Annotated in this window: 51 protein-coding genes (2 of these 51 cut by a window edge); 13 read left to right on the forward strand and 38 right to left on the reverse strand. The window is 61.3% G+C overall.

Features of this window, described 5'->3' with window-relative positions; genetic code table 11:
* From QWU44_RS07275 to QWU44_RS07300, 6 genes are all read right to left on the reverse strand, one after another.
* Positions 1-957, reverse strand: the 5' portion of a protein-coding gene (locus tag QWU44_RS07275; protein ID WP_370915026.1) for a cation diffusion facilitator family transporter. It extends 33 nt beyond the left edge of the window; 957 of the gene's 990 nt are visible here — the first part of the coding sequence; its start codon is at positions 955-957; its stop codon lies beyond the left edge, outside the window.
* Positions 958-1,292: 335 nt separating this feature from the next.
* On the reverse strand, positions 1,293-2,126 hold the full coding sequence (locus QWU44_RS07280) for a phosphosulfolactate synthase (RefSeq protein ID WP_370915027.1): 834 nt from the start codon (positions 2,124-2,126) through the stop codon (positions 1,293-1,295).
* Between the two features lie 29 nt (positions 2,127-2,155).
* A complete protein-coding gene (locus QWU44_RS07285) occupies positions 2,156-3,550 on the reverse strand; it encodes an MmgE/PrpD family protein (protein ID WP_370915028.1) in 1,395 nt (464 codons plus the stop codon).
* 636 nt (positions 3,551-4,186) lie between these two features.
* Positions 4,187-5,200 carry a ketol-acid reductoisomerase gene (gene ilvC / locus QWU44_RS07290; protein WP_370915029.1) on the reverse strand — a complete coding sequence of 338 codons (1,014 nt, stop codon included), beginning with the start codon at positions 5,198-5,200 and terminating at the stop codon, positions 4,187-4,189.
* 203 nt (positions 5,201-5,403) lie between these two features.
* Positions 5,404-5,928, reverse strand: coding sequence for an acetolactate synthase small subunit (ilvN, locus tag QWU44_RS07295; RefSeq protein ID WP_370915030.1), 525 nt, complete (start codon positions 5,926-5,928; stop codon positions 5,404-5,406).
* Positions 5,928-7,814, reverse strand: a complete 1,887-nt coding sequence (locus QWU44_RS07300; RefSeq protein ID WP_370915031.1) for an acetolactate synthase large subunit — start codon at positions 7,812-7,814, stop codon at positions 5,928-5,930. Before QWU44_RS07300 ends, ilvN begins: the two co-directional genes overlap by 1 nt.
* 487 nt (positions 7,815-8,301) lie before the next feature.
* Here QWU44_RS07300 and QWU44_RS07305 point away from each other — a divergent pair, with 487 nt between their 5' ends.
* The 3 genes from QWU44_RS07305 to ilvD all read left to right on the forward strand — a co-directional run bounded on the left by QWU44_RS07305 (position 8,302) and on the right by ilvD (position 12,592).
* Positions 8,302-9,930, forward strand: a complete 1,629-nt coding sequence (locus QWU44_RS07305) for a mechanosensitive ion channel family protein (protein ID WP_370915032.1) — start codon at positions 8,302-8,304, stop codon at positions 9,928-9,930.
* 45 nt (positions 9,931-9,975) lie between these two features.
* Positions 9,976-10,680: a PH domain-containing protein gene (locus QWU44_RS07310; RefSeq protein ID WP_370915033.1), complete on the forward strand. Its 705-nt coding sequence runs from the start codon at positions 9,976-9,978 to the stop codon at positions 10,678-10,680.
* Positions 10,681-10,750: 70 nt separating this feature from the next.
* Complete coding sequence (gene ilvD / locus QWU44_RS07315; RefSeq protein ID WP_370915034.1) at positions 10,751-12,592, forward strand: dihydroxy-acid dehydratase; 1,842 nt, start codon at positions 10,751-10,753, stop codon at positions 12,590-12,592.
* Positions 12,593-12,765: 173 nt separating this feature from the next.
* Here ilvD and QWU44_RS07320 read toward each other — a convergent pair whose 3' ends face one another.
* The 3 genes from QWU44_RS07320 to QWU44_RS07330 form a co-directional block, all read right to left on the reverse strand.
* Positions 12,766-13,713 carry a DoxX family protein gene (locus QWU44_RS07320; protein ID WP_370915035.1) on the reverse strand — a complete coding sequence of 316 codons (948 nt, stop codon included), beginning with the start codon at positions 13,711-13,713 and terminating at the stop codon, positions 12,766-12,768.
* Between the two features lie 120 nt (positions 13,714-13,833).
* Positions 13,834-14,586 carry an HNH endonuclease family protein gene (locus QWU44_RS07325; protein WP_370915036.1) on the reverse strand — a complete coding sequence of 251 codons (753 nt, stop codon included), beginning with the start codon at positions 14,584-14,586 and terminating at the stop codon, positions 13,834-13,836.
* Between the two features lie 39 nt (positions 14,587-14,625).
* Positions 14,626-15,504: a LysR family transcriptional regulator ArgP gene (locus tag QWU44_RS07330; RefSeq protein WP_370915037.1), complete on the reverse strand. Its 879-nt coding sequence runs from the start codon at positions 15,502-15,504 to the stop codon at positions 14,626-14,628.
* A 70-nt stretch (positions 15,505-15,574) separates the two neighbouring features.
* On the opposite strand from QWU44_RS07330, the gene QWU44_RS07335 reads away from it, so the two are divergent.
* Positions 15,575-16,294 carry a LysE/ArgO family amino acid transporter gene (locus QWU44_RS07335; RefSeq protein WP_370915038.1) on the forward strand — a complete coding sequence of 240 codons (720 nt, stop codon included), beginning with the start codon at positions 15,575-15,577 and terminating at the stop codon, positions 16,292-16,294.
* Positions 16,295-16,408: 114 nt separating this feature from the next.
* Here the strand turns inward: QWU44_RS07335 and mgrA are convergent, their stop codons facing one another.
* Positions 16,409-17,509: an L-glyceraldehyde 3-phosphate reductase gene (mgrA, locus tag QWU44_RS07340; protein ID WP_370915039.1), complete on the reverse strand. Its 1,101-nt coding sequence runs from the start codon at positions 17,507-17,509 to the stop codon at positions 16,409-16,411.
* A gap of 390 nt (positions 17,510-17,899) precedes the next feature.
* On the opposite strand from mgrA, the gene QWU44_RS07345 reads away from it, so the two are divergent.
* Positions 17,900-20,359 (forward strand): polysaccharide lyase family 8 super-sandwich domain-containing protein, encoded by a 2,460-nt coding sequence (locus QWU44_RS07345; protein WP_370915040.1) that lies wholly within the window; start codon positions 17,900-17,902, stop codon positions 20,357-20,359.
* Positions 20,360-20,447: 88 nt separating this feature from the next.
* On the opposite strand, the gene QWU44_RS07350 is transcribed toward QWU44_RS07345, so the two are convergent.
* The 8 genes from QWU44_RS07350 to QWU44_RS07385 form a co-directional block, all read right to left on the reverse strand.
* Entirely contained in the window at positions 20,448-21,743 is a 1,296-nt protein-coding gene (locus QWU44_RS07350) for a hypothetical protein (protein WP_370915041.1), read from the reverse strand.
* Between the two features lie 332 nt (positions 21,744-22,075).
* Positions 22,076-23,581, reverse strand: a complete 1,506-nt coding sequence (gene gatB, locus QWU44_RS07355; RefSeq protein ID WP_370915042.1) for an Asp-tRNA(Asn)/Glu-tRNA(Gln) amidotransferase subunit GatB — start codon at positions 23,579-23,581, stop codon at positions 22,076-22,078.
* A gap of 311 nt (positions 23,582-23,892) precedes the next feature.
* The gene (locus QWU44_RS07360; RefSeq protein ID WP_370915043.1) at positions 23,893-24,924 is read right to left on the reverse strand and encodes a 6-phosphofructokinase; all 1,032 of its coding nucleotides are present in this window, start codon (positions 24,922-24,924) and stop codon (positions 23,893-23,895) included.
* 10 nt (positions 24,925-24,934) lie between these two features.
* A complete protein-coding gene (locus QWU44_RS07365; RefSeq protein ID WP_370915044.1) occupies positions 24,935-26,362 on the reverse strand; it encodes a DHA2 family efflux MFS transporter permease subunit in 1,428 nt (475 codons plus the stop codon).
* 7 nt (positions 26,363-26,369) lie between these two features.
* Complete coding sequence (locus QWU44_RS07370; RefSeq protein ID WP_370915045.1) at positions 26,370-27,662, reverse strand: MFS transporter; 1,293 nt, start codon at positions 27,660-27,662, stop codon at positions 26,370-26,372.
* Positions 27,659-28,261 carry a MerR family DNA-binding transcriptional regulator gene (locus QWU44_RS07375; RefSeq protein ID WP_370915046.1) on the reverse strand — a complete coding sequence of 201 codons (603 nt, stop codon included), beginning with the start codon at positions 28,259-28,261 and terminating at the stop codon, positions 27,659-27,661. Before QWU44_RS07375 ends, QWU44_RS07370 begins: the two co-directional genes overlap by 4 nt.
* Positions 28,262-28,342: 81 nt before the next feature.
* Positions 28,343-29,101, reverse strand: a complete 759-nt coding sequence (locus QWU44_RS07380) for a MerR family transcriptional regulator (protein WP_370915047.1) — start codon at positions 29,099-29,101, stop codon at positions 28,343-28,345.
* A gap of 308 nt (positions 29,102-29,409) precedes the next feature.
* The gene (locus QWU44_RS07385; RefSeq protein ID WP_370915048.1) at positions 29,410-29,604 is read right to left on the reverse strand and encodes an ATP-binding cassette domain-containing protein; all 195 of its coding nucleotides are present in this window, start codon (positions 29,602-29,604) and stop codon (positions 29,410-29,412) included.
* A 90-nt stretch (positions 29,605-29,694) separates the two neighbouring features.
* Between QWU44_RS07385 and QWU44_RS07390 the strand changes: the two genes are divergently transcribed.
* A complete protein-coding gene (locus QWU44_RS07390) occupies positions 29,695-30,015 on the forward strand; it encodes a hypothetical protein (protein WP_370915049.1) in 321 nt (106 codons plus the stop codon).
* A gap of 84 nt (positions 30,016-30,099) precedes the next feature.
* Here the strand turns inward: QWU44_RS07390 and gatA are convergent, their stop codons facing one another.
* The 3 genes from gatA to QWU44_RS07405 form a co-directional block, all read right to left on the reverse strand.
* Positions 30,100-31,593: an Asp-tRNA(Asn)/Glu-tRNA(Gln) amidotransferase subunit GatA gene (gatA, locus tag QWU44_RS07395; RefSeq protein WP_370915050.1), complete on the reverse strand. Its 1,494-nt coding sequence runs from the start codon at positions 31,591-31,593 to the stop codon at positions 30,100-30,102.
* Positions 31,594-31,893, reverse strand: coding sequence for an Asp-tRNA(Asn)/Glu-tRNA(Gln) amidotransferase subunit GatC (gatC, locus tag QWU44_RS07400; protein WP_198737354.1), 300 nt, complete (start codon positions 31,891-31,893; stop codon positions 31,594-31,596). It lies immediately after the preceding gene.
* A gap of 187 nt (positions 31,894-32,080) precedes the next feature.
* Entirely contained in the window at positions 32,081-33,004 is a 924-nt protein-coding gene (locus tag QWU44_RS07405) for a LysR family transcriptional regulator (protein WP_370915051.1), read from the reverse strand.
* Between the two features lie 109 nt (positions 33,005-33,113).
* On the opposite strand from QWU44_RS07405, the gene QWU44_RS07410 reads away from it, so the two are divergent.
* Positions 33,114-34,061 (forward strand): threonine/serine dehydratase, encoded by a 948-nt coding sequence (locus QWU44_RS07410; RefSeq protein WP_370915052.1) that lies wholly within the window; start codon positions 33,114-33,116, stop codon positions 34,059-34,061.
* Positions 34,062-34,238: 177 nt separating this feature from the next.
* A complete protein-coding gene (locus QWU44_RS07415) occupies positions 34,239-34,898 on the forward strand; it encodes an amino acid-binding ACT domain protein (RefSeq protein ID WP_370915053.1) in 660 nt (219 codons plus the stop codon).
* A gap of 15 nt (positions 34,899-34,913) precedes the next feature.
* On the opposite strand, the gene ligA is transcribed toward QWU44_RS07415, so the two are convergent.
* The gene (gene ligA, locus QWU44_RS07420; protein ID WP_370915054.1) at positions 34,914-37,019 is read right to left on the reverse strand and encodes an NAD-dependent DNA ligase LigA; all 2,106 of its coding nucleotides are present in this window, start codon (positions 37,017-37,019) and stop codon (positions 34,914-34,916) included.
* Positions 37,020-37,101: 82 nt separating this feature from the next.
* Between ligA and QWU44_RS07425 the strand changes: the two genes are divergently transcribed.
* Together QWU44_RS07425 and QWU44_RS07430 are read left to right on the forward strand one after the other, a co-directional pair.
* Entirely contained in the window at positions 37,102-37,773 is a 672-nt protein-coding gene (locus QWU44_RS07425; protein WP_370915055.1) for a 3'-5' exonuclease, read from the forward strand.
* Positions 37,774-38,099: 326 nt separating this feature from the next.
* The gene (locus QWU44_RS07430; protein ID WP_370915056.1) at positions 38,100-38,363 is read left to right on the forward strand and encodes a helix-turn-helix transcriptional regulator; all 264 of its coding nucleotides are present in this window, start codon (positions 38,100-38,102) and stop codon (positions 38,361-38,363) included.
* Here QWU44_RS07430 and QWU44_RS07435 read toward each other — a convergent pair.
* From QWU44_RS07435 to QWU44_RS07470, 8 genes are all read right to left on the reverse strand, one after another.
* Entirely contained in the window at positions 38,360-39,394 is a 1,035-nt protein-coding gene (locus tag QWU44_RS07435) for a hypothetical protein (protein WP_370915057.1), read from the reverse strand. The two genes, QWU44_RS07430 and QWU44_RS07435, sit on opposite strands and share 4 nt — an antisense overlap.
* Positions 39,391-40,494 (reverse strand): tRNA 2-thiouridine(34) synthase MnmA, encoded by a 1,104-nt coding sequence (mnmA, locus tag QWU44_RS07440; RefSeq protein ID WP_370915358.1) that lies wholly within the window; start codon positions 40,492-40,494, stop codon positions 39,391-39,393. Before mnmA ends, QWU44_RS07435 begins: the two co-directional genes overlap by 4 nt.
* A 125-nt stretch (positions 40,495-40,619) precedes the next feature.
* The gene (locus QWU44_RS07445) at positions 40,620-41,807 is read right to left on the reverse strand and encodes a hypothetical protein (protein WP_370915058.1); all 1,188 of its coding nucleotides are present in this window, start codon (positions 41,805-41,807) and stop codon (positions 40,620-40,622) included.
* A gap of 133 nt (positions 41,808-41,940) precedes the next feature.
* A complete protein-coding gene (locus QWU44_RS07450) occupies positions 41,941-43,077 on the reverse strand; it encodes a cysteine desulfurase family protein (protein WP_370915059.1) in 1,137 nt (378 codons plus the stop codon).
* Between the two features lie 3 nt (positions 43,078-43,080).
* Entirely contained in the window at positions 43,081-44,040 is a 960-nt protein-coding gene (locus QWU44_RS07455; RefSeq protein ID WP_370915060.1) for an electron transfer flavoprotein subunit alpha/FixB family protein, read from the reverse strand.
* A gap of 50 nt (positions 44,041-44,090) precedes the next feature.
* A complete protein-coding gene (locus tag QWU44_RS07460) occupies positions 44,091-44,906 on the reverse strand; it encodes an electron transfer flavoprotein subunit beta (protein WP_370915061.1) in 816 nt (271 codons plus the stop codon).
* Between the two features lie 152 nt (positions 44,907-45,058).
* Positions 45,059-46,246: an SAM-dependent methyltransferase gene (locus tag QWU44_RS07465; protein WP_370915062.1), complete on the reverse strand. Its 1,188-nt coding sequence runs from the start codon at positions 46,244-46,246 to the stop codon at positions 45,059-45,061.
* Entirely contained in the window at positions 46,247-47,086 is an 840-nt protein-coding gene (locus QWU44_RS07470; protein ID WP_370915063.1) for an ABC transporter ATP-binding protein, read from the reverse strand. It abuts the gene before it with no gap.
* Positions 47,087-47,470: 384 nt separating this feature from the next.
* Here QWU44_RS07470 and QWU44_RS07475 point away from each other — a divergent pair, with 384 nt between their 5' ends.
* Positions 47,471-49,504 (forward strand): maltotransferase domain-containing protein, encoded by a 2,034-nt coding sequence (locus tag QWU44_RS07475; RefSeq protein WP_370915064.1) that lies wholly within the window; start codon positions 47,471-47,473, stop codon positions 49,502-49,504.
* Positions 49,505-49,598: 94 nt separating this feature from the next.
* Positions 49,599-51,800 carry a 1,4-alpha-glucan branching protein GlgB gene (gene glgB / locus QWU44_RS07480; protein WP_370915065.1) on the forward strand — a complete coding sequence of 734 codons (2,202 nt, stop codon included), beginning with the start codon at positions 49,599-49,601 and terminating at the stop codon, positions 51,798-51,800.
* A 92-nt stretch (positions 51,801-51,892) separates the two neighbouring features.
* On the opposite strand, the gene QWU44_RS07485 is transcribed toward glgB, so the two are convergent.
* Together QWU44_RS07485 and QWU44_RS07490 are read right to left on the reverse strand one after the other, a co-directional pair.
* Entirely contained in the window at positions 51,893-52,819 is a 927-nt protein-coding gene (locus tag QWU44_RS07485) for a tetratricopeptide repeat protein (RefSeq protein ID WP_370915066.1), read from the reverse strand.
* An 18-nt stretch (positions 52,820-52,837) separates the two neighbouring features.
* Positions 52,838-53,143 (reverse strand): MTH1187 family thiamine-binding protein, encoded by a 306-nt coding sequence (locus QWU44_RS07490; RefSeq protein WP_370915067.1) that lies wholly within the window; start codon positions 53,141-53,143, stop codon positions 52,838-52,840.
* Between the two features lie 80 nt (positions 53,144-53,223).
* Between QWU44_RS07490 and mce the strand changes: the two genes are divergently transcribed.
* A complete protein-coding gene (gene mce / locus QWU44_RS07495) occupies positions 53,224-53,676 on the forward strand; it encodes a methylmalonyl-CoA epimerase (protein WP_370915068.1) in 453 nt (150 codons plus the stop codon).
* Here mce and QWU44_RS07500 read toward each other — a convergent pair.
* The 6 genes from QWU44_RS07500 to QWU44_RS07525 all read right to left on the reverse strand — a co-directional run.
* Positions 53,673-53,984, reverse strand: a complete 312-nt coding sequence (locus QWU44_RS07500; RefSeq protein ID WP_370915069.1) for a hypothetical protein — start codon at positions 53,982-53,984, stop codon at positions 53,673-53,675. The two genes, mce and QWU44_RS07500, sit on opposite strands and share 4 nt — an antisense overlap.
* Positions 53,984-54,679 carry an endonuclease NucS gene (gene nucS, locus QWU44_RS07505; RefSeq protein ID WP_370915070.1) on the reverse strand — a complete coding sequence of 232 codons (696 nt, stop codon included), beginning with the start codon at positions 54,677-54,679 and terminating at the stop codon, positions 53,984-53,986. Before nucS ends, QWU44_RS07500 begins: the two co-directional genes overlap by 1 nt.
* 50 nt (positions 54,680-54,729) lie before the next feature.
* Positions 54,730-55,164 carry a DUF2550 domain-containing protein gene (locus QWU44_RS07510; RefSeq protein ID WP_370915071.1) on the reverse strand — a complete coding sequence of 145 codons (435 nt, stop codon included), beginning with the start codon at positions 55,162-55,164 and terminating at the stop codon, positions 54,730-54,732.
* A 315-nt stretch (positions 55,165-55,479) separates the two neighbouring features.
* Complete coding sequence (locus QWU44_RS07515) at positions 55,480-55,851, reverse strand: F0F1 ATP synthase subunit epsilon (protein ID WP_370915072.1); 372 nt, start codon at positions 55,849-55,851, stop codon at positions 55,480-55,482.
* Between the two features lie 13 nt (positions 55,852-55,864).
* Complete coding sequence (gene atpD / locus QWU44_RS07520) at positions 55,865-57,310, reverse strand: F0F1 ATP synthase subunit beta (RefSeq protein WP_198735648.1); 1,446 nt, start codon at positions 57,308-57,310, stop codon at positions 55,865-55,867.
* 3 nt (positions 57,311-57,313) lie between these two features.
* Positions 57,314-57,671, reverse strand: the 3' end of a protein-coding gene (locus QWU44_RS07525; protein ID WP_370915073.1) for a F0F1 ATP synthase subunit gamma. It continues 623 nt past the right edge of the window; the window shows 358 of its 981 coding nt (coding positions 624-981); its start codon lies off the right edge, out of view; it ends in the stop codon at positions 57,314-57,316.

Genomic DNA, 57,671 nt, shown 5'->3' on the forward strand with positions numbered 1-57,671 from the left:
GTCGGAGGTCTCGATCTGGATCGTCGCATGGGATACCCCGGCCTTCTCCAAGCGCTGGTTCGCGACGTCGAGGATATTGCACCCGCGATCGGCCCGCGCGGGGTCAACGACGAGGTGGCAGGTGGCGATAAGTTCATTTCCGTCCATCGTCCACACATGGAGATCATGCACGGCCTCTACCCCAGGGATATCCACCAGAGTACGGCGCATCTCCTCGATATCAACATGCCCGGGAACCCGTTCCATGAGCACACGAGTGGCGTCGAGAAGCAGACGCATGGAGCGCGGAAGGATGATCGCGGCGATGACGACGGAAGCGATGGTGTCGGCGAGGATGAAGCCGGTTGCCCGGACGATGAGACCCGCAACGATGACGGCGACTGAACCGAGCATGTCCGACAGCACATGGAGATAGGCACCGCGCATATTCATACTGTCATGCTGGCGGCGGACGAGCAGAAGCGCAGAACCGCCATTGGCGATGAAACCGATGACCGCGACAATGAGCATCATCGTCGTGTCGATGTGCCCCTCCCCGCCGAGTCTCTTGATCGCCTCAACGACGATCCAGATGGAGATCAGCCCGACGGAAAGAGCGTTGACTGCGGCCGCGATCACCTCGATGCGACGGTATCCGTACGTGGCGGACGCTGTTGCCGCACGACGCCCGATGAGAATGGCGACGAGCGCAATCACAAGTCCCGCGGAATCGGAGAGCATGTGGGCCGCATCGGCGAGCAACGCCAGTGATCCGGAGAGTAGACCGAAGATGACCTCCGCGAGGAAGATCGTGGTGGTCAGGACGATGACGCCGATGAGCGCCTTGAGGGATTTAGGTGCATGGGCGTGAGCATGCCCACCGGAACCGTGGCGATGGTCATGATCAGCATGATCGTGACCATCGCCAGACGTGTGGTCATGGTCGTGGTGGTGCCCGGATTTCATGCTCTCGCTCATGAGATGAACCTTAACCCAACGAAGCCCTTATTGAAACCTTATTGAAAACGTGTTGGCCTTAAGCTGCGGAAACATGGGAAACCCCCGCCACTTCCAAAAGTGTGGAGCGCCGTAAAACCCCTCTCCACATGGGCAAAGAACTAAGTACACACTTACCTGAAACGAATGCCGGTTCCATTAGCTTCTCCTCCATATTCACCCCTTCACATCACCCCCGCGACAAACGGAGAACCGCACAGTCAGCAATACATGACAGAGATCCCCGCCATCCACCGCGATTGAACATGTCGCGGCGGATGACGGGGATCTGTGATCATCCGTCAGAAACCAGGAGATCAGTGGGGGTTGATCACACGGCCCCAGGTGGACTTGTTGCCCCAGATGTTCTGGCGAAGACCCTCGAGCTGCAGGACCTGTGAATGGTCGACGAACAGGTTGCACTCATTGCCGTAGTTCTTGACGTACCACTCGAAGACCGGGCCGTCAGCGGCCTCGAACATGACGTTCTCGAGACCGAGACCATTGATGATGGACGCCGCGGCGCCGGTGTTCCATTCCTTGACATTCTCTGTGATGCCTTCGGACTCGATCATGATGATCGAGGCGCCGGCATCGAGCGCCCGCTTGCCGCGGTCGATCAGGTCGCCGATGTCCTTGGCGGACTCAGCGGCAAGCTCAGCCTCAGAGGAGTCGCCGCCGGAGCCGATCTGGATGCCGAGTTCCGGCTTCGCCTTCAGTCCCGCCTTGACGACCTTCTCCACGAGGCGTTCAAGACCAGAAGTCGGGAGCATGATGAACCCGGTCGAGATCTCGATGACGTCGAAGCCGACTTCCTTGGCTTCCTTCAGGTAGTGATCGACCGCGTCGTCACCGTAGCGCAGGACCGTCTCAATCCAGCCACCGGAGGAGACATAGGCGTCGTTCTCGTGAGCGATGTCGGAGAATTTGCGGACCTGCTCAGCGGGGCACAGCGCGAATGAACCGCCCGCCCACTTGATTCCATCGACCCACTGGCCCGCCATGTCGAACACATCCTGGAGGTGACGGGTACCGAAGGTGTCGTAGTAGGGCGCGCGAACCTCGGTCATGCCGTAGGTGCGCGGCTTAGCGGGGCGCTTGGCGCGGGGAACGAAGTTGAAGGAGACGTCGAAGTCAATAGCGTTGGACATGGTGATGCCTTTCTTTCGGTGATGCGGTGTCAGGAGCGAGTCGTGGAGACTCGGGCAAGCAGGTCGGTCAGTTCGGAAATATGGGCGACTTCCTCGAGCCGGTGGACAATGTCGCAGATCTCGGTGCGCAGTGCCTCATCGGCGAAGGGCTCAGCCAGTGCGGTGAACTTCGCCACCGCACCATCCCAGTCAAGCGGCTGGGAATGGAAGCCGTCGTAGGCGGATTCCACGGCGTGGTACTCAGTGCCATCGTTCATGACGATGACAAGGTCGGCGGGCATCTCGTTCGGGAATCGGTCGGAGAACTCGTCCGACGGGGTGATGGTGACCTTGCCCATGAGGGTCTGCACATCATCGGCGACGATGCGCTCCGCCTCGTACTGTGCGGGGTTGAGCTCCCCGTCAAGGATCGTCACGGCGAGCATCCACGGCAGGGAGTGGTCGGCCTCCTCCTTGGTACGGATCGAACGCTTGTCCCCTTCCTCGCCACCGCCGATGATGGAGTAGGCGACGTCGAAGGTGGTCAGACGTACTTCCTTGATCTCGGCGGGATCGAAGTCGTGCTTTCCCTTGAGCTCGAGAGCTGCCTCGAGTGCAGACTGTGAGTGGATCTCGGCATTGTACTTTTTGATGATGGTTCGGGTTACGGACTCCAGGTCCTCCTTGGACCAGTCGAGCTCGTAATCGCCGGCGAGTGCCTTGAACCCCTTGTTACCCTCGAAGACGGCCTCCGGGCCGGTGATGCCCTTCCCCGCGAGGAGAGCGTAGAACATGCCCTCCTTGGAGGTGTGCGGATAAGCCAGCCCCTTCCAGTGGGACAGATTGCCGGTCCGGGTCACGCGCAGCGCGACGTTCGCGGTGGCTGTCATCGCGGCGGCGTTGGCAATGGCGTCGGCATCGAGTCCGAGGGCGAGTGCGGCGGAGGCGCCGGCAGCGAAGGCGCCCTGAGTGGTGTGGTCGAAGCCGAGCGCACGCACGGGTGCAACATCAGACAATCGGGTGTGAATCTGGTAGGCGACGGCGAAGGCGGTGAGGAAATCGCGCCCGGACGCGCCGGCAACCTCGGCGGCGGCGAGGACCGCACCCATGTTGTCCGAGGGGTGGTTGGTCTCCCCCTTGGCGAGGTAGGCATCCATGAAGTCGAGGTAGCGAGATGCTGCGGAGTTGTGGAATGCCGCGAGGTCGGCAGCGGTCTTTCCACCACCAATGAGAGTGGCCTGGCCGTTGCCACCAAGATCATCATTGAGCGATCGGATGGCGACGAGAACGTCGGAGTCCAGTGCTCCGACTGCGACTCCGAGAGTGTCGAGGACGCGGATCTTCAACTGCTCCAGCGCTTCCGGCGACATCTGTTCGAGAGTGGCGTTTGCGGCGAAATCCGCCATCTGCTGAACTTCGGTGCGAGTCGTGGTCACGAGGTACATACCTTTCTGGTGGGGCAGCCTCGGGTGGCCCGGGTCTCCGGCCCACACCCCACACTGTTAGCGAAGGCTGGCCTTACAGTACGAGCGTTATGTTTTGGGTGTCAACGGGTTCCGGCCCCCACCTACAAAACCTCTTCCGGATGCCTCATTCCGAGACGTCATCTCCCGCACGGGGGCGATATAGCCACCATCAATCCCCCAGACAACCCCATTCAACACCCACGTCAAGCACCTTGACCACAGAACAGCCCCCTCACCACGCAGACAATCAGACCTGCACATGCCACCGCACCCCAGCATTCTTCGACACATCCCAATGTCGTCTGGCGCCCGAATAATTCTCGGATCGCCACAAAACGAGACCACGCGCCACACGCCATCCAAAATCCCCCACACACCCCCACAGTCACCCATATACCAGCACTAACCAGCCCTCAAAATCAGCACCCAAATTCACCCCCGAAATTAGCCCCGCAATACCCATGAGGCCACCGTGCGGCACCAACTTCCGTTCACCCGGAACCACCTACCGCGCCACGGGATCACATACGAAAATCCGCCCACGCTCCGTCAGACGGGTCGTGGGCGGATTTTCAGTCCGCGCGAAACCGGTTCCGCGGCTTCGCCGTGTGCGCTTTAGGCCGTGGCGTCGAGCGGGTTCTTGACCCAGCTCATCAGGTCACGCAGCTTGACACCGGTCTTCTCGATCGGGTGCTCGGCAATCTCAGCACGCATTCCTTCGAGCTCCTTGTTGCCCCCCTCGACGTTGGCGAGGAGACGCTTGACGAAGCTGCCATCCTGGATGTCCGAGAGGACCTCCTTCATGCGCTCCTTGGTACCTGCATCAATGATGCGGGGGCCCGCGACGTAACCACCAAACTCGGCAGTGTCGGAGATGGAGTAGTTCATGTTGGCGAGGCCACCTTCCCAGATGAGGTCAACGATGAGCTTCATCTCGTGGAGGACCTCGAAGTAGGCCATCTCGGGGGCATATCCGGCCTCGGTCAGCACCTCAAAGCCCTGCATCATCAGGGACTCGAGACCACCGCACAGCACGACCTGTTCGCCGAAGAGATCCGTCTCGGTCTCTTCGCGGAAGGTGGTCGGGATGACGCCGGCCCGGGCACCGCCGATGGCTGCAGCATAGGACAGTGCCAGGTCCCGCCCCTCCCCCTTGGGATCCTGGTCAACGGCGATCAGGCAGGGAACACCCTTGCCGTCGACGAACTGACGACGCACCAGGTGGCCGGGCCCCTTCGGGGCGACCATCGCGACGGTGATGTCGTCGGCCGGCTCGATGAGGTCGAAGTGGATGTTCAGTCCGTGGCCGAAGAAAAGGGCATTGCCGTCCACGAGGTTGGGCTGGATGTCCTCGGTGAAGATCTGTGCCTGGGAGGTGTCGGGGGCGAGCAGCATGATCACGTCAGCCCACTTGGAGGCTTCGGCGTTTGACTTGACCTCGAAACCGGCTTCACGAGCCTTCACCGCGGACTTGGAGCCGTCACGGAGGCCGATGCAGACCTCGACACCTGAGTCCCGCAGACACTGGGCGTGGGCATGCCCCTGGGAACCGTAACCGATGATCGCGACCTTGCGGTTCTGGATGATCGACAGGTCGGCGTCGTCATCGTAGAGAACTTCAATTGCCATGGTACTGTGTGTTCCTTTTCCTCGAATTGAGATGTATCGGTCGAAAAACGCATCTGGTGCGATGTGTTCTAGCTTAGATGTTCAGTCTCCGTGCGTAGCGGTGGGTGTGCCGCATGGGGAGGTCAGGCGCAGCGCCTCGTGGGCGATGGAGGTGGTGTGTGGGGGGCATCCAGACGGGGTTGGTGTCGGTCACCCCAGCAGAATCAACGTCCGTTGGCCGGGGCCATGGTCTTGGGACCGCGGCAGAGGGCGATCTCACCGGACTGGATCATCTCCCGGATGCCGAACGGGGCGAGTACTTCGAGAAGCGCTTCGAGCTTGCCCGGAGTACCGGTCGCCTCGATGACCACAGCGTCGGGAGAAACGTCGATGACCCGAGCCCGGAAGATGTTCGCGGCATCGACGATCTGTGGCCGGTTACTGGCATCCGCGGAAACCTTAACCATCATCAGTGCACGGGCAACGGTGCTCTCCTCCGGGAGGCGGACGACCTTGAGCACGGGGATGAGCTTGTTGAGCTGTTTGGTGATCTGCTCGATGGTGTGCTCGTCTCCCAATTCCCCGTCAATCACGATGGTGATGCGGTTGATTCCGTCGACGTCCGTGATCGCAGAGACGATGGATGCGATCGGGTAGCCACGACGGGTGAACAGTCCCGCGATCCGCGAGACGATTCCGTCGACGTCCTCGACGAGAACGGACAGGATGTGGCGGTTCTTCGGGAACATCAGTTCTTCTCCTCGGTGTGCTTGGCGGCGTCGTGTGCGTTGCCTTCGATGGCTTTCTCAACGTCAGACAGGGCCGTCGCCGCCGAGTCCTCGTCGAACAGTGGGCGCAGATCCTTGGCATATTGGATGTCGGTATTGGAGTGACCGGCGGCAACCATCGGCCAGACCTGCGCGTCCTCTCCGACGATGAAGTCGATGACGACGGGACGGTCGTTGATCTCACGGGCACGTCGGATGGCCGGGATCACGTCCTCCTCACGGGTGACACGGATCGCCTCGCAGCCGAGGGCTTCGGCGAGCTTGACGAAGTCGGGCACGTACTCCCCCTGGTTCCGCAAACGGGTGTTGGAGTAGCGGCCCCCGTAGAATAGGGTCTGCCACTGACGGACCATGCCCAGGTTTCCGTTGTTGATCAGCGCGACCTTGATGGGGAATCCTTCGACAGCACAGGTGACGAGCTCCTGGTTGGTCATCTGGAAGCAACCGTCTCCGTCGATCGCCCAGACCTCCTTGTCCGGCATGCCGGCCTTCGCACCCATCGCTGCGGGTACGGCGTAGCCCATCGTGCCGAGGCCACCCGAATTGAGCCAGGTACGGGGGTTCTCGTAGTCGATGAACTGGGCCGACCACATCTGGTGCTGGCCGACGCCGGCGCAGTAGATGGCATCCGGTCCGACCTCCCTGGACAGTGTGTTAATGACGTACTGGGGGGAAATCGCGCCGTCGTCGTTGCCCGTCCAGCCACGCGGGAACCTGTCACGGAGACCATTCAGGTAGGAGACCCAACGGTCGATGGCGGGCGGAGCCAACTCAAGCTTGCGGTACATGGTCAGCAGAGCATCCAGCACCTCCCGGGCGTCTCCGACGATCGGGACGTCGGCGTGCCGGATCTTCGAGATCTCGGCGGGGTCGATGTCAGCGTGGATCACCTTGGCATCTGGGGCGAAGCTGTTGAGGTCGCCAGTCACCCGATCATCGAAGCGGGCACCGATGGTGATGAGCAGATCGGACCGCTGCATGGTGGCAACGGCAGAAACACTGCCGTGCATACCGGGCATCCCCATATGCTGTGGGTGACTGTCCGGGAAGGATCCGAGTCCCATTAGCGTGGTCACCACGGGGATACCGGTGTACTCCGCGAAAGCCAGGAGTTCCGCATGCGCGTCGGCCTTGATGACGCCACCGCCAATGTAGAGACACGGACGCTCGGCCGCAGAGATCATCCGGACGGCTTCCTCTATGCGACGGTGATGTGGCGTAGTGACGGGTTTATAGCCCGTAAGCGTTACTTTAGGGGGCCAGACGAAATCGCACATCGCGTTCTGGACGTCCTTCGGAACGTCGATCAGGACGGGCCCGGGCCTACCGGTAGAGGCGAGATGGAAGGCGGCGGCGACCGCAGCAGGGATACGGTCCGGGTCCGTGACCATGTAGTTGTGCTTGGTCACCGGCATCGTGATGCCCCGGATGTCCGCTTCCTGGAAAGCATCGGTACCCAGTAGCGTATGGCCGACCTGCCCGGTGATTGCGACCACCGGAACGGAATCCAGGTGTGCGTCAGCCAACGGGGTGACCAGGTTGGTGGCTCCCGGCCCGGAAGTGGCGATACACACCCCGACCCGGCCAGATGCCTGGGCGTATCCTTCAGCGGCATGTCCCGCCCCCTGTTCATGGCGAACGAGGACGTGACGAACTTTCTCGGAGGAGTACAGCGGGTCGTACAGCGGAAGAATCGCACCGCCGGGAATACCGAATACGACGTCGACCCCGAGTTCCTCAAGCGAGCGGACGATTGCCTGCGCTCCGGTCATGCGCTCGGGGGCGGATGGTTTCGCGTCCTTCGCCAGCATGGCGGGACTGGGGTGTTTACGAGCTGCCACGTTCACGACGTCGGGCTCCTTTGGGGATGGTCTCGGTGAATAACGATCAGTCGGGAATTGGTATCACTCTTTCGTCATTTCCTCTCCTGGAGTACCGGAGGAGAGGCTTTCACGAAGCGGGCGAACACCAGGTCGAGAAAGAACAAAACCCCCGTCCACTCACCGTTTCTACGGTGGTGTCGAGGGCGTTTGACTTCACGACTTGTACGGCCGCTACGGCAAACGCCGGCTGCTTACGAGTACAAGTCGAATGTTGGTCATGTCACGAAATGTTACACAGACAACCGGGTATCCCGGCAACTTTCGCCACCCCATCCCATACCCCCGTCCACAGGGCGGGACACCCGGGTTGCACCTGAAGGCCCCATCCACCAGTGGGCTGGGTCACTGACGGTGAGAATGCTTCGGTGGATCACCCCACCGCGCGGGGGTAATCCATCAACTTCGCCATCCGAGGTGAAGGCCCGCACAGAACCGCGTTAGTCTATTCCGCATGCTCCACACCCAGATGTCCTTCATTCCCTCGACATGGTTGAAATGGCTCCTCGATCAAGGGATCGAACTCGCCATCATCATCGTCGTCGCTTTCTTGGTACCCAGGATCGGGCGCCTCTCAGTCCGACTGATCACCCGACATCTCGACCCGACCGAGCAGGAATCCAAGCAACGCCTGGCCATCGTGGGCACTGCCGTCTATCTGGTCCAGTTAATCGCCTACTTCTTCCTCTCGATCGCGGCTCTCAAGGAACTCGGTATCCCTCTCGCGGGAGCCGCGATCCCCGCGACAGTAGTCTCCGCTGCCGTGGGCCTCGGCGCCCAATCGATCATCGCGGACTTCCTCGCCGGGTTCTTCATCATCTCGGAGAAACAATTCGGCGTCGGCGACTGGGTCCGGTTCGAAGGCTCAGGCATCGACATCGAAGGTGACGTCATCCAGATCACGATGCGGGCCACCCGGGTCCGTACCCTCGCAGGCGAAACCGTGACCATCCCGAACTCCACGGCCAGGGTCTGCATCAACCATTCCAACTATTGGGCCCGGGCGGTCGTCACCATGCCAATCCCGCTCCTCGGGTCAGATTCAATCGACCACGCCGTACAGCGCTCCACCGATGCCACGCTCCGTGCTCTCGAACAACCCGAGATCGCCGGAGATGTCACCGGAGAACTCGATGTGCACCCGTCAGTTGGAGTAGAGGGGCCACAGACCGTCGGTATGCCGTGGATGGTGGACATGCGTTTTATCGTTCAGGTCCACCCCGCTCGCCAGTGGGCCGTGGAACGTGCCATCCGAACCAGGATCATCGAGGAGTTCTGGGCGGAGTACGGTTCCGCAACAACAATCTCGGGTGCGGTCCGAGAAACACTCGAGGCTGACGCCCCACAAATCGAACGCGCCTTCACCCGAACTCCACTCATCGACGTCAATGACGATCCTTCCGTCAGCACTCGAAACGACATGCAGGAGACCCCTGAAAACCAGGACACCGAAACCACCGGAGAATCCAACTCCCCCGCCCAGGTATCCGGAGTAGCGGCGACTGCAGCAGGAGCAGGAGCCGCAACCGTAGCCATGAACACTGCCCTAGGCGATGGACCCCGCGGCACCCAACGCCCACCAACACAGGACAAGAACCGCTCACGCTCCGACATCTCCACCAACGACCCCACCGACCCCTCAAACGGGAGCTCCCCGGATCACTCGGCCGACCCACACCTGGCAGCTCTACTGCGGAGGACGGTCGACACGACGGGGTGGCGCCGCTTCTTCACTTTCGGCGGTCGGGTCAGACCCTCAACCACCGGCCTCTGCGTTGCACTGCTGGGGCTCATCATCCTCAAAGGATACGCACTGGAGCAGAGCGCGGAATGGAACCTAGAGACGCCTCCGATCGACGTACCCGCAGTCACGTCCGCCCCGGTCACTACCCAGGAATCCGTCACCTCCACCAACCCCCAATCCTCCCCGGCGCAGCCACCTTCCACCAAACCGACCATAACCGATGAAAAGATCCCGGCGACCACGCCGGCAACAGGTTTTCCCTCCGCTTCTCCGACCGCTGACTCCCCGGGGACGCCAGCGGCAGGTGACAGCGGAGACACCAACACCGGGAACCCCTGACCCCGAAGTGACTCGGGTACCGGCGATTCAATAGAATCAGCAGGTATGTCCTCCACAAGCCCCGACGCTGATCCTGATTCCGGCAACGGTGCCGTCGGTGCAAGCCCCGTCACCGAAACCGTGTTCCGGCCAGAACGTACCCACCTTCTGGGGGCTGGTCTGATGCTGCTGACCAGTCTGCTCACGGTAGGAGCAGCACCCAAGTATCTGTTCTGGCTCCTGGCGCTTCCCTTCTTCTACGCCTATTGGACACTAAAATCGCGTACCACCGTCCACTCCGACGGCATCACCGCAAGCTACGCGCTATCCCGGAGCCGCAGCGTTACATGGGAGGACTTCGCCGGAATCCGCTTCGGAGCGGGAAGCTCACACGCCCGGTCGCATGATGGGCGTGAGTTCACGCTCCCAGGTATCTCCTTCAACAGCGTGCCTGATCTCGCAGCGGCATCCGGTGGCCGGATTCCTGACGTGATCGCGGCCGGTCGCGCAGCCGCTGATGACAAGGTCGTCGTGATGCGCAGGGACGGTCACCAGGTGGTCAAGACACGCGAGGAGGCAGCCCGCGAGATCCTGGCCGCCCAGGAAGAGATCGAGCGGGTGAAGAAGGAACGTGCCGCCGCGAAACGTCACGGAGGCATGGAGCCCGGCGGCTGGTACAGAACAGATGCCGAAGGACAACCCATCATTGAGGAACAGGGCGATCCCCGTTCCGGTGATGGAAGCAGGAACACCAGACCCGACGTGTCCTGAACAACATCCCACATATCCCCTTTATCCGGGGATCCCTTGACCCGCCCTTACAAGCAGAAGACAGCCCTCCATGATCCCCTTACGCTCGAGAGTCACCACTGTCGGACGCAACGCGTCCGGCGCCCGCGCCTTGTGGCGCGCCACCGGAATGAAGGATAACGACTTCGGTAAGCCGATCGTCGCCATCGCGAATTCCTACACCCAATTCGTGCCCGGTCACGTTCACCTGAAAAATGTCGGTGACATCGTCGCCGAAGCCATCACTGCGGCAGGTGGGGTTCCCAAGGAGTTCAACACCATCGCCGTCGATGACGGCATCGCGATGGGGCACGGTGGCATGCTCTATTCATTGCCCAGCCGCGAGATCATCGCGGACGCCGTCGAATACATGGTCAATGCCCATACCGCTGATGCCCTGGTGTGTATCTCTAACTGTGACAAGATCACGCCGGGTATGCTCAACACCGCCCTACGCCTGAACATCCCAACAGTCTTCGTCTCCGGAGGACCGATGGAAGCCGGCAAGGCTGTCGTCGTCGACGGCATCGCCCATGCCCCGACGGACCTCGTCACCGCCATCTCCGCATCCGCCAACGAAGGCGTCGATGCTCCGGGACTTTCCCGGATCGAGGCTTCAGCATGTCCCACCTGCGGCTCGTGTTCGGGCATGTTCACTGCCAACTCGATGAACTGCCTCACCGAGGCACTCGGGCTGTCTCTTCCCGGCAACGGATCAACTCTGGCCACGCACAAGGCTCGCCGGAATCTGTTCACCCGAGCCGGAGAAACGATCGTCGAACTGTGCCGCCGTTACTACGGTGAAGAGGACACCTCCGTGTTACCCCGGTCCATCGCGACGAAGCACGCCTTCGACAACGCCATGGCACTCGACATGGCGATGGGTGGGTCCACGAACACGGTTCTCCACATCCTTGCCGCGGCACAGGAAGGTGAGGTCGATTTCGACCTCGATGACATCGACAACCTCTCCCGGCAGGTCGGTTGCCTGTCCAAGGTCTCCCCGAACTCCAACTACCATATGGAGGATGTGCATCGCGCCGGCGGTATCCCCGCCATCCTCGGTGAACTGCACCGTGGCGGTCTCCTCCACGACGACGTACACTCCGTGCACTCCCCCGATCTGCAGTCCTGGCTCGATGCCTGGGACATCCGCGGCGGGAAAGCAACGGATGAAGCAATCGAGCTGTTCCACGCTGCGCCAGGTGGTGTGCGAACAACGGAACCATTCTCAACAGAAAACCGCTGGGACACTCTCGACACGGATGCCGTCAACGGATGCATCCACGACGTCGAGCACGCCTACACAGTCGACGGTGGGCTAGCTGTTCTGCGAGGCAACATCGCACCGGACGGTGCGATCATCAAAGCCGCGGGTATCGATGAAGAATTGTGGCACTTCTCGGGTCCCGCCCGGGTTGTGGAATCACAGGAGGAAGCGGTCTCCGTCATCCTGAAGCGGGTCATCCAACCAGGTGAAGTCCTCATCGTCCGCTATGAGGGGCCCTCCGGCGGCCCCGGAATGCAGGAAATGCTGCACCCCACAGCGTTCCTCAAGGGCGCGGGACTGGGCAAGAAGTGTGCGCTGATCACAGACGGCCGCTTCTCCGGAGGATCATCCGGACTGTCGGTGGGACATGTCTCCCCTGAAGCCGCACATGGCGGCGTCATCGGTCTCATCCGGGACGGTGACACCGTCACCGTCGACATCCACGAACGCCTCCTCCAGTTGGAGATCGACGACGCTGAGATCGAACGTCGTCGCGATGAGATGAACGCCTCCGACAGGCCCTGGCAGCCCGTCAACCGTCAGCGTACGGTGAGTAAGGCGCTGCGTGCATACGCAAAGATGGCGACTTCCGCGGACAAGGGAGCGGTTCGCCAGGTCGACTGACCTTTCCCAACACAGGGAGGGCCAGCCCTACGGGCTGGCCCTCCCTGTGTTTCCGGCAACGCGTATCAGTATCCGATCGTCACTATCCCGGACAGATGTCCCATGCGCTGATCCCGAGCCGGCCACACACCAGTGGCCGGCTTCTCGGATCTGCCGTGTACAGACTGCTCAGATCACCTACTGAACGGATATGCGCCACCGGTGACCAGCCACCAGAGCCCGACCGCACAGCCGATGCCGATCAGAATGAAGATGATGGAGCTCCACAGCGGGCGGCGGGCCCAACTGCGGCTGAAGTCCAGGGAAATACGTCCCGGACCGGTGAGCTGGAGTCCTACAGCAACGACGGTCATCAGAACTGCAAAGCGAACTCCGTCACCCCATTGGAACGGATTGACCGGGGTGTCTGCGATGTTGATCTGGTGGAGTGCAAGGAAAGCTGTGGACACGGTCGCGAGGGCCGCAGCGAGCGGGGTAACCAACCCGAGCACTAGGAGGATACCTGCAGCAAGCTCAACACCGGGGACCGCGATCGAGAGCACACCCGCCATCTCGTATCCCGCGAACTGCTCCTCAAGAGCAGTGATTCCGCCACCGTTACCGAGCCGGAAGAACACTGACACCGAGTGCAGGATCAGCAGCGCTCCAAAGAACAAGCGGATCAAGAAGAGACCCAGGTCAATCGTACCGCGCTTTGCCTCCGGTTCATCTTCCTCGAAAGACTCATCCGTGTGGTCTGATTCGGTGGGCTGAGCCTGCTGTTGAACAGGTTGCTCCTGTACCTGTGCCGGAGCACCTGTCATGATAGGCATCGTCGTCGTGGGTTGATCGGTGGCGAAATCTGCGTCGGTATACCCGGACGCCACAGAGTCGGTTTCCCTGAACTGTTGAGCCCGGTACTGATCCTGGGTCGGGAACGCCGCAGTGGCTGGCTCTCCGGCGCCGACCCCCACGGACTGCGGGGCAGCACGGCCTGCACGGTCATACACGGACTCATGGGAAGTTTCGGTAGCGGGAGTTTCGTCCGCATCTCTCAGGGGCGCGTAGCTGGTGGGGATGTCGAAATCGTCAAAATCCTCGGGTTCGGCACGATCAGGGCGGGAACTATTGTTGTCGTTCATACAATGCAGGGTAGGTGAACTGCAGAGGTTTTGCCCGCACCGGTGCCGGGCGAGTCGACATATTGACTCGAAATCGTTACGCATCGGTCATACTGTCCGAGCAGAGTCAACGGCAACGGGTCAGGAGCAGGAAGCCAGTTGCGAGGCCAGTGCATCATGTTCCGCGGGAGTCACCCACAGGTGATAACGGTGTTTGACTGTGATCTGACGTTTGACGTACTCGCATCTAAAGTTGCTGTTCGGGGGAAGCCAGGTCGCAGCATCGGAAGCCCCTTTCTCCTGGTTCATCGGCCCCGAAACCGCCAGGAGGTTGTCGGGGTCATTCGCGAATGCCCTACGTACCTCCGGGTCCAGATCCTGGGCACCTTTCATCCAGGCATCAGCAAGAGCAACGACATGGTCTATCTGCACGGCGCTGCTCGTACCGGCTCCACGGAGAAAGTCGATCTGGGTACCCGTGTAGTAGTCGTTGAGCACGCCTGACTCGACAACGCAATCATGGGTACCGGGCCGAAAGCGGACCCTGATCAGATCTCGGGCGAGAATGTCATTACGGGTGTCACAGCCGTTGTGCCCGAAGGGGACTTCCACGTCATCACTCCACCGTTGACCGAAAGCCTCACGGGCGTAACCCGTCAGCGGGGCTCTCTCCCGGATTGTCAACTCGTCAAGCATGTCCCTATAGAGCCGTGGACCGCGCCGGTCCCCCGTCTCCGGCATGGGGGTGCTGTCTGCCGTGGTTTCACCACTACCCTGCGCATCCTGTACCGCGCCGAGAAGCACAGACACCAGAGTCACGGCTCCCGTTATCAGGAGAACAATGGCGATGGAGGCGAAGGCATAACCACGTCGTCGTGACCCGGAGTTGCTCACAAACCGATACCGTAGCACCGTGGCGGTGACTACGTGAGGTTAGGACACCGGTTCGAGACTCTCCGCCGCCGCAGCCACCACGGAATCTGTGAGTTTCTGCAGCAGCGGAGATTCCAGCCGCCAGTGCTGCCAGAACAACGGGACGATGGAGACACGTTCGTCGAGAAGCACGAGTTCCCCGGAATCGAGGAATGACGCAGCCTGAATCTCAGGAACTAGCCCCCATCCGAGTCCCGCTCGGGCGGCCTCGACAAAACCCTCCGACGAGGGAATCTGGGAGATGCGGCGATGCCGAGGCAATCGATCGACCCGCCCAGTCAAGTCTGAATCCTGGATCTTGTCATTCGGCCCGTACCGCAGTGCTGGCATAGCAGCCCAGTCGAGCCTCCCGTTAACCGTATACACATCCCGGAGTTCCGGGGCTGCCACCGCGCGATAACGCATGATGCCGAGAGGACTGACCGTGCATCCTGAAACCGGCGAGTGTTCCCTGGTGACAGCCCCAAGACAATCACCACGGCGGAGCAGCTTCAGGGAATGCGACTCGTCTTCAACCCGGAGTTGAAGGGTCGCGGAGTCCCAGGAGGCGACATCCGAGAACACAGGGGTGAACCAGGTGGCGAGAGAGTCCGCATTGATCGCCACACTGAGGGGAACACGCGCGAGGCGACCCCGGAGCTGGGCATCTGTCTCAGCCTGCAGAAGAGCCATCCTGCGGGCGGCCTGGGCAAGCACCTCCCCCGCAGCAGTGGCAGTGGTCGGACTGGTACGACGGATCAAAACCCTTCCCGCCTGGGATTCAAGCGCTTTGATCCGTTGACTCACTGCGGATGGCGTGAGCGAGAGAGCGTCAGCGGCACCTTCGAAAGAACCTTCATCGAGGACAGCGAGCAGTGTGGCCAGGTGAATCGGATTCATGAAGCAATTCTAACGCACATTCAAAAACTTTAACTTTTCTTAACCGCCACCCGGTGACACCATCAGAACCATGAACGTCGCACTCCACGGTTTCCTCATGGGCCTATCGCTCATCATTGCCATCGGACCCCAGAACACCCTTTTACTTCGGCAGGGAATCCGCCGCACCGCCGTCGGAGCAGTTGTCACTGTCTGTCTCGTTTCCGAATACATTCTCATCATCGGATCCACCGCTGGTGTCGGTGTCATCATCGACAGAGCACCCGTCATCCTCGACCTGATGAAGTACCTCGGATTCGCCTATCTCATCTGGTTTGCATTCACCTCATTTCGGGAAGCCTTTCATCCCGACCAAAACACGTTCACCCGAGACGAACAGAATCCCAGCGTCTCCCCCCTCCCTGACGACAGCAGGTACACCATCAACACGTCTCCTGGCGGAACGGGTTCAGTAGCAGTCGCAGAACGCACCCTTCACACGGCAAAACAAGTACCACAACGGGTCTGGGTGAAACCCATCCTCGCAGCCCTCGCGATGACCTGGCTCAATCCCGCAGCCTACGTGGACATTGTGGTCATGCTGGGCGGCATCGCGAATCAATACGGGGAGATCGGTCGGTGGTACTTCGCTGCGGGGGCATTATTGGCATCGAGCATCTGGATGCCGACAATCGGATACGGCGCACGGAAACTGTCTGGCCCGTTGTCCCGACCCAATGTCGCACGAATGGTTAACATCGCCATTGGTGTCGTGATGATCATCATCGCGGTTCGGCTGCTCTTCCACTGACTCGGACCCCATGATTGCCGCCAAAACATCAGGTACAACCCCGAAGCCCCAGTGCACGGGAACACCCCGCACCGGAAGTCAACCGGATGCGGGGTGTTCCCGTGCACTGGGGCGTCACTTTTCCCGGGTCTTTGACCGTGTCGCTTGCGCCCAGATATTAATCCCCGCATCGCTGGCGATTTCGTCGATGGCCGACAACTCCACATCGGTGAACGTCAGGTTCTGCACGGCATCGATGTTCTGGTCGAGCTGTTCGACGGAGGAGGCCCCGACCAGTGCTGACGCCACCGACTGCTCCCCGTACCTCCCCTGGCTCCGGAGGACCCAAGAGATGGCCATCTGCGCGAGTGTTTGCCCACGCTCCTGCGCAATATCGTTGAGTCTGCGCATCATCCCGATGTTCTCGTCACTCAACATGTCCCCAGACAATGACTTGTGCGCAGCCGCGCGCGAGTCCTCCGGTACCCCGTAGAGGTAGCGGTCGGTGAGTAACCCCTGTGCAAGTGGTGAGAATGCGATCGTACCGACCCCGTTATCGGCTGCGGCCTCCAGAAGACTGTCCCCGTCCTCACCGGGTTCCTCGACCCATCGGTTGACGATGGAATAGCTGGGCTGGTTAATGAGTAGTGGACAGCCCTCCTCCGCCATCATCTCGGCGGCTTCGGTAAGCAGTTCTGGACCATAGCTGGACACCCCGACGTAAAGTGCTTTGCCACTGGAGACGATGTCTCTCAAGGCATACATCGTCTCCTCCAACGGAGTCTCGGGATCGGGCCGATGATGGTAGAAGATGTCCACATAGTCAAGGCCCATGCGACGCAGCGACTGGTCGAGAGATGACATCAGGTACTTCCGTGAACCGCCGAAACCGTAGGGCCCGGGCCACATGTCCCATCCAGCTTTGGATGAGATGATCATCTCGTCCCGCAAGCCCCGGAAGTCTTCGTCGAGAATGCGCCCGAAGTTGATTTCGGCGGAACCGTTGGGAGGGCCGTAGTTGTTGGCCAGGTCAAAATGGGTGACACCGCGGTCGAAGGCACGACGAATGATAGCCCGTTGGGTCTCCACAGGTTTATCGTCACCGAAGTTGTGCCACATTCCGAGGGAGACGACCGGGAGCTTCAGCCCGGAGTGCCCGACAGTACGGTACGGAACATCACGGTAACGATCTGCAGCCGGTTGATAAGCGGGTTGGTTGTCCGGATTGAAAGGCATGCATCCAGTGTGCCCCGAGCGTCACCGCTTGTCGATGCCCCTCCATCCTCCACCCCGTTCGACACCCCGCAGCGTAGATGTCGGATACACCACACAGCTTTCACCTCACATACATGTCCGGGGGTGGTTCACTCCCCTTTCCCCACTCCTTCGGGGCTAGATCCACACCGCAGCGCAGGCAACTTCAGACGTTAAACCACATGATCTCCATTATTGTGACGGTCGCAATATCGCAGACCCTTTACTCCCGCGATTCAGTGGTTATCCTGCGGTTGAAGGTTTTTTTACTAAAAAGGATACGAGAGCCGGGGCAAGTGCAGCTCCGGCTGTTCCGGCGCGACGTATACCTACCAGGTGATAAGTCACCACCCGACCGATCAAGGAGAATCAATGCCGCTAACCAGACGAACATTCCTCAAAGCCTCCGCAATGGCGGGCGTAGTCACCGCGATGGGGGGCGTTTTCCAGAAGGCGGCAGCAGCCGAAATCCCGGATTCACTCTTCACTGAGCTCCGTCAACGCTGGGTCGACATCATCACTGCAAACAATCTCTACGATCCAAAAGATCCAGTTTTTATTCCCCTGCTCGCCTCGCTCGATCGCTCGATCGACAAGAATCTGGCCGACCTCGCCACAGGTTCCGAAGCCATGACTACGGTTTTCAAGAGCAAGAACCTCGCGGCCGAGAAATCCCCCGACATCACCTCCACCGCCCGCGGAATCCTCACCATGGCCACAGGCTGGGCGATTCCCGGTTCGAGGCACTTCCGCAACGAGTCGGTGCTAGCCACTACGATCGAGAGCTTCGACAGGTTCCTGCGGCTGCGGTACAACCCCAACCAGTTCGAATACGGAAATTGGTGGGACTGGGAATCCGGCGCAGCCCGGGCCATCGGAGACATCATGTGTCTCCTCGGCGACAAGTTACCGGAAGACATTCGGACTCGGGCAGCCACAGGAATCAACCACTTCATCCCGGACCCCAAAGAGCAGGAGGTAAACAAAGGCGCCTCCCGTAAAACTTCGACCGGAGCAAACCGACTAGATCTGTGCCGCGCAGTCGCGTGCAGCGCAATTGCTGTTAAAGACGAGGAACGGCTACGCAGCGCACTCAACGGGTTGTCAGACACATGGCAGTTCGTCGATACCGGCGATGGTTTTTACCACGACGGCTCATTCATCCAGCACACCAACATCCCCTACACAGGCGCGTACGGCAATGTCCTCATCTCGGGTCTCTCCCTCATGTTCGATCTGGTGGCGAACACCGGCTTCGACATCAGCGAGGAAGGAAAAAACCGTGTCTACTATCTCGTCGATCAGGCTTACATCCCGATCATCGTCGACGGTCAAGCACTTGACATCGTTCGTGGACGCTCCATCTCCCGGAAAGTGGAGCCAGGTTCCTCCCACGGTATTTCCATACTCACCTCGATCATTCGCCTAGCGGAACGGGCTCCAGCCGAATATGCGGAACGATGGCGGCGCACTTGCTCGGGATGGCTCCACCGCAACACCTACAATGACTTCACCGCAACAACCAGTATTTCGCAACTCGCGCTGGTTCTGCGAGCATTGAACAGTCCCGCCGCGCCAGCGCTCGCCGAACCCAAGATGTTTCCGTCGATGGATCGCCTTATTCACCGCAGCACAGACTGGACCATGGCGGTTTCCATGTGTTCCCGACGGATCTCGTGGTACGAGTACGGAAACCAGGAGAATGAACTCGGGTCACGGACCGGAAGCGGCATGCGCTATCTCCTACTGCCGGAGAGCATGGGCCAGTACGAGGATGAATTCTGGTGCACCATCGACTACGCCGCTCCCCCGGGAACCACCGTGGATCACCATGAGCTGAGGCGTGGAGTCGGGCAGCCCTGGGGTGTAGAAACCCCACAAAATGAATGGACGGGAGGGCTGACAAGCGGGCCACTAAGTCTCGCCGCCATGCACCTGATCGGGCCCGATCTCAACGGACTGGAAGCTCGACGGCTCTGGTTGGGTACCACAGACTCCGTCGTCGAACTCGTCGGAGGGGTCAAAGCACCGAACAGTCCGGCGCTGACGGTCGTCGAACACCGCAACATGGGTGCCAACGGAGATCCTGCACTCACAGTGGATGGTAAGCGCGTGAGCGGGGAATCCACGGTCGCAAATCCGAAGTGGGCACATCTTGAGGGAGTTGCGGGATATGTCTTCCTCACCCCGGGATCCGTCAGAGCGAGCATCACCGAACGGACGAACACCTGGCTCGAGGTCAACCCCTTCCGACGCACCTACCCCGGCGCTGCCGAGCCGGTCACCCGCACTTGGGCGACCATCCAGTTCGATCACGTCGGTGAATCCGCCGAGGGTGGCGCCTGGATCCTTCTCCCCAAAGCCAGCGTAGAAGACACCCGCAGAATCGCGGAGGCACTGGCCGGTCCAGCACCTGCGGCGAAGATTGAACAGAATGATGCCAGTGCACAGGTCATCCAGAGCGGTGAAGCCACTGGTTTCGCGGTCTGGAAACCCGGTGTCTACGCCACCTGGGGCTTCGACAAGCCAGCCGTCGTCCTGGCTGAACACGCGGCGGACGAACTGACTGTGACCGCCGCGGACCCCACCCAGGAGGAATCGAGCCTGACAATCACCGTCCCGGGTGAATGGCCCGTGTCCTCCGGAGAAGGAGTTACTGTGAACGCGACACCAACGGCGACAACCCTCGTAGTCGATACCGCAGGTCTCGCAGGTTCATCGCGTAAGGTCATCCTCCGGAGGAAGGGGACAACTGTTCCGGAAGAGCCCCCGGCGGGAGGAGTCTCCAGTTCCTGGATGAGCACCTTCGGCAGCAGTTTCCTCTCATCGTAGGTAACGAGTCCTTCCCCGGATTCGGTGGCGCCCCCGGTTCCTCATCTCGCGGGAATCAGGGGCGTCACCTATGTCAGGACAGACTGGATTACCTCACGCGGGGTGTACCATTTTCAGTTGTCCCTCCATCGATGGAGAAGTCGACAGAGTCATCCTCGTGGAGCTCACGTTCGACCTTCTCCTGAACGGTCGCCGCCATCTCATCCTCGTCGATGTTCGATGCCTTCAGACGACGGTCCAGTTCCCGCTGGTGCCCGGCGGTGAACTTCTTCGCGGGATCAAGTTTTCGAGCCATGAGAACGCGTATGCGTTTACGCCGTTTAACTTCTGTCACGATCATTCCGCGGTCACGGATCCAGGCATAGATGAGAACAACCATGAGAGCGACACCAACGTACCCGAGCAGAGGGTAGAGATAGGTGACGAGGGTACGGAACCCTAGGAAACTCAGAACGAAGCCCACCAAGACCGCGATCACGAAAGTGGAATTAAACTTCTGAGGATTATTCACCGTCAGTCGGCGGGTGAGCGCATAGAACATCCCCAGCGCGGAGTTGAAGATCATGCCGTAGATGGCCACCGACATGAGGGTACCCATGATCGGGTGCATGAGGCCCACAAGAGTCAGCATCGGCATCGCATCATCCTTGAGCATGTCCACCTTGAGAAACAGCGAGGACGCGACAAGACACAGCATCAGCCCGAAGGTTCCGCCACCAATGAGTCCACCGAGGCCGGCGACTCGGGCATTGAGGTAGTAACCACCGATGACGATGGACATCGAAACGACGACGATCAGCGAGAATCCCAGGTAGTTCAGGGAAGCGACCCAGACGTTGGGCAACGTCGTATGGATCGTCGCAGCGGAGGCCTCGAGATGTGACCAGTCATCCGGGGCTGTGGCGAAAGCGTAAACAGCGGCGATGAAGATGAACAGGATAATTCCCGGGGTAATCGCCCCGATAATGTTGCTGACCTTGTCCACGTCGAGTCGTCCGAGAATCAGGACGAGAACGAGGAGTATAACCGCCCCAATCCACACCGGGAGTCCAAACTGCTGGTTGAGGTTGGCTCCGGCCCCGGCGAACATGACCATCCCCAGTGAGAAGATGGTCAACATCACTGAACCGTCGAGGAATTTCACGGCGACAGGGTGCGCCACCTTATCCAGCACCGCAGTATGCTCGCTGGCTTGATGGTAGCTTCCGAGCTGCAAGATGACGAGACCGACCACACACATCATCACCGCGACCGATACCGCTCCCCAGAGCCCGGCGTGACCGAACACGACGAAGAACTGGAGCACCTCCTGACCGGATGCAAATCCGGCACCGACGCTCAGGCCAACGAAGGCCATCGCGATTGCCATTACTCGTTTGAACATGTGGGGTTCTCCCTCTCCGGAGGATCGTCGAAGACTTGTCGTGGAGGCGAAGTCCCTTGACCTGGGTATCGCCAAAGGGAGATTGTAACGATACCGGACATGATAACCCATATCCATCGGATCGATATTCCTGAACAGCCTGTTTTCCCAGCGTCCTGACCGCTGTGACCTCTACGGGAAACCTGGCTGTCACGACTGGAACATCCATTTCATCGATGCCAAGACCTACTTCAGTCGGTGGACAAAGTGGTGCCCGCCACGGAGTCCTTTTGAATTCGTGGCGGGCACCCCAAAACAGTGGAACCAAAGGCTCGCGCCAGTCCCACTCAGGATCAGCGGCACTTCTCCGCAATGAGCTTGTTCACCAGTGCGGGGTCAGCTTTACCCCGGGTGGCCTTCATCACCGCGCCGACAATCGCCCCACCTGCCTTGGCGTTCCCGCCACGGATTTTCTCCACGATGTCGGGATTCGCGGCGAGCGCCTCGTCAACTGCCTTCTCGATGGCTCCGTCATCGCGAACCACCTCGAGGCCACGTGCGGCGACGACCTCGTCGATGTCCCCCTCGCCGGCGAGGACCCCGTCGACGGCCTGACGCGCAAGCTTGTTGGTCAGCTTCCCTTCCTTGACCAGTGCAGCGACACGGGCGACCTGAGCCGGGGTGACGTCGAGCTGTTCCAAGTCACAACCTGCCTCGTTGGCCTTCTGTGTGAGGTAGGAAACCCACCACGAGCGGGCTTCGGCCGGGGTGGCTCCCTCATCAACGGTAGCAATGATGAGATCAAGGGCACCGGCGTTGACCAGATCACGCATCTCCGCGTCGGAGAGCTTCCATTCTTCACGGATCCGAGCCTTGCGCACCCAGGGCAATTCGGGCAGGGTGGCACGGATCTCCTCGACCCATTCTCGTGGGGCGACCACGGGAGGGAGATCGGGGTCATTGAAGTAGCGGTACTCCTCCGCAGTCTCCTTGATTCGCCCAGCCGTCGTCGAACCGTCCGTCTCGTGGTAGTGACGAGTCTCCTGGCGGATCGAACCGCCCTCAGTGATGACCTGGGCCTGGCGCTGCATCTCGTAACGCACGGCCTGCTCGACGGACTTCAGCGAGTTGATGTTCTTGGTCTCGGTGCGGGTACCGAACTCGCTCTGCCCGATGGGGCGCAGCGAAAGATTGGAATCGACTCGCATCGAACCCTGATCCATGCGAGCATCGGAAACACCGAGTGCCTTGACCAGATCACGGAGAGCGGTGACATAGGCTCGCGCGACCTCCGGGGCTCGGCCCCCGGCGCCTTCAATAGGTTTGGTCACGATCTCGATGAGCGGTACCCCGGCGCGGTTGCAGTCCACCAGTGAAGATGTCGCACCCTGGATCCGCCCCTCCGAACCGCCGAGGTGCGTCAGCTTACCGGTGTCCTCCTCCATGTGCGCACGTTCGATCTCCACTCGCCAGGTGCTGCCGTCATCGAGAATGACGTCCAGGTATCCGTCATAGGCGATGGGTTCATCGTACTGGGAGATCTGGTAGTTCTTCGGCTGATCCGGGTAGAAGTAGTTCTTTCGGGCGAAGCGGGACGATTCAGCGATGGAGCAGTTCAACGCGAGTCCGATCTTGATCGCCCATTCCACGCCTTTTGCATTGACGACAGGCAGTGCCCCCGGCAGCCCGAGGCTGACAGGGTCGACATTGGAGTTCGGGGCCGAACCGAAGTTCGCGGAGGACGCGGAGAACATCTTCGTCTCCGTCTGCAGCTCGACGTGAACCTCCAGCCCCATCACCGGGTCAAAGTGTGCGAGTACCTCATCGAAATCCATAAGATCATTTACCGGAGCAGTCATGCCCGACAGTCTAACGGCTCACCGGTAGATGCCGCGCGTCCACTCCCGAGTTCCCGTCCTCGAGGACCGGATAGGGCGCCGCTTCGGATCCTTACGGTTCCCGGGTGAACGCCCGCAGGAAGAGAACGGTGAACCTGTCACGACGAAGACCCCGACGATCAGACCACTCAGATTCAGTACCATCCCTGCCCTCGAACCACACAGAACCACACAACGGAAATGAAGGTGCCACAGGCCTGAAGACACCGGTCAACGCGCACCACCCCGGAAGAACAGTTGTTCTTCCGGGGTGGTGCGCGCATGGAACAGCGTCAGCCGAACAGTGCTTGGGCGGTGCGGTAGCGACCTTCAGGAACCCGCTTCAGAGTACCCACAGCCTCTTCGAGATCAATGAGGTTGATGTGCTCACCTTTCAGAGCGACAACCTTGCCGAAGTCACCTGTGTGGCAGGCGCGGGCTGCGTGCACACCGTAGCGGGTGGCCAGAACCCGGTCGTAGGCGGTGGGGGTGCCACCACGCTGGATATGCCCGAGAACCGTGGTGCGGACATCATGTCCAGCCCGAGCCTGGATCTCGTCGGCAATCTGTTGCCCCATCCCGGTGAAGATCTCATGCCCGAACTGGTCCACTCCCCCGGACTTGAGTTCCATGGTGCCTTCCTTGGGCATAGCACCTTCCGCGACGACGACGATGCCGTACTTCTCCCCCATCTGGAAGCGTCGCTCCATGGCTTTGCAGATTTCCGCGACGTCGAAAGGCTGCTCCGGAATCACGATGTAGTGCGCGCCACCTGCCATACCTGCGTGCAGGGCAATCCAACCGACGTGACGGCCCATCACCTCGACGATCATGACCCGGTTATGGGACTCCGCTGTAGTATGCAGCCGATCAATGGCATCCGTGGCGACGGACACGGCGGTATCGAAACCGAAGGTGTAGTCGGTTCCATTGACGTCGTTATCAATCGTCTTCGGAACACCGACCACGGGGATACCGTTATCAGAAAGCCATTTAGCCCCCTTGAGTGTTCCTTCACCTCCGATGGGGATCAGGGCATCGACACCGGCATCTGCCAGATTCGCCTTGATCTGTTCGAGGCCGTTCTTGAACCTATCGGGGTGAAGCCGACCGGTTCCGAGAATCGTGCCGCCCCGGAGAAGAATCCGGTCAATGGACTCGTCGTCGTAGAGCTGGACACGGCGGTCCTCCATGAGACCGACCCAACCGTCCTGATATCCGACGACAGTTGAGCCGTAGTCCGAGCTAGCAGTGCGGACGATACCGCGGATGACAGCGTTGAGGCCGGGGCAATCGCCGCCGGAGGTCAGTGTCGCAATTCGCATAGTTTCTATCTTAGTCTGCCTTACCACCAGATGCCCGTTCGGAAGATGATCTGAAGAAAGAAACAGAAACAAAACCAAGAAAAAGTACGCAGGCCGTGATGATTACTGCGTTCCCCATCGCATTCCCGAGAGACGTTTTCGCTGCTCCTATCTGCATTGCTGCCCCGACGGCCGCCGCACCGACGACAGATCCGACCTGTCGTGTGGTGTTGTACACACCCGAAGCCGCACCAAGTCGATGGAGTGACAGATCTCTCATCGCGGTCGCCGAATTGGGCGACCAGATGAACCCGTGTCCCACTCCCATGAGCAGAATCGGTAAGAGAAGCCACCAAACGGAAATACCGTCACGCATCACAGCGGCAAGCACCCCGACCGCGACGGTCATCGCCCCGAAGCCGATCATCGAGAGTGTCCTCGGGTGAACCCGGTCAGCGAGCCGACCGACAAACGGCGAAAGAACTCCGGAAATGACAGCGGTGGGGACAAGCATGAGCCCGGCTTTCTCCGCACTCATCCCGAGACCATTCTGCAGGTAGATCATCATCGGTAGCGCGATGGACGCAACGGCGAATCCCATCGTCGCGATCGAGAATGCACCGATGGAGAAATTTCGGTTTCTGAAAATACCGAGGGGAATCAACGGGTCGGTGCCCTGCTCTCCCGCCGTGTGCTGACGCCAGAGAAACAGGAGCATCGAGATGATCCCGCCGAAGAACACGATCCAGATCCACCCGGGCCAGTTCAGCTTCGGCCCCTGCTGCATGGCGTAGACGACACCAAACACAGCGAACAGAGAGAGCACAACGCTCAGGACATCAACCTGGCGCGTCGTCTTCTCCATGGTAGGTACCCATTTCGCCACCATCACCAGACTTAGTACCCCGAAGGGGATGTTGATGAAAAAAATCCACTGCCAGCCGAGGGTACCGGTGATTAGGCCACCAAGAAGTGGGCCAGCAAGGGACGCAAACCCGGCGACAGCTCCCCAGATACCCATGGCCGCGCCTCGGCGTTCCCTAGCGAAGATCCGGTTGATCACACTCATGGTCTGAGGGGTGAGGATCGATGCCCCGAGCCCCTGAACGGCTCGTGCTGCGATGAGCCACTCAATGCTGGGGGCGAGCCCACAGGCCAGTGAGGAGAGGGTGAAGATGATCATGCCGACGAGGTACACGTTGCGCTGACCGTACCGGTCACCGAGACGCCCGGTAACTAGGAGCGGCACCGCAAATGTGATGAGGTAGATCGACGTGACCCAGACGACTGCGTTGAGCGACGCCCCCAGCTCCGTCTGGAACTGCGGCGTCGCCACCGCCACCACCGTTTGGTCGAGAAGGATCATGAAGAACCCGATACACAGCGCGGCAAGTGCGCGCCATGCCTGTTTCTCGGGCAGGACGGGGGACGCGGATCGGATATCGGTCACCCCGCCCATCCTACGACTACCGCTGTTCTGCGCCCTCCACTGTCGCTGCATCCCGGTTGTCCACGGTCGTCGGCTCCAGGTTGGGTTCCGACTGCGCCGGCGGCACTGTCCGGACTCCGCGGACCCCGGACCACATGCCGAAGGGAAGGAAGCTGAGCCCGATACCGAGGGCCGTGCGGTAGACACCAAAGGTGGCGATCAGCGGTGCGGTCACGGTGAGCCCGACCGGCTGGCTGAGACTTCCGGCCGCGGTGAACAGGGACAGGGTCCGCCCGCGCACCCGGTCGGGCACGGTCTCGGTGATCAGGACGAGATGCAGTGGCCCGAAGAGACCGGCACCGATCCCGGCGAGCACCATTCCGGTGAACACCAGCGGATCACGGCCGAGTCCGCCCAGGAAGAGAAACGCCAGGACGAACAGGACGACGGTGGTCGCCCAGAGCGTCCGCCTGCGTCGGGTGCCCAGAATCGTGGCCAAGCCACCGCCAATGACGAATCCGACGGCGTAGGCGGCGAGCACCGCCCCCATCACGGCCGGGGCGTCGACGGACTGGTAATGAGCGGGCAGGAGGATCACCAGATACGGGACGACGAGCATGGTGGACACCAGTTCCATGATGAGCAGGAGGCGCACGATGGGGTGGGTGAGGATCTCGCGCCACTGACGTACGACGCCCATGTCAGGAACCTCCGGGTCCATGTCCCTGGCGTAGCCACCTGTATGCGTGACCCGCACGACAGTGGTCAACGCTGCAGCGGCGAAGGAACAGCCTGCGGTTATCCAGAGCACCGTGATCACCGGCTGCACCGCCATCAGCACGCCTCCGAGTGCAGGCCCGATCAGTGCAGCGACACCCACGAGTGTCTGCATGATCCCGGCGAGTCTGTCCCGGGATACCCCGGACGTGGCCGAGACGTCGCCGAGCAGTGACTGTCTGGCGGCCATTCCGGGTACGTCACCGACCGCGCCGAACACGGCGAGCCCGATGAACCAGGCGAGTGTCAGCTCCAGGGAGGCGTCGACGGCGATGAGGGCGACGACGGAGAGTCCGCTGATCATGTCGGAGATCACGCTCATAGGTTTGCGCCCCAGTGTGTCGATCATCTGACCCCCGATGAACGACACGACCAGTGCGGCGAGCGCGGTGACCGCAACGACGGTGCCCGCGGCTGCGGGGTCCCCGGTCCGTTCGAGGATCAGCCATGGCCAGGTGATCAGCGCGATGGAGTTGCCGAACTGCGAGAGCCCGGCGGAGGAGAGGTAGAGCCACGCGGAGGCGCGGTGCCGCGCCGGGGTACCGGTCGTCATCGTGCGACCTCCGTGCCCGTGAGCTGTCCGACTAGTTCGTTGAACCGAATGATGGCCGGAGGGATGTCCCCGATCACGGAGTCGAGCACCACCGATGTGGGGAACTCTCCCCTCCGGAGTTCCTCCTCGTCGAGCTGCCGGATGTAGTCGGCCGCCCGGCGGGCAATTTCCGCCACGAGAGGATCGTCCGGTTCCACCGTCCACAGGTGGCTGACGTCCCGGAGCAGCACCCGGTACTCCGCGGACTCGAGGGCCTCGGTCGCCCACCGGACGCCGTCGTCGAACGTGTCCGGGAACACCGACCGGCAAACGACCCACACCCGGCCGATCGCACGGATGAATTCCTCGGCGACCCCGATCTCCCGCCATCGGCGGAACAGCGCCGCGTTCCCGTCGGACAACCCGACGAGTTCCGGCGAGTCCAGCCCGGCGAGGGACCTGACCCGGGCGAGCCGTACGGCGTCGGCCGGGACGTAGATCCGTCGCCCCGCACTGTCCCGACCGGCGGGCGGCATGAGCCCGATGTCGTGGTAGTGCCGGATCGTCCGTGCCGAGACCCCCGCGAAGGCGGCCAGTTCGCTGATGGTGAGCATCGTCATGGCTGGGACGCTAGTTGCTTCCGTAGGGGCAACCGCAAGAGATCCGGGGGGACGGTTCCGTCAGTGGATCGCCCGACTTGTTCACTGTCCCGCATCATCGACGTACAACCGGTAAACGAGTTCATTGAACCGCACGAGTGCCGGCGGATAGAACTCGATCACGGAATCGACGACAGCGGAGTCCGGGGTCACGAACTGTTCCTTGTCCGGGCCGTACGTGGCACGGAGATAGGCCGCCAGCCGCCGGGCGGTGTGCTCGACGGCGGGATCATCCGGGTCCGTGTCCCAGAGCTCCGAGATATCGGTGAGCAGGTGCCGGTACTCCGGGTAATCCAGGTCACCGGCACCATGGCGGAGGCGTTCCCGGAAACGGCCGGGGAAGACCACCGCACAGACCGTCCATGTCGCCCTGGTCGCCGCGATCAGCTCCTCGCGAATCCCGATCCGGCGCCACTCCCCGAGTATCTCTATGGCCTCGGTGGGAAGTCCTATGCGGTCGGGGTCAGCGAGTTCCCGAAGCCTGGCCCGCCGAGCGCGCACGGTCTTCTCCTCGGCGTCGAGACGCCTGTCAACCCGCTGCCGCAGTGACCGGTAGACGTCGCCGTCGATGTCCCAGGCACCGGGAGGAAGGACGTCGAGGATGTCGTTCAAGCTGAACCCCGCCTCGATGAGGTTCCGGATCCGGACCAGGCGCACCGCGTCCTCCGGAACATAGATACGCTGTCCGGATCCGTCCCGACCGGCGGGTGGCATGAGGCCAATGTCGTGGTAGTGCCGGATCGTGCGGGTGGTGACCTCCGCGAACACGGCCAGGTCACGGATCGTGAGCGTCATGGTCATGACGCTCAGGTTAGGCGTTGACCCTGCGGTAACCGCAAATGTTCGCCACTTCCTTTACCACGTGACTCCCGCAGCCTATTCCCGGTATACAGCCAGTGGACGACCCGTCGGAACGCGCGGGCGTGGCCCGATGCGACGGTGGCAAGCACATCTGCCAGCAGGTGGTGGAGGGTGTATGACGAGGATCAGTCCCGTGGATGCGGCGCCCATTCCCGGCGACGTATCGGGTCTGGACAGGTGGCCGTCCGTCCAGACGGTGACGACAGGTGGTGGGTAGCATTCTCCCGGTAGGATCGCCGCGAGGATGATCAGCCCACCGACCACAAGGACGCGGTTCTGATTCCCTCATCTGGGTCGAGTTCCCCGGTGAGCAGTTCGAGGAAGGTTGTCTTTCCGGCACCGTTACGACCGGTGACACCATGTGCACCGGGGTACAGTTGCAGATTCAGGTCGGTGAGTGTGTGCTCCCTTTTTCCTCCGGCCCAGGAGACAACGGAACGCACGATCTTTTCTGGTGGCAGGAGAAAACGTGTGTGCGGTCGTCTTCTTTTCGGTCTCACTGGACCGATCTCAAAGGCTCTAAGGTGGACAACATGGATATGACATTGAAGAAAGCAGAAGACGTCAACACGGCAGCGGTGGTCACCACGGGTCTGATCGGTGGGTGGCTAACCGCCCGCGAAACCGGTATCCGCCCCCTCGGTGGAGTTCTACTCGGGGCCGCCGGAATCTGGGCTGCCCGTACCTGGGCGGCCCAGAAGGGGCCACTCACCGCAACCGCACTCACAGGTCTCTATATCGGGGCATTCGGAGCCTCGCATCCGCTGGCCAAGAAGATCGGTTCCTGGCCTGCTGTTCTCGCCGTCACCAGCATCACCGCAGGTACCGCATATCTAGTCAGTGACCGCGCCTGATTCCCCGTAGACCGGGAGACAAGAACCGGCCCCACAGTTGAACTGTGGGGCCGGTTCTTGTCGTGATAATCCGTTTGACGGAGTTTAGCCACGCCCCACTTCGAAGGCGGCGCCGACCCGGTAAAGCCGATCATCAGCGAATGCGGGGGCCATGATCTGTAGACCGACGGGCAGTTCCGTATCGGTTGCCAGACCTGACGGCAGGGACATACCGCAGACACCGGCGAGGTTGAGCGGTAGCGTGCACAGATCAAAGTTGTACATCGCCATCGGATCGGAAACCTTTTCACCCAGCTTGAACGCCGTCGTCGGCGTCGTCGGGGAAATCAGGACATCACATTTCTCATACGCACTGGCGAAATCCCGCGCGATAAGTGAGCGGACACGCTGCGCCTGCAGGTAGTAGGCATCGTAGTAGCCGACTGATAGAGCGTAGGTACCGAGGAGGATGCGGCGCTTGACCTCGGGGCCGAATCCGGCGGCACGGGATAGCGACATAACTTCTTCAGCGGACCGCTCCCCATCATCACCAACCCGTAGCCCGTAGCGCATGCCGTCGAAGCGGGCGAGGTTAGAGGACACCTCGCACGGGAGGATCAGGTAGTAAGCGCCGAGGGCCTCGTCGAAGTACGGGCAGTCGACCTCGACAATCTCCGCCCCTTGGTTCCTGAGCTGCTCGACGGCTGCATGGAAGGAGTTGAGGACACCGGGTTGAAAACCCTCTCTGTCGAACTGCTTGACTAGCCCGATCTTCACACCGCTGAGATCACCGGTGGCACCGGAGCGGGCGGCACCGACAACATCGGCGACCGGCCGGTTAACACTGGTTGCATCAAAGGGATCATGGCCCGCGATGACCTCATGCAGCAATGCGGTATCGAGCACGGTACGCGCGGTGGGGCCACCCTGGTCCAGGGATGAGGCGCAGGCGACGAGTCCGTAGCGGGACACGGTGCCATAGGTCGGCTTCACGCCGACTGTATCGGTGAGCGCGGCTGGCTGGCGGATGGAACCACCGGTGTCGGTGCCGATGGCGAGCGGCGCCTCACCGGAGGCGAGGGCAGCGGCGCTGCCGCCACCTGAACCACCGGCGGTACGCTCCGGATCCCACGGGTTCCGAGTCGGGCCGTATGCCGAGTTCTCAGTGGACGATCCCATGGCGAACTCGTCCATGTTGGTCTTACCCAGGATCGGGATGCCCGCGGCACGGATCCGACCGGTCACCGTGGCGTCATAGGGGCTCATGTAACCCTCGAGCATCTTCGAGCCACAGGTGGTGGGGGCGTCGGTCGTGGTGAACACGTCCTTCAGCGCGAGCGGAACACCGGCGAGTGCCGATGCTGGCTTCTCTCCTGCATCCAGGGTGCGGTCAACCTCGGCCGCTGCCGCCAGGGCGGCCTCCTCACCGACATGCAGGAATGCGTGGATCTCCCCGTCGACGGCGTTGATGCGGTCGAGATGGGCGCGGGTGACTTCGACGGAGGTGACCTCACGGGAGTGAATTTTCTCGGCCAGTTCCGCAGCGGTCAGCCGGGTCAATTCATTGCCGGAGGCGGTGTAGCGCAGATCGGTGGTCATCTAGTCTTCCTCCCCGAGGATGTGCGGAACCTGGAAACGCTGCTCTTCTACGGCGGGCGCCTGATCGAGCGCCTGCTCGGCGGAGAGGGTCGGCAGAACGACGTCCTCGCGCATCGGGGTCTGGATGGCATGCGGGTGGCTCATCGGCTCGACGTCCGAGGCATCGACGCTCCGGACCGCACTGACGTTGGCGATGATGTCGTCGATCTGGTCGACAAAGGCGTCAAGCTCTTCATCTGTGAGGGCCAACCGGGACAGTTTGCCGAGGTGCGCCACCTCTTCACGGGAAATCTGGGACACGTCTGTGCTTCCTCTTTTCGCGTCATTATTGTCACGTCGGAGCGCACCTCCCCTTACTTCCGGCGGACGCTTGAAACGTAGCGGGACGACAGGGCGGTGCGTCACGGTGTTTGTGCGCCCACCACTCTAACGCACCGCTTCCAGTATCCACCGGTGAGCCACCGCAGCCCCATCTCTAGCCCACTACTCAGAGCTGCTCTGAATCACCGACGCGCTCCGACGCCAGCTCCCGGACAGCCCCGACAACCGCCGCGACCGATGGAGCGTGCGGCTCCCGCCCTCTGCTGACAAGCCGAACATCCCGCCCCCGCCCCAAGAGTCGGAGCACGTTGACACCGGGGTGACGGTGGGCAGCCAGGGCGAGATCAGGCAGGAGCGCCACGCCGTGTCCCGCTGCGACGAGCGCCTGCACGGCCACGTAGTCGTCACTGGAATAGCCTGTCTCCGGGGTGAAGCCCGCGTCTTCGCAGAGCGTGATCAGATGGGTCCGGCAACTCGGGCAGCCAGCATGCCATCTCCGTTCGGAGAATGCACGCAGTGCCCCAGGATAGACGGCATTTCCTTCCACAGACAGATCCACGGGGAGCGGGGTATCCGTGGGGACAACGAGGTTGAGGTCTTCCCGGAATAGGACGGACCCGGCTTCAGCAGCATCGGTTCCATAAGTGAAGGTGAGAGCAAGATCTGCGGTCCCCTCAGCCAACGCGGTGGTGGCAGCGGGCGGTTCCGCAGCAATCACGTCGAGGGTGAGGTCCGGGAAGCGCTCCGCGATCCGCGTGAGTACACCGGGAATGAGAGTTGCCGTGGCGGAAGGAAACGATGCAATACGTACAGTGCCCCGTTCGAGTCGGCTCATCGCCGCGAGATCCCGGTCGATCCGTTCGAGTTCCGCGAGTACTCCCCTGCCGCGACGGGCGAGTTCCTCGCCCTCCGCAGTGAGCACGAGGGTGCGTCCGCACCTCACAACCAAGGTTGCTCCGGTTTCGGCTGCGAGCCGATGGAGGTGGTGTGTGGCGGTCGGCTGGGTCATCCACAGTGCTTTCGCAGCCCGGGTCAGCGTACCGTGTTCCGCGAAAGCCACGAGTACCCGGAGTCTCTCGACATCAATCACGGTCTGCTCCTCGTGTATTTTCGGGATTCATAAAAAGATCGATACCATCGATAGATATCAGATAAACAATCGCTTGGACGAATGGTTCTGGTGTGCAGAGACTGGTGTCATGGTTGATTTTGAGGACATCCGGACAGCGCACCGCCATTACACTGCAATTCTTCCACCCACACCAGCATTCAGTTACCCCACCCTTAATGCCGTCTGTGGTGGGGCGTCCGTCGTGGTGAAACACGAAAACACCCAACCAACCGGTGCGTTCAAGATCCGGGGCGGCATCTCCTACTTCGCTGAACGAATGGCCCAGGGAACCCGCCTCGAATCGGTGGTCACCGCATCGACAGGTAATCACGCCCAGTCGATCGCTTGGAGCGCCGCCCGGAACGGGGTCGACGCACTCATCGTCGTCCCCGAAACCACCCCAGAAGCAAAGGTTCACGCAATCAGCGGTTGGGGTGCCCGGGTTGTCCGGTATGGAGCCACGATGTCCGAGGCGCTCACCCATGCCCGCGACGAGTATCCGAACCGAGTCTTCGTGAGCCCCTCAGACCCCGATATAATCGCGGGACACGGTGGTGTCTACCTCGAACTCTTACAGCAGCACCCCGACCTGGAGGTGGTCTACGTCCCGGTCGGTAGCGGAACAGGAGCCTGCGGGGCGATACTCGTTCGGGACGCGTTGGCCCCGGAATGTCGGATAATCGGAGTGCAGTCCGCTCAGGCCCCCGCCGCGCACCACGCATGGACGACAGGCGAACCGACGGAGATCACCCCCATGACCCGAGCTGCGGGCCTGGCCACCGGTTCGAGTTACCCGGAGCCGCAGAGGATCATGCGTGGGCTGGACGATTTCATACTCGTCGACGATACGGAAATAGACCTCGCCCGGAGGATTCTCGCGACCCGGGCACACACTCTCGCCGAAGGTGCGGGCGCCGCCGGACTCGCGGGACTGCTCGCTGACTTCCGCAGGGAAACAGCCTCCGCTAACCACTGTGCAATCGTGGTGACAGGTGGAAACGCCGACGACAATGAACTCGCGACCCTCGGCTGCTGATCTCTCCGGGAACTTCGGGACACGTTCAGGCGTTATCATCATGAACCGGTGTCCACGATGCCGCGGCTGGGTGTCATCCCATCCGGGAACTGGACACCATTTCCGCATGACGGGAACCCACCGAGTTAACCGCATGCGGGACAACGATGACACTCCCCGAAAGGTCACCTGCTAACGATGTCCTACCTCCTCCGCGTGCTCCTGCCCGACGTCCCGGGAAGCCTCGGCCAACTAGCGGAGGCGCTCGGCCTGGTGGAGGGCAACATCCAGTCCGTCGACGTCGTATCGACGTTCCCGGACGGTACCGCGATGGATGACATCGTCGTTTCTCTTCCCTCGACACTCCTTCCGGATTCCCTGATCAGCGCCGCTGAACAAGTGGAGGGCGTGCAGGTCGACTCAATCCGCCCATTCTCCGGGACCGTCGACAGACGGGGCCAGATCGAAATGCTCGCCCTCGTCGCCAGACACCGCCGGAACGTGAATCGCGCGATGACCGAACTTGTCACCGTCCTCCCCAGGACAATGACGTCCGGCTGGGGCATCGTCCTAAACACGGAACCACGACTCACCCGAATAGCTGCATCACAGGCCGCTCCAGAAGATGACGGCTCGAATCCAGAGACCGGGATAGATTGCTCCCGGATCCTCGACCGGGAACGGGACACCTGGATTCCAGAGTCCTGGACGCTCCTCGACTCGGCACTCGCAGCTACCCCGATCCGGGGAACTACTCTCGCGCTAGTGGTGGGGAGGCCCGGTGGACCCGATTTCCTCGCCAGCGAAGTCGAACACCTCGGGCACTTGGGCGACATCATCGGGTCAATACTGAAGTAACCGGGAAATAAGGGATCAGTCGACGGTGTCCAACGCCGCGACCCCCCTTTCCAGTAAACGGGTGAAGCTGTCTTCATCGAGAATCCGCAGTCCCAGTTCCCGGGCCTTCGTCTCTTTCGAACCCGCATTGTCCCCGACCACCACGAAGTCGGTTTTCTTTGACACCGATCCGGAGGCTTTTCCTCCTCTGAAGATGATGGCCTCTTTTGCACTGTCCCGCGTGTAGTTTTGCAGCGATCCGGTGATGACCACGGTAAGGCCTTTGAGCGTCTGTGCCGCACTGTTGTCAGCGGAATCCTCCATCGTGACTCCGGCAGCGGCCCAGGCGTCGACGATTGTCCGATGCCAATCCACTTCAAACCAGTCCAGGAAACTACGGGCGATCACTTCACCGACGCCCTCGGTGTCCGCGAGTTCCGCGATATCCGCTGCCCGCATGGCCGCCAGCGACCGGAATCGGCCAGCGAGGGAACGGGCCGCAGTGGGGCCGACGTGCCTTATGGACAGTGCGACGAGTACCCGCCACAGTTCCACCCGTTCCGCGGCCTCCCGCAGATTCTTCAACAGTTTCTGGCCTTGGGCATTCACTTTCCCAGTCTTCGTCGTGTAGACCGATGAGCGTGAGAGAGAATCCTCGGTGAGAGAGAACAGCCCGGATTCATCCACGAGAATACCGCTACGAATCAGATCGATGGCCCCCTTCTCCCCCAGCGCCTCAATGTCGAATGCACCACGCCCCGCCAGGTAGGTCAGCCGGGCGGAAAGTTGACCAGGGCAGCTTCGGGTATTCGGGCAGCGCCAGTCGGCATCTTCCGCCCGGGTCGGCGCGATCCGGGTACCACACTCTGGACACAGAGTGGGAAATACGAAGGCACGTTCGGTTCCATCCCGCTTCTCAACGACTGGACCCAGAACCTCGGGGATCACTTCCCCGGCTTTCCGGATGACGACGATGTCTCCGATCAGGACGCCTTTACGTCGGACTTCGGTCTGGTTGTGCAACGTGGCCATCGACACGGTGGATCCAGCGACGAACACGGGCTCCATAACCGCGAAGGGGGTGACCCGGCCGGTACGCCCGACACCGACCTGGATGTCGATGAGCCGGGTCGTGACCTCCTCCGGGGGATACTTGTAGGCTATGGCCCACCGAGGTGCACGGGAGGTCGATCCCAGAGCTCGCTGGGTGGCGAGGTCATCGACCTTGATCACGACACCATCCATCTCGTGAGTCGCGTCGTGACGATGTTCCGCCCAATAGCGCACGCGGTCGTGTACCTCCGCCGCCGTGCTCACGGCACGGGTATACGGGGATACGGGAAGCCCCCAGGCTTCCAACGCGAGATACGCATCATAATGGGAGACGGGGGTGAAGCCCTCGGCTGCACCTATACCGTGGCAGATCATCCGCAATCGACGCTTGCGGACATCCGCGGTGTTCTTCTGCCGAAGTGACCCGGCTGCGGCATTCCGGGGATTCGCGAAGGGCTTGCCGCCGTCTTTGATCCGCTGTGCATTCACCTCGGCGAAATCCTCCACGGGAATGAATACCTCACCCCGGACCTCCAGCAAGTCGGGAACCGGATACTCCGCACTACCGGTGAGCTCGTGCGGGATATCATCGATAACCCGTGCATTGGCGGTGATATCCTCACCGATCCTGCCATCACCACGCGTGGCCGCTCGATCGAGCAGTCCGTTCCGGTAGATGAGATCGATCGACAGTCCATCAATCTTGAGCTCGGTCAGATATCTGGGGGCTGGGGTTCTGGCGAGCCAATCTGCGAGTTCCGTGGCATCGAAGACGTTATCGAGGCTCAGCATCCGTTCCGGGTGCTCGACATTGGCGAAACTGGAGCTACCGGAAACCGGTGCTCCGACTGACATCGTGGGACTGTCCGGCACCGCGAGTTCAGGATGCCCCGCCTCCAGTGCCTGCAGTTCACGAAAGAGTGCGTCGAAGTCTGCGTCGGGGATCGAGGGCCGACCATTGTAGTAAAGATCCCGATGGTAGCGGATCTCATCCGCGAGTTCGTTCCACCGTCTGCGAAGATCGGTATCGCTCGCTGTGGATGCCGCGGCACCGGCCCGGCCTTCAGGGTTGTTGTAGCGCTGAGTCACGCGTGCCAGTTTAACGGTCGCCCGGGCGCAGGTTGGCGCCCCGTCTGACGCGGATCACGGATGCCTTGTCTAGGGTTGTGTCATGACGAACTTCGATCCTTCCGCGATGCTCTCCTTCGACCTGGAGACCACATCGGCGAACCCCACCGAGGCCCGCATCGTCACATCGGCGATGGTTCGCATCGAGGGAAGAAAGGTAGATTCCGTCGAGCTCCTCGCCGATCCGGGTGTGGAAATCCCCGCGGAAGCCTCTGAGGTGCACGGCATCACCACAGAATATGCACAGGAACACGGTCGCCCCCACGGGGAGGTCCTCGCGGAAACAGTCGAACGCATCAGGAGGGGTTGGTCCGAGGGACTAACCCTGATCGTCTTCAACGCAGCCTACGATCTGACCGTTCTACGCAGTCTCACCGGTGATTTCACCGTCACCGGACCCGTGTACGACCCATATGTGATCGACCGTGCGAAGGATCCGTACCGAAAGGGGCGCCGTACACTCGGATCCATGTGTGAGCACTACAAGGTCCGACTCGACAATGCCCACGAGGCGACGTCCGATGCACTGGCCGCCGCACGCATCGCCTGGATGCAGGTACGGAAGTGGCCGGAACTGGGCACAATGGACACTGATGAGCTCATGGAGAACCAGGCAGTGTGGCACCACAATTCACAGACCAGCCTGAAACGCTACTTCGAAGGGCGTGGGCGCGACGCCTCCGACATCACCACTTCATGGCCCATGCGCGGCTGAGCCAGAACCCCGGTATACCGCGATAGATCGGGTCCTCCGAAGCGTGTACGGCGTTGAAGTGCCCACACCACGATCACCCCGAGTCGAGCAGACCGGCCCGTACGGGCCACCATCTATCGGATCCCACACCGCTTTTGCCCCCATGTCCTGCCCTTTCCCGGGACCACCCATCATAAAATATGCTTCATGTTTGAAGCATATTTTATGATGGCCAACACATTTGACGGGTTGGAAGCACCCTTCCTGAATGTCAGGATCCTTTCTGAGCGCGATTCACATCTCACTGACCATCCGCTGACAGGATCCGAACGACAGGACTATTCACCATGACCCAGATCATCAGTGAAACCCGCGGTACCAATCCATCCATCCCTCACTTGACCCAGAGGGAAGTCGAGGTCATGCGCGCCTGGTTCATATCACCCTCGAAAGGAGCCGCCGCCGACAGCCTGCGCATCTGCGAGGACACGGTTCGCAGTCACACCACGAATGTCAGGAACAAGTACCACGCCGTCGGCCGGGATGCCTCCAAAAAAGCCGCGATGATGGCACGGATGATCGAAGACGGATACCTGAGTAACCCGATCTAGAGGTCTCCAGCATCCCTCAATAGCATCCCCGCCACGATCCGGGCCGCAGCAAGTGCACGCGCTGCAACTGGGGCGGATACCCCGGACAGCCCGCTCTGAGGATGAACATCCACCATCGACGTGAGCAGATGCCGTTCCAAACCGAGCTCGTCCCAGAGCCGCGCCACCCGTACCGCCGTATTCCTGGACCATTCCTCCAGATTCGCTTTTCCGGGAATCGCGGAGGATTCTGCGGGGATGACACCGAATCCGACCCGGACCCCGTCAGACACCGCAGCACCCAGGCCATCCATATGCACAGCACCCACCACATGGGTCGGATCAATGAGAATTGTTCCCGCACCGGAGGACACCGCAACCTCCCAGAGGGGCACCTGCGCGGTGAGATTGAGCAGAACCGCGGATCTCGGTACCCCGGAATCACTCAAACTATCGACGATCGTCGACAGGCGTTCCGCAGCCTCGACCCGGGGAACCGCCCGAATCATGTCATAGTCCGATGTGCCCCGTAGTCGTCCCCCGCACACCACACCGAGAAGAGGCTCGTCGATCTGCACCGCAACCTCGACGCCGAACCTTCGACGTACCTCCGCCACATGAGCCAGCGTTCCGTGGATCAACGCACCACTCAGATCCCGCAACGCCCCCGGATCAGTCAGCGCCCTGTGTCCATTAGGTAATTCCACCGCGGCGGCAAGGGTCCAGGGGCCCGTGACCTGGATCTTCAGTACGTTGAGCGATGATCCCCACACCTCTCCGCAGGCGTCAAGATCGGCTTCGAACCCGTCAACAGCACGCCGGGTAAGCAACTGGGGACGCGGGCACAACCGCCAACCACGGGGACCCGGTTCTACATTCAGCCCCTCGAGGAGAGCAGCATTCCGACCGATCTGATCGAACCCGACTCCCCGTGCCGGTAACTCGGGAAACGCGGGGAACTCCCCGGTCTCCCCCACCACGATCTCGGCCGCCACGGCGACATTCTCGCCCGGCATCGGCCCGAGACCGAACCCCCTTGTCTCGCCCGTCATCCGATCGACTCCGTCCGACAGATAGTGCCGGAACCTATGACAATGTCCCCGTCAGTATCCGGAAGATAGAGAACAGCAGCCTGACCTCGGGCAACACCAGATAGCGGTGCGCGGAGCGTAAGTTCCATGCGGTCCTGTTCAACGTCGACACGCGCCCGGCACGCAACAACACCACCATGCGCCCGTACCTGAACATCACAGTCGAACTCCCCAGACATCCCGGGATGCAGAACCTTCAACCTGTCAGCATGAATCACCGAAACAGCAAGCTTCTCCCGAGGTCCCACGGTGACAGTGCCGGTGGCGGCATCAATATCGGTCACATACCTCGGGCGACCATCCGCCGCTGGCACCCCTAACCGCAGCCCCTTGCGCTGACCGATAGTGAACGCGTGAACCCCCTCGTGATCCCGGAGCTCCCGCCCGGATTCATCCACGACCAACCCCGGCCGCAACCCTATGTGCCGACCGAGAAAAGCCTGGGTATCCCCATCGGGAATGAAACAAATGTCATAAGAATCAGGTTTCTTCGCCACCGCGAAGCCCATCTCGGCGGCCTCCATCCGGATCTCCGGCTTCACGGTATCCCCGACCGGGAACATGCAGCGACTGATCTCCTCAGCTCCGAGCACACCGAGTACATAGGACTGATCCTTCTGCGGATCAACCGCCCTGCGCAGATATCCGTCGCCGCCATCACACGGTTGCGTCAAGCGGGCGTAATGACCCGTGGCCACTGCATCAAATCCGAGGGCGACACCGCGCTCGAGCAACGCCGTAAACTTGATCTTCTCATTGCACCGCAGGCACGGATTCGGGGTCTCACCGTGAGCATAGGAATCAATGAAGTCATCGATCACCTCAGCACGGAAACGCTCGGAAAAGTCCCAGACATAGAAGGGTATCCCGAGGGCGTCACAGACCCGGCGCGCATCTGCGGAATCCTCTAAGGAACAACACCCGCGTGCCGATTCCCTGACCGTCTGCGGATCCCGCGACAACGCGAGATGAACTCCTGTGACCTCATGCCCGGCAGCCTTCGCCCGTGCTGCGGCGACAGCGGAATCGACACCGCCACTCATCGCCGCGAGTACCCGCATGTGACCATCCCTCCAGTCCATTCATCAATCTTCCTGAACCCGCCAACAGCCATCGCTTACGCGACTGACGGGAATCCTGCCCCAGGGTAGCGGGCAGCGACCGCGTCAGGCCAACCCACCGGAGATCACCGTGTACAGGGCCGTCCTACCTCGCCCCGGGGTACCACAGCCAACAGGCTCTTCCCCACCGGGAGAACCACGTTCCCCAGATTCTCTGCGCATCCTCCCCCGGTCAGATCAAGAGCGATGACCGATGCTGTCCCACCCGATGCGTCCTGCACCCAGACGATCCCCGTCGGGCCCACCGTTCCGCTGCCCCCGACGGTGGCACCCGAAATCCCGGAAATCCCGGATCGGATGCTGTGGAACTCAGGTTCCGGGGTGAAGACGTAACTCTCGATACGTCCATCCCCACCGATGCGGTGGAACGAGCCATCCGGGGCCGTCCCCTCTCCGACCACGGTATCGGCCCACTTCTCCATCGACCGGAACGTATCGACCCGATCCCTGGAGATCTGCCCGTTTCTGACTGTCACTCCAACGCCATCCCCGGAAATCCAGCTCACGGTATCCCCGCACCCCGCGTACCCCCATACAGGAGCAGGACCGGAAGGAAGGAGATCAACCCTTGGAGCGGAATCGGCCGTGACCGTGATGCGGAAAACCGCGACTTCTTTACCCAGTTCTCCCCCATCGAAACTATCTGCCGGCGACCTCGCCTCCAGCCACGAAACGCGTCCATCAGAGCACCGGGTCAGCCCCACCGGCACCGAAGTGGAAGTCGCCGAGAAGGTCTGCCCGTCCACGTCGATGTCGATGATGAGATGACGGTCCGGATACTCGGCGTCACCGACCGCATAGGCGAACACTGCCCCACGATCATCCGGCGACGTGACGGATTCCGTGATGTATCCGGTGATGTCACCAGCAACGTGCATGATCTCCCGAAGGTCTCCACCGTAAACCGTCACGCCCGAGGATTCGGCAACCGCCACGGCACCGTCGGTGAGCTGGAGGATGGCCGGTTGGATCGACTGTGGTGCCGACGCGAAGGTAGCGACACTCCCGTCACCTCCGACCGTCCCGACTTCCGTCGAAAGGTCGTTGCCGATTACCACGATCAACCGTTCATCCGACAAGTCACCGGAAACTACCGGCGCTTCATCTGCGGAAAACGTGTTGGTCGGGACCCCGGAATCCGACAAGTGATCGACGCCGAGGCCCATGTGGCCGCCGGAACACGACACCGAGAAGATCAACGCTGCTGCCACAAGTAGCCGAGACAACATCGATGACATTTCCTGGAAAGACATCTATCGCCCCTCCGTTCATCGGGTACACCAGCCGAGACCATGCTAGTGGGAAATCCACTCCTTCACAGGCGATGCGGTTTTCTCCCGACCCACACAACAGCCCCGCTGGCGCCGGACTCCTGGTTCAACTGAACTACGCCATACCCGCGAGCCGGGCCCGGGCCACGACATCGGAGACGACGTCGAGAACTCGTTCGACATCGCGCTCCGTACTCGTGTACCCCAGAGTGAAGCGAACCGCTCCCCGGGCGTCATGCTCACTGACACCCATGGCGAGGAGCACATCGCTGGCTCTGTTTACACCGGCTGAACACGCGGACCCCGTCGAGCATGCGACACCCACGCTGTCGAACAGCATGATAAGGCTGTCCCCCTCAGCTCCAGGGAACGAGAGGTGGAGATGCCCCGGTAATCTAGATGCCTCGGCACCATGCACAAGCACATCATCGACCTTCTCCAGGATTCCCGTCTGCAGCATGTCCCGGAGATCGGTGATCCGGGCGTTCGTATCTGCCGTCTCTGAAACAGCTTCGGTGAGCGCTGCTGCTGTGGCGACGGCACCGGCGACGTTCGCGGTACCCGGCCGGATACCGCGTTCCTGGCCTCCACCGAAAAGAACGGGCGTCGGAGCCGGCGAACGCCGTGCGATGAGAATCCCGACGCCCCTGGGACCACCGAACTTGTGCGCCCCGGCTGCGAGTGTCGTCGCCCCGAGGGCAGCGAAGTCAACCGGGAGGTGTCCCACAACCTGAGTGGCGTCGACGTGCACGGGTGTACCTACACCGGTGGCCCGTGCACAGATTTCCGCCACCGGTTGAATCACACCCGTTTCATTGTTCGCCCACATGCACGTAACCAACGACGCCGACTCCTCGATCCGGGCGTCGACGGTGACCACTCCGTCCCACCCGACGGGGAGATAGTCGATGTCCGCGCCGTGTGCACCGAGCGCTCGAACAGTCTCCGTGACGGCCGGATGCTCAATCGGACTGGAGATGATCCGTCCCTGTCCACCTGTCCGCCACAACCCTTGCACGGCAATGTTGCAGCTCTCGGTGCCGGAACCCGTGAAGATGACCTCGATCGGTTCGCAGCCGAGGACCCGGGCAATCTGTTCGCGGGCTTCCTCCAGTGCAGCGCGGGCTAGCCTTCCCGAAGCATATTGGCCACCGGGATTGAGCAGACGCACGGTGTCCACCCACGCATCGACGGCGCAGTCCCGGATCGGAGCTGTCGCCGCGTGGTCAAGGTAGTGCAACGATTCCGGCACGGCCTAGACCTGCTTACGTCGGGCGATCTCCTCGGTGAGCGCCGGGACGACGGAGAAGAGATCACCGACGACACCGAGATCGGCGATCTCGAACAGAGGTGCATCCTCGTCATTGTTGACCACGATGATGGTCTTCGATGTCTGCATACCCGCCTTGTGCTGGAGTGCACCCGAGACACCCAGGCCAATGTAGAGATCGGGAGCGACAGAGACTCCGGTCTGGCCGATCTGGTACTGACCTCCGTACCAGTCGTGGTCGATGGCATCGCGGGTGGCACCGACGGCACCACCCAGCGCATCCGCCAACGGCTCAACTATGTCGGAGAAGCCCTCGGCGGAACCCACGCCTCTACCACCAGCAACAACGACCTTGGCCTGTGCGAGGGTCGGACGGTCTCCGCGCTCGGCCGGCGTGAAACCGGTGACACGAACATCCTTCTCCGTTGCACCGGGTAGCTCGAGAGCCACCAACTCACCTCCACCGGGACGTGGTTCTGCCTCAATGGCACCGGCCCGCACCGCGTAGACGGGCGATTCCCCGCCCACAGCAGAGGTAACGGAAACCGTATCCCCAAAAATGGACTGGTGGGCGGTGCGGTCAGCATTCACTCCCACCACATCACACAGCACACCCGCGCCAAGTCGAACCGCAAGTCTGGCGGCCACCTCGTCCCCAGCCGGTGACGAAGCGACGAGAACCGGGGCGGGGTTCGATGACGCGAGAATGGACAATGCGTCGACGGCTGGAAGGACGAGACGGGTACTGACCCCCTCAGCCTCAGCAGCGACAATCTGGTCAGCACCTGCCGCGGTAAGGGCACCAGCCAGCGGAGCCGCTGTTCCGGGATTGCCGACGACGACGGCGCTGACGGCACCGAAGACACGGGCCGCGGTGATGAGTTCTACGGTGACTTCGTCAAGTTCACCAGAGGTGTGCTCGACCAATACGTATGCGTGGGACATGACGGGTTCTACTCCTGATGTTGCGGGTCTCTGCGGGGCGGGGTACGCGACTAGATGAGGTTGCGGGACTCGAGGAAGTCAGCGATGGCGACTGCAGCCTGACCGTTATCCCGGATGATCTCGCCCTGGGCGCGCTCGGGACGTTCGGTAGCGGTGATGACTGCCGTGGCGGCGTGGCTACCGCCCACCTGTTCAACGGTCGCTGCGGTTTCCGCGAGGGAGATCCGGGTGATCTGTGCCTTCTTGGCAGCCATGATGCCCTTGAAATTGGGGAATCGGGGACGGTCCGCCTGGTCAGTGACGGAGATGATCGCGGGTAACGTCGCCGCAAGCTCGAACTCTCCACGCGGAGTTTCCCGGATTCCGGTGATCGTTCCGTCCGAGGCGTTGACGGTCACGGAACGAAGGTGCGTTAGCGCAGGGATGGATCGGTACTCGGAGAGGATGCCCGCCATACCACCCATGAGTCCGTCAGAGGAACGGTTACCAGTGACGATGAGCGTCAGGTCATCCAACCCCAACGCACTCAGTGCGGCGTCAATGCCGCAGGTGAGGGACCATGCGGTTCCGGGGAGATCTGATCCGGCGATACCTTCATCGGTGAATAGAACCGCGTCATCCACCCCCATGGCGAGCGCCTTACGCAGCGCTTCCTCCGCACGCACCGTACCTGCGGTGAGGGCAACGACTCGCCAACCTGCGGCCGCATCTGATTCCCGAATCTTCAGTGCCTGTTCGACGGCGTATTCGTTAATCTCGTCGATGACCTCATCGACGTTGTCACGGTCGAGGGTGAAGTCCTCCGAGAGCTTCTTCTGCGACCAGGTGTCGGGGACGTGTTTGACCAGTACCACAATCGTGGGCATGCGCTGTGGGCCTTCCTTGGTTGTCAATTGTGACGGACTTCGTGGTCAGCCTCGCGTCCACGCTCCGCGTGTGGAGGGGGCGTCATGGCTTCCAGACTGGCCGCCAGTCTAGCCGTCTCTCTCTGTGCCGTCGCCACCGACCGAATGCTGTGTCAGTTCCGGTCAATCCCGGTGGTCCGCTGCCCGCAAACGAGGGCAACACCCGAAGATCCGATCCGGGTTATCACGACCGTCATGGGCCGATCACCCGTCAGTTTGAGACTGCGACGGAGTTTGTCCGGGTCGATGTCCACACCCCGAACGAGAATTTCCAGAGTTCCACACCCATGGTCCCGGAGCGCCGTCCTGAGCCGCTTCAGTGGTACCTGCTCGATGAATGGAAATCCGGTTTTCCCCACCGGGACACGGTCCCCGGTGAGATGGGCGATCCGGTCATCGAGCATCCAGAGGTTCTCACGGACCGCATAGTGCCGGACGAGTCCGGCACGGACAATCGCACCATCGGGATCAATGATGTACTGACCCGGGGGCCCGGCAATACTCGCGTCACCGCCGTCCGGATAAAGGTCCGTGATGCGGTCGACAACGGTGTCTCCCGCATCCGAGGTGGAGAGCACCACGGCCTCGCGCATTTCCCCGTTACCCAGCGACGGCGAGTAGAGGCACGCCTCCTTGACCCCGCCGTCGACGCTGACGAGGCTCACCAGCCCATTCCAGTCACTGAAGTCGAGTCCGGGCGCACACTTCACCGCAACGGGTATTCCCGCACACGCGTCAAGGAGATTCGGCAACGGTGGAAGCAACTGCTTCGGATTCGTGATTCTTCTACCTCCGGCCCGGCGCGCGGGGTCGGCAATGATCGCATCGACACCCCCGGATCGCAGAGGCGGAGCGAGAGCGTCCGCGACAGCGACCGCGGAGGCCGTGTTCACCGCCGCCATCCGGACCCGGACAGGGTCGATATCGGATCCGGTCGCCGCGAGACCAGCGGCGGTGAGCGCGGGGAGTTCCGTGCCGATCGAACAGGTTACATCGTGAATCCGCGCCCCCTGACCGAGTCTCTCAGCGAGTCGCTTTGAACGAACCGCGGCGACCTGTGGTGCGGTGGCCTGTTGTGCGGAATCATGGCAGACGAGCCAGTTGGACGGGAGCTTACCGACGGCTGTACGTCGTGCGGTGGCCAGTTCAGTGACGGCCCGTGCGTGTTCCCCGAATCTCCTGCGAAGCATCTGCGTATCAGAGATGAGACTCTTTCGGGTGAGTTGTAGGTCGACGGTGGCCTCGGTGATCTCCGTGTCGTGCGCCCGAAGGAAATCCACCTCATCCCGCGTGTAGGACATCTATTTCCGGTGGCTTCCGCGACCTGCACGGGGTGCCCGACGTGCGAAGAAACGGCCGTCGATCCGGTCGAGCTGAATCGGCTGATGAAACGCGCGGGTGAGGTTCTCTCCCGTGAGTACGTCATCGATGAGACCTTGCGCGACCACCGTGCCCTCATCAAGGAGCATGGCATGCGTGAATCCGGCGGGAATTTCCTCCACATGGTGGGTGATCATCACAATCGCCGGCGCATCGGGATCGAGCGCCAGTCTCCCCAGGTATCCCACGAGATCCTCCCGGCCACCGAGATCCAGTCCCGCGCCAGGCTCGTCAAGGAGCAGAAGCTCAGGATTCGTCATCAGTGCACGGGCGATGAGGACACGTTTGCGTTCTCCCTCCGAGAGGGTTCCCCAGGTACGCCCCTGCAGATGATAGGCCCCCACCTGTTCGAGGATCTCGCGGGCTTGGTCGATATCGCGCTCATCATATTCCTCACGCCACCGACCGAGGATGGCGTAGCCTGCAGAGACGACGAGATCCGCGACTTCCTCGGTCACCGGAATACGGTTACCCAGCGAGGCAGAGGATACTCCGATCATCGCGCGAAGGTCCCTCATGTCGGTACGCCCGATGCGTTCCCCCATGATGAACGCGGTACCGGAGGAAGGGTACTCCTCCGCAGCAGCCATCCGGATGAGCGTCGTCTTGCCTGCACCATTCGGCCCGATGATCACCCACCGTTCATCAAGTTCCACCTGCCAATCGATGTGCCCGACGAGGTCCGCCCCGTCACGGACAAAGGACACGTCACGAAAATCGATGAGCAGGTCAGGATCAGTTTCGGTTTCATACCCAGTCACATCTCCATCATGTCCCAACAACGCGCCCGATAGTAACTGCCACGGCGGTGGGGAATGAGAATTCGTCAGGGTTCTCCGGGCGAGACGGTCCCTTCCTGCTCCTCCGGGAAGTGACATATTGCACAACCAGCTCCGGCACACCGGACGGCAGCGGCTGATACACCCCAGCAACCGACAGAGGATGCCATCTGGTCTCGCGTGTTTCCTGCACATTCGGTACCCGGATGCCCGGTGGCATTCTGGAGTGTGTCCGATCCGTGAAGCAAGACCCCCGTACGTAGCCAACTCCTCAACTAGACTCTGTGATGTACGGGCGCTCCCCGTCCCGGGGAACCGCCACCTACTATCCCGAACCGAATCAACCGGAATGCGAATGAGGAAACTGTGACGAATCGCCTTGGCCTTGATGATGTCCGCCCCGTGATCTCCGGAGGTCGCCACCCCACGAAGGCGGTGGTTGGAGAGGTGGTGCCGATTTCCGCCCTCGCGTGGCGCGAGGGGCACGATGCTCTTTCCGCCACACTCAACGTACGCGGCCCCGAAGCCTCCCCCAGTTTCCGGCGCACCGTCCGTGTCCCAATGCACACCAGTCCCCACGACGAGGACCAGGTCAATGCGCTGTTCATCCCGGATGCTCCGGGCATGTGGACCTTCCGCGTCGATGTCTGGTCAGATCCCATCGCGACCTGGAGGCATGCTGTCACCTCGAAGATCAATGCCGGGCAGACTCGAGCAGAACTGGCCAATGATCTGGAAAACGGGGCACGTCTCTTTCTCCGTGCTGCGGAGGGCGCCCCGAAGAAGCGCCGCCCTGAATTAACCGCCGTCGCGGAGAATCTTCGAAGGGATGAGCTCACTCCCGCTGAAGCCGTGGCACCTGCGTTCGAAAAAGAGGTCGTCTCTCTGCTTGACCAGCACCCGTTGCGGGAACTCCTCACCCGTGGGATCACCCGCAAGGTCAAGGTGGAACGCCGTAAGGCCCTGTTCAGCTCATGGTACGAGTTCTTCCCTCGTTCCACCGGTGGTCTCGACACCGACGGGCATCCCGTCCACGGAACTTTCGCTACCGCAACTGCCGAGCTTGATCGCGTGGCTGCGATGGGATTCGACACCGTTTACTTTCCACCGATTCACCCAATCGGCGAGATCAACCGCAAGGGTCGCAACAACACCCTCACTCCCACTCCGGAGGACGTCGGATCCCCGTGGGCAATCGGATCCACTGCCGGTGGCCACGATGCCGTACACCCCGCGTTGGGCACTATCGACGACTTCGACACACTGGTTTCACGCGCGGGAGAACTCGGCCTCGAGGTCGCACTCGATCTCGCGCTACAGTGCGCACCCGACCACCCGTGGGCGGCAGAACACCCCGAGTGGTTCACCGTGCTCCCTGACGGAACGATCGCCTACGCGGAAAACCCACCCAAGAAGTATCAGGACATCTATCCACTCAACTTCGACAATGATCCTGAGGGTCTCTACCGGGAGATCCTCCGGGTGGTGCTCTACTGGATCGACCACGGCATCACCACTTTCCGGGTGGATAACCCCCACACCAAACCCGCCAACTTCTGGGAGTGGCTGATATCCACCGTCCACGAGAAGCACCCCGAGGTGATCTTCCTCGCAGAAGCGTTCACCCGACGGCCTCGACTCTATGGTCTCGCCAAAGCGGGATTCAGCCAGTCCTACACCTACTTCACCTGGCAGACCACCAAGCACGAACTCACTGAGTTCGGACAGGAGATCTCCCGGATGGCGGACGTCTGCCGCCCGAATCTCTTCGTCAACACACCGGACATCCTGCACGCTTCACTCCAGTACGGTGGACGCGGCATGTTCGCCATCCGGGCGGTCCTAGCAGCGACGATGTCACCGTTGTGGGGTGTCTACTCCGGGTACGAACTCTACGAGCACCGTGCACTGAAACCGGGCAGCGAAGAGTACCTGGACAGCGAGAAATTCGAACTCCGGCCCCGGGACTACGTGGCAGCGGAACAGAGCGGGGATTCCCTGTCAGTGTTCATCAGTACCCTCAACCGGGTACGCCGGGAACACCCAGCTCTTCAGCAGCTACGTGTCCTCGACTTCCACGCCACGGACTCTGACCAGGTTCTCGCCTACTCGAAGGTCGATCCGGTCTCGGGTGACACCGTCATCATCGTGGTCAACCTCGATCCCTACAACGCGGTGGAGACGACTGTCCATCTCGACCTCGAGCGTCTCGGTATGGACTCAGGTGCAATGTTCGACGTTCATGATGAGGTCAGCGGTGCCGATTATCTCTGGGGCGAACATAACTACGTGCGACTCGAACCCTGGAACAACGTCGCGCACATCCTCATCCTGCCTACGGTGGCCCCGGAGCGCCGCGAGCAACTCGCCTGGCGCCGAATCGACCGATACCGGGCTTAGCGCACGGCCCGGGATTACAAGTCCACCACTGCGTCGGCTGTCCCGGGCATCGACACGCAGCTCCGCGACACTGTCAAAACACTAAGGACCCACCATGAACTCCCCGAACGTACCCGAACGACTCCTCATCGCCGACGGCGACTGGCATCTTATCTCGGCCTGCCGTCATCACGACCCCCACGCCGTCTACGGCTGGCATCACACCGATTCGGGCTCCGTGGTACGGACCCGACAGATCGGGGCCGAACGGGTTCAACTCCACGTCCAAGACCGTGACCCCGTCGACATGCAGCCCATCGGTGATGACATCTATGTCGCGGCGCTGCCCGACACCAACTCCGTAGCATACGAGCTGATCATCACCTGGCCAGGCGGAAACACCGTGACCCGTGCCGACGGCTACTGCTTCCTCCCGACACTCGGAGAAACCGATATCCACCTCATCAACGAGGGCAGGCACGAACGCCTCTGGGAGGTCCTCGGTGCACGCGTCCGCCGCTACGACACCGTCCTCGGCACGGTCATCGGTACGTCCTTCGCCGTGTGGGCACCCAACGCTGCGGGTGTCGCGGTCATCGGTGACTTCAACGGCTGGAACCCCTCCCAGACCCCCATGCGGGCACTCGGTTCCTCCGGTGTCTGGGAGGTATTCGTCCCCGGGGTGAGCGCTGGCGAAGTGTACAAGTTTGCGATCCACACCCATGACGGGACCCGTCTCGATAAAGCCGACCCCATGGCCCGCCTGACAGAGGCACCCCCCGCCACCGGATCCATCGTCGCCGAATCCGACTACCGGTGGCACGATGCCGAATGGCTGGACCACCGGGACACTGTCGACTGGAACGCCGCCCCCGTCAGCATCTACGAGGTACACCTCGGCTCCTGGAAGTACGGGCTCGGATACACGGAGCTCGCTGATGAACTGGTCAACTACGTCGCCGACATGGGCTACACCCACGTCGAGTTCATGCCGGTCGCCGAACATCCCTTCGGTGGATCCTGGGGCTACCAAGTCACCGGGTACTACGCTCCCTCCTCCAGATGGGGTACAGCGGATGAGTTCCGCGCCCTGGTCGACGCCTTCCACGCCCGCGGCATCGGGGTGCTCGTCGACTGGGTCCCCGCCCACTTCCCCAAAGATGAATGGGCACTCGCCCGCTTCGACGGCCAGCCGCTCTACGAGCACCCCGACTGGCGTCGGGGCGAACAGCTCGACTGGGGCACCTACGTCTTTGACTTCGGTCGCCCCGAGGTCCGCAACTTCCTCGTCGCCAACGCCCTCTACTGGCTGGAGGAGTTCCACATTGACGGCCTACGGGTCGATGCCGTCGCATCCATGCTCTATCTCGACTACTCCCGTAAAGAAGGCGAGTGGCTCCCCAACGTCCACGGCGGCCGCGAGCATCTCGAAGCAGTGCAGTTCCTCCAGGAGATGAACGCCACCGTGCACCAGCACCACCCGGGTGTGCTGACAATCGCCGAGGAATCCACCTCATGGCCCGGGGTCACCGCCCCCACCACCGAGGGCGGACTCGGATTCTCCATGAAGTGGAACATGGGGTGGATGAACGACACGCTGCGGTACTTCGGTGAGGATCCGGTCAACCGAAGCTGGCACCACAACGAGATCACCTTCTCCCTCGTCTACGCCTTCTCGGAGAAGTTCATCCTTCCGATCAGTCACGACGAGGTCGTCCACGGCAAGGGGTCCCTGTGGCAGCGCATGCCCGGTGATTCCTGGAACAAGGCCGCAGGCGCCCGCACCCTCCTCGCCTACATGTGGGCGCACCCGGGCAAGCAACTGCTCTTCCAGGGACTCGAATGGGCGCAGACCAGCGAATGGTCGGAGAGCCGCTCCCTCGACTGGGGAGATCTCTTCGGCTGGGAGGGCGAGTATCACACCGGCGTACGCGACCTCGTCCGGGACATGAACAACCGGTACTGTGAAGAACCCGCGCTCTACACACGCGATTTCACCGGAGACGGATTCGACTGGGTCAAGGCCGATGACGCTCAGAACAACATCCTTGCGTTCCTCCGCCACGGATCCAACGGGGAAAAGCTGCTCTGCGTAAGCAACCTCGGTGGAACCAGCCAGCTATCCTATACGTTCGGACTTCCAGTCGGGGGTGACTGGGAATTGGTGATCAACACAGACTCCGACAACTACGCCGGCGCCGGAAACGATCTCCCGACAGTAATCCACGCCGACGACTACGGGTGGGACGGCCAACCACACTCGGTACGTCTTCACGTACCCGCGATGTCAACCCAGTGGTACCGCCACCTCGGCTGACATACAGAAAATAGAGGTATGAACGGTGCCCCGGGCACATCCCCAGTGGAGGGGGCCCGGGGCACCGTGTCATCGTAAAATGAATACTCCGCTCAGAACAGAGCACTAGCCATTCGACCTCGAGCGGAGAGCACCCTGGGGTCATCCGCAGCGAAGAGCGCGAAAAGCTCCAACAACCTATCTTTCACCATGATTCGCCGGTCACCGTTACTACTGGAGAGAATGGCGATAAGTCGATCGAAAGCCGACTCCGGGTCACCTGCAGCCACCGCCGCATCCGCGGCCGCGAACGCTTTATCTAGGTCACCGGGATCCGCGTCGGCCTCCGCGATTGCATCGACTCCGGGAACCGCCTCGGATAGACGCTTCAACAGTCGGGCATTGTCGCGGGCGAGCTTCGCATCAGTGTTCGCCGGTTCCTTCGCCAGGATGTCGTCATAAACAGCGATGGCAGCGGCGAAATCTCCCTCTGCGAGGGCGTCTTCCGCGGAAGTGAAACGGGGATCGGTGGACCGTGCTTCTGCGGTGTTCTCCGGCCCCGCCTGCTCAGGGAGGCCCTGCAGTTTGCCGACGCAAGCCCCCACGACGGCCGCAGTCCACTCCTGTAGAGCAGACTGTGGCTGGCCTCCCTGAAAATCCGCCAACGGACGCCCACCGGCGAGGGCGACAACGGTCGGGAGCGCGCTGACTCCGAATATTTGCACGAGTTCGGGGACCGATCGAGCATCCACATAGCCAAACAACCAGTCATACGCAGCAGCAGCGGCAAGGTCCGTGAGGTCAATGCGCAACTGGCGGGATGATTCTACCTCGTCGGAGCCGAAGAGAAGAACGACCGGGACCTGCATCGACCGTTCCACAACCTCGGCCTCGATGTTCTCCCGGGTCACCACGAAAGAGGTAGGTAATGCCGTGGAACCAGTGCCACCCCGTGACTGCGCCTGAACACGGGCCTCCGCCCGTGCTTTGATCTCTCCCAGATCCACGGCCCCAGCGATAAAACGTTCTGGAGTGGTCATAGTCCGTTCTCCTTTTTCCTAGGCTTCAGCCAACCGCCGATTGACGGCATCGACTTTGGCGGTCAACTGCCCAGTGTAGCCTGGCCGGATGTCTGCCTTGAGCACCAGACCAACCCTCGGGGATACCGCGACGACAGCGTCAGTTGCGCGCTTGACGACGTCCATCACCTCGTCCCATTCACCCTCGATGAGGGTGAACATGGCATTGGTCTCATTGGGCAGACCCGATGCACGGACGACACGTACCGCTTCCGCGACAGCATCAGCCATCTCTGCTTTGCTTCCGGGTGTTTCCGTGGGAGCAACTGAAAATGCGACGATCATGTACTCAGGCTACCGAAGACCCCGCAGTTCCCCGCCGATCCCGAGAAAATAAGGCACTCACCGGGGTAAAATCACTGGATATGCGCCCTCCCATCGATATTCCCCACAGCTACGTCATCTGCCTCGACCACGTTGGCGTCGCCGTTCCCGACCTGGATGCGGCTGTCGAATTCTACCGAAATGCCTTCGGCTGGGTCCCCCTCCATCAAGAAACCAACGAGGAACAGGGGGTGATTGAGGCCATGGTAGGACCAGTCGACAATGCCGAAACTGCGGGCGTCATCCAACTCCTGGCTCCGTTGAATGAGAATTCGACCATCGCTTCATTCCTGGATCGGAGGGGACCTGGTCTCCAGCAGATGTGCCTGCGCACGAACAACATGGATGCATTGTGTGACCACCTCCGGGCAATCGGAGTGCGACTCCTCTACCCCGATCCTAAACATGGGACAGGTGGATCGAGAATCAATTTCGTGCATCCGAAAGACGCCGGTGGCGTCCTCCTCGAGCTGACTGAACCTCCCACCGACTAACGTCGCTCCCAGCAATGCCGATGCCAGTGGCGACGGTCATCGGCACCTCTCCCGAAATCTCTCGGCCAGGCCACAACATGGGCCACCCCCGGCGGAATATTCTGGTTGCATCCCGGGCACACGTAAAATTTCACTGCCCCGGCAGAACCTATGCGCCGGACAAGATGTGGCGCACCATCGGCGTAAGAGGGGCCAGGCATCTCCTGTGTCCCATAGTAGACAGCACCGTCGCGGGGCAGAGGACGTTGCACACGCTGGGTGGAATGGATAGCACGCCGCCCTGCCTTGGGGTGGTTTCTTCTCGGCATCAGAACAGTCGGAGTTCAGCGGACTCGGTTCCGCGGAGGGCCTGGTAGTCCAGGACCACACAGCGAATTCCCCGATCTTCAGCGAGGGTACGCGCCTGCGGTTTGATCTGTTGCGCCGCGAATATCCCACGCACCGGAGCCAGAAGTTCATCCCGATTGAGCAGCTCCAGATAACGGGTGAGCTGCTCGACACCATCGATCTCCCCGCGCCGTTTGATCTCGACTGCGACAGCCCCACCAGAGGAATCCCTACAGAGGATATCGACAGGCCCGATGGCTGTCGGATATTCACGGCGAACGAGTGTGTATCCGTCGCCCAACGTGGTGATTTGATCCGCGAGCAGTTCCTGAAGGTGCGCTTCGACGCCATCCTTGATCAGGCCTGGGTCTTGTCCTAATTCCCGGGTCACATCTGAGTGTATCTCCTCGATGGTGATCCGGAGCTGCTCCCCCTTCGAGTTCTCCACGATCCAGAGCATATCCGCGTGCCCCTCAGCATCTGAATCTCGCTCAACGGCTTCTTCTCTGAGGGTGCACGGCGGAGTCATCCAGTTCAACGGCTTGTACGCGCGGTCATCCGCGTGAACGGAGACAGATCCATCAGCTTTGACGAGAAGCAGCCTGTCCGCAGCCGGCAGATGGGCCTCCAAGCGGCCGATGTAGTCGACGGAACAACGGGCAATAACGAGTCGCATTCCTCGAATTCTAGCGTGCGAAACAGTATTCACGGACCCCGCCCATGGGGTCAGCGGTCGAGGGGCCTGTAACTCCGTTCCTGCCGAACGCTCGGTGCGGATTCGATCCACGAGGTCAGGGCAGTTTCGCCACGGCCGTCAAGAGCGAGTTCGTAATTTCGACCCGCCACCGACAGCTCGATTACCCGAACACCCTCCGGCATGAACGACAGCTCGGCTTCCGTGAGTTCACGCCGACCGGAAACCTCCACACCGGAGCGGGGAAAGAGAATATCCGAGCGCGGCGATACGGACCTGAGCTTGTAGTATTCAAGGGCATTTCCCGTGTAGCGAAGCGCACCGTGACGCCAACCATGGATACCGTTCGCGGGCATCTTACGGAGCAGGACACCCGACCCAGTCGCCCTGACTCGGAGGAACCGCCATCCTGCGAGCACGGCGACCACACACAGTGACGTGGACAACCCAAACCAGAAATACTCCACCAATCACTCCCTCGTCATCAAGGAACGGCGTCCTATTCCCAGGAATCCACGCCGCTGCGCTGATATCTGTAGTACCGCTTTTCAGTGATCCTACTCCTGACACGTCCGAACAACGAACCTGACGTTACGGGGGCCTTCACATAAGCAAAAGTACAGTTCGCCGGGGGTGATTTCATTGGCTCCAGAAGCCACGGCAACGAAGCAACTGGCATACCGCGCTGTATCGGGAGACGCGAACAGCGGGTGTACCCCACCAAGGTCTCTCAACCTGCTGTGGGATACACCCGCCGTTCAATTGCGAGGCGAGAACGTCGGCTACGGCTCCCGACTGCGACGAACAGCGCGCAGTCCGGCTTCAGCACGTGCCCGTGAGTCCTCGTCATCTTCGGTGAGGGCGATCTCCGCAGCAGCGGTATCAACCTCAGACGCCCATTCCGCGTAGTCCGCAAGGATGGTGACCTTCTCCTTGGACACGGAGATGAAACCACCCTGGACGGCGGCAACAAGTCGCTCACCGTCGACTGGACGGATGGTCACGACACCGTTCTCGATCAGCTGACCGAGCATCGGCTCATGACCGGCGAGCACGCCGATCTCACCCTCGGTGGTCTGGGCCGTGACGATCGTGGCATTGCCGGACCACAGTTTACGTTCCACGGCGACCAGTTCAGCGGCGATTTCAGCCATGAGACCCGCCCTTCTACTTTTCGTTCATCTTCTGGTATGCGGCCTCGACATCGTCCAGCCCGCCCAGACCGTTGAAGGCCTGCTCCGGGTAGTGGTCGAAGTCGCCGCGGCAGATCCGCTCGAAGGCCACGATAGTGTCCTCCAACGGCACGTAGGAACCGGGAATGCCGGTGAACTTCTCCGCAACGAAGAAGTTCTGGCCGAGGAACCGTTCCAGGCGACGAGCGCGCTGAACCGTGATCTTGTCCTCTTCGGACAGCTCGTCCATACCGAGGATGGCGATGATGTCCTGGAGTTCCTTGTTCTTCTGCAGGATGTTGATCACACGCTGAGCGACGTTGTAGTGACGCTCACCGACGATACCGGGCTCAAGAATCCGCGATGTGGAGGTCAGCGGGTTCACGGCCGGGTAGATACCCTTCGAGGCGATCGAGCGATCAAGCTCAGTGGTTGCATCAAGATGGGCGAAGGTCGTCGCCGGAGCCGGGTCGGTGTAGTCGTCCGCAGGGACGTAAACGGCCTGCAGAGACGTGATCGAGCGGCCCTTCGTCGAGGTGATGCGCTCCTGGAGCACACCCATCTCGTCCGCCAGCGTGGGCTGATAGCCCACAGCGGAGGGCATCCGACCCAGCAGAGTCGACACCTCGGAACCGGCCTGGGTGAAACGGAAGATGTTGTCGATGAACAGCAGCACGTCCTGGTGTTGGACGTCGCGGAAATACTCCGCCATCGTCAGCCCGGACAGCGCCACACGCATACGAACTCCCGGGGGTTCATCCATCTGGCCGAAGACGAGTGCGGTGTCCTGGAGAACCCCCATCTCCTCCATCTCGAGGAAGAGGTCGGTGCCCTCACGGGTACGTTCACCGACACCGGCGAACACGGAGGTACCGGAGAACTCACGGGCGATACGCGTGATCATCTCCTGGATGAGAACGGTCTTACCGACACCGGCGCCACCGAACAGGCCGATCTTTCCGCCCTTGACGTACGGGGTCAGGAGGTCGATGACCTTGATGCCCGTCTCGAGGATCTCGGTCTTGCCTTCGAGCTGGTCGAAGGGCGGTGGGTCGCGGTGGATGCCCCACTGCTCACCATCACGACCGAGGCCGGGCTCGTCGAGGCAGTCACCGAGAGCGTTGAATACATGGCCCTTGACGACGTCGCCGACTGGAACGGAGATCGGACGACCGAGGTCGGTAACTTCCTGGCCGCGGACGAGTCCATCAGTGGGGGCCATCGAAATGGTACGCAGCAGGTTATCACCCAGGTACTGGGCGACCTCGAGCGTAATGGTCTTGGCGACTGCCTCGAGCTTAATCTCGACAGTCAGTGCGTTGTAGAGGGCCGGAAGCTCGCCGCGCGGGAATTCCACGTCGACGACCGGACCAATGACGCGCACAACACGGCCGGCGGTGGACGCCTGCTGTGTGTTCTGCTCTTGGAGAGCTGTAGTCATAATCTAGTCACTTTCTCCGCTTTCGGCGAGCGCTCCCGCGCCACCGACGATCTCTGTGATTTCCTGGGTGATCTGTGCTTGACGAGCCTGGTTGGCCACACGGGAGAGGTCCTTGACCAGCTCGTTCGCATTGTCGGTCGCCGACTTCATGGCGGTGCGCCGGGATGCTGACTCACTGGCTGCAGCCTCGAGCAGCATCGCGTAGAGACCACGCGACACGTACTGCGGAAGCAGTGCGTCGAGTAGTTCCTCTGCGCTGGGCTCGAAATCGTAGTCCGCCTCGACCTCATTCGATGAGGAGGCGAGTATGTCTTCCCCGGTCTCGATGTGATCAAGCTCGATGATCGGCTCAATCGGGAGG

Origin of the sequence: Corynebacterium sp. CCM 9203 (assembly GCF_041357675.1) — a bacterium.
Lineage (GTDB): Bacteria > Actinomycetota > Actinomycetes > Mycobacteriales > Mycobacteriaceae > Corynebacterium.

Bases quoted from the DNA above. Each gene is read 5' to 3' on its own strand.
- gatB (WP_370915042.1), bottom strand. From the start codon at position 23,581: ATGACTGCTCCGGTAAATGATCTTATGGATTTCGATGAGGTACTCGCA.
- QWU44_RS07360 (WP_370915043.1), bottom strand. From the start codon at position 24,924: ATGCGAATTGCGACACTGACCTCCGGCGGCGATTGCCCCGGCCTCAAC.
- QWU44_RS07465 (WP_370915062.1), bottom strand. From the start codon at position 46,246: ATGTCCTACACGCGGGATGAGGTGGATTTCCTTCGGGCGCACGACACG.
- QWU44_RS07280 (WP_370915027.1), bottom strand. From the start codon at position 2,126: ATGTCCAACGCTATTGACTTCGACGTCTCCTTCAACTTCGTTCCCCGC.
- QWU44_RS07485 (WP_370915066.1), bottom strand. From the start codon at position 52,819: ATGACCACTCCAGAACGTTTTATCGCTGGGGCCGTGGATCTGGGAGAG.
- mnmA (WP_370915358.1), bottom strand. From the start codon at position 40,494: ATGCGGGTACTCGCGGCGATGAGTGGCGGTGTCGATTCCGCTGTCGCC.
- QWU44_RS07365 (WP_370915044.1), bottom strand. From the start codon at position 26,362: ATGGGCGGGGTGACCGATATCCGATCCGCGTCCCCCGTCCTGCCCGAG.
- QWU44_RS07380 (WP_370915047.1), bottom strand. From the start codon at position 29,101: ATGACCATGACGCTCACGATCCGTGACCTGGCCGTGTTCGCGGAGGTC.
- QWU44_RS07375 (WP_370915046.1), bottom strand. From the start codon at position 28,261: ATGACGATGCTCACCATCAGCGAACTGGCCGCCTTCGCGGGGGTCTCG.
- QWU44_RS07370 (WP_370915045.1), bottom strand. From the start codon at position 27,662: ATGACGACCGGTACCCCGGCGCGGCACCGCGCCTCCGCGTGGCTCTAC.
- QWU44_RS07500 (WP_370915069.1), bottom strand. From the start codon at position 53,984: ATGCCGAGAAGAAACCACCCCAAGGCAGGGCGGCGTGCTATCCATTCC.
- ilvC (WP_370915029.1), bottom strand. From the start codon at position 5,200: ATGGCAATTGAAGTTCTCTACGATGACGACGCCGACCTGTCGATCATC.
- glgB (WP_370915065.1), top strand. From the start codon at position 49,599: ATGAACTCCCCGAACGTACCCGAACGACTCCTCATCGCCGACGGCGAC.
- QWU44_RS07515 (WP_370915072.1), bottom strand. From the start codon at position 55,851: ATGGCTGAAATCGCCGCTGAACTGGTCGCCGTGGAACGTAAACTGTGG.
- QWU44_RS07490 (WP_370915067.1), bottom strand. From the start codon at position 53,143: ATGATCGTCGCATTTTCAGTTGCTCCCACGGAAACACCCGGAAGCAAA.
- atpD (WP_198735648.1), bottom strand. From the start codon at position 57,310: ATGACTACAGCTCTCCAAGAGCAGAACACACAGCAGGCGTCCACCGCC.
- QWU44_RS07435 (WP_370915057.1), bottom strand. From the start codon at position 39,394: ATGACGGGCGAGACAAGGGGGTTCGGTCTCGGGCCGATGCCGGGCGAG.
- mce (WP_370915068.1), top strand. From the start codon at position 53,224: ATGCGCCCTCCCATCGATATTCCCCACAGCTACGTCATCTGCCTCGAC.
- nucS (WP_370915070.1), bottom strand. From the start codon at position 54,679: ATGCGACTCGTTATTGCCCGTTGTTCCGTCGACTACATCGGCCGCTTG.
- QWU44_RS07430 (WP_370915056.1), top strand. From the start codon at position 38,100: ATGACCCAGATCATCAGTGAAACCCGCGGTACCAATCCATCCATCCCT.
- QWU44_RS07285 (WP_370915028.1), bottom strand. From the start codon at position 3,550: ATGTACCTCGTGACCACGACTCGCACCGAAGTTCAGCAGATGGCGGAT.
- QWU44_RS07445 (WP_370915058.1), bottom strand. From the start codon at position 41,807: ATGTCTTTCCAGGAAATGTCATCGATGTTGTCTCGGCTACTTGTGGCA.
- ilvD (WP_370915034.1), top strand. From the start codon at position 10,751: ATGATCCCCTTACGCTCGAGAGTCACCACTGTCGGACGCAACGCGTCC.
- QWU44_RS07345 (WP_370915040.1), top strand. From the start codon at position 17,900: ATGCCGCTAACCAGACGAACATTCCTCAAAGCCTCCGCAATGGCGGGC.
- ilvN (WP_370915030.1), bottom strand. From the start codon at position 5,928: ATGTTCCCGAAGAACCGCCACATCCTGTCCGTTCTCGTCGAGGACGTC.
- QWU44_RS07425 (WP_370915055.1), top strand. From the start codon at position 37,102: ATGACGAACTTCGATCCTTCCGCGATGCTCTCCTTCGACCTGGAGACC.
- QWU44_RS07350 (WP_370915041.1), bottom strand. From the start codon at position 21,743: ATGTTCAAACGAGTAATGGCAATCGCGATGGCCTTCGTTGGCCTGAGC.
- QWU44_RS07410 (WP_370915052.1), top strand. From the start codon at position 33,114: ATGGTTGATTTTGAGGACATCCGGACAGCGCACCGCCATTACACTGCA.
- QWU44_RS07390 (WP_370915049.1), top strand. From the start codon at position 29,695: ATGGATATGACATTGAAGAAAGCAGAAGACGTCAACACGGCAGCGGTG.
- QWU44_RS07455 (WP_370915060.1), bottom strand. From the start codon at position 44,040: ATGTCCCACGCATACGTATTGGTCGAGCACACCTCTGGTGAACTTGAC.
- QWU44_RS07305 (WP_370915032.1), top strand. From the start codon at position 8,302: ATGCTCCACACCCAGATGTCCTTCATTCCCTCGACATGGTTGAAATGG.
- QWU44_RS07320 (WP_370915035.1), bottom strand. From the start codon at position 13,713: ATGAACGACAACAATAGTTCCCGCCCTGATCGTGCCGAACCCGAGGAT.
- QWU44_RS07335 (WP_370915038.1), top strand. From the start codon at position 15,575: ATGAACGTCGCACTCCACGGTTTCCTCATGGGCCTATCGCTCATCATT.
- mgrA (WP_370915039.1), bottom strand. From the start codon at position 17,509: ATGCCTTTCAATCCGGACAACCAACCCGCTTATCAACCGGCTGCAGAT.
- QWU44_RS07460 (WP_370915061.1), bottom strand. From the start codon at position 44,906: ATGCCCACGATTGTGGTACTGGTCAAACACGTCCCCGACACCTGGTCG.
- QWU44_RS07330 (WP_370915037.1), bottom strand. From the start codon at position 15,504: ATGAATCCGATTCACCTGGCCACACTGCTCGCTGTCCTCGATGAAGGT.
- gatA (WP_370915050.1), bottom strand. From the start codon at position 31,593: ATGACCACCGATCTGCGCTACACCGCCTCCGGCAATGAATTGACCCGG.
- QWU44_RS07415 (WP_370915053.1), top strand. From the start codon at position 34,239: ATGTCCTACCTCCTCCGCGTGCTCCTGCCCGACGTCCCGGGAAGCCTC.
- QWU44_RS07310 (WP_370915033.1), top strand. From the start codon at position 9,976: ATGTCCTCCACAAGCCCCGACGCTGATCCTGATTCCGGCAACGGTGCC.